Here is a 45,025-nt window from a genome sequence, read left to right on the forward strand (position 1 = left end):
CACGCCGGGAACATCACCGGACTATACATTGCTCGCAGGTGCCGGAGCTACAGGTGCGACAGGGGCAACCGGAGTTGGTGTAACGGGTAGTATCGGTGATACGGGTGCAACCGGAGCGACTGGAGTTACCGGAGATACAGGAGCTGTGGGTGTAACTGGAGCTACCGGTGTCAGTGTAACGGGGAGTACTGGAGCAACCGGAATAACGGGAGTCACAGGAGCGACGGGAATCACCGGAGCCACCGGGGTTACGGGAATAACAGGAGCAACAGGAATCGGCGTCACCGGAGAAACAGGAGCTGCCGGCATCACCGGAGTTACCGGAACGACGGGAATCACCGGAACCACTGGGGTTACGGGAATAACAGGAGCAACGGGTATCGGCGTCACCGGAGCAACAGGAGCAACCGGAATAACGGGTGCAACGGGGGTTGCAATAGGGATCACCGGAACAACAGGTGTGACGGGTATTACAGGTACTACTGGAGCAAGCGGGGCTACCGGAGCAACAGGAGCCAGTGTAACTGGAAGCACAGGAGCGACAGGCATAACGGGAGCTACTGGAGCAACTGGGGCCACCGGAGGTGCAGGTGCAACAGGAGCCACAGGAACTTCTGTAACTTCTAATTCGGCATATGGTGAGAACACAAGTGGTACCATTCTTGTAATTTTGGGTGGAACACTGATTCCAGTGCCGAATAACCAAAATATAGGCACTGGCATAACTATTAATGGAACCAATGACACCTTCACTCTTGCCAATGCAGGGCGTTACTATATCTCTTATAAAATAAATTTGACAGCGGCACTTGCTATTCAATCCCGGATTTTACTTAACGGGACAGCAATTCCGGCGAGTGTAGTTTCACCAGTACTCTCTCTAAGTCAGTTGCAGTCTGACTTTATTGTGACGGTTACTGCTGGATCTACAATACAGTTCCAACTGTTTGGTTTGGTTGCTACAGCTGTTCTTACTCCACCGGGAGCTACTATAAACATTATTCAATTAGCTTAATGCATAAATTAAGCTCTTAAAAGGATTTTTGAGTTTATAAAAAAGAGACGAACCCGATCAGGTTCGCCTCTTTTTGTCTTATAAGTGAATAATTCCAAAGTTAATTCAAAACGATTTCAACGGCTGTATTTATTTCCTGAAGGGCCGCAAGTTGCACAAGCACATCTTTTGGCACTTCCTTGTCAACAGTCAGAATCATGATAGCAGCTCCACCAATGATTTTACGTCCAACCTGCATGGAGGCGATGTTAACTTCGTTTTCTCCAAGCAAAGTCCCAACGCGTCCGATGATACCCGGTTTATCATTATGGGAAATTAAGATTTGGTGACTTTCCGGAGCGATATCCACTGGAAATTTGTCCAGACGCACGATCCGCTCACCGTAACCGGCAAGCAGTGTACCTGCAACACGACGCTCTTCGCCATTCTGGTTCGTCACAAGTGTGACGGTAATCAGATTTGTGAATCCTTTGGTAGCCGATGTTTGGCTAACGACTACATTGAGATCGCGAACTTTAGCCAAATGCATGGAGTTGACAATATTGGCTTCTGCGCCTAAATGTCTTGCCAGGATACCCTTTACAATGTAGCGAGTCAAAGGAGAAGTATCCACTTCAGACAAATCTCCAGCGTAATCGATCCGAATTTCTTGAACCGCATTTTGAGTGATCTGAGCAGCAAAGCTACCCAGTGTTTCACCCAGTTTAAAGTACGGCTGCAGTTTGTTCATTACAGTTGGGGCTACTGCGGGCATGTTAACCGCGTTTTTGAACGGTTCATTGCGCAGGATATGAAGGACTTGCTCGGACACGTCGATCGCAACATTTTCTTGTGCTTCTACTGTGGATGCACCAAGATGAGGCGTGACAATAATGCTAGGGTGATTCAGGAATGGATGATCAGCAGCTGGTGGCTCGCTCTCGAAAACGTCAAATGCTGCACCAGCAACGATACCCTCATCAATTGCTTCTACAAGTGCCATTTCGTCAACGACTCCACCGCGGGCACAGTTGATAATACGCATGCCTTTTTTCATTACTTCGAATTGTGGGCGGGAAATCATATGGCGTGTCTCAGGTGTAAGTGGTGTGTGAACGGTCATGAAGTCAGCATTGCGAATGATATCATCCACACTAGCCAGCTTAACTTGAAGTTTCTCCGCACGATCTTGAGTGAGGAACGGGTCATAAGCTAGAATATCCATTCCGAATGCTTTGGCACGTTTAGCTACTTCGCTACCGATCCGTCCCATACCGAGTACACCCAGTGTTTTATTTCTTAACTCCACACCCAGGAAGGTTTTACGATCCCAAGTACCTTGAATGGTTTTGGCATATGCCTGAGGAATATGTCGTGCTAGTGCCATCATCATGGCAAATGTATGTTCACATGTCGTAATCGTATTACCGTCAGGGGCGTTAATAACAATGATACCTCGTTGGGTAGCGGCTTCCAAATCAATGTTATCTACACCTACACCAGCACGTCCGATGACTTTGAGGTTTGTACCTGCCGTCATAATACGATCTGTTACACGAGTCTGACTTCGAACCAGAAGGGCATCATAATCGCCGATAATTGCAACAAGCTCATCTTCGCTAAGACCTGTTTTCTTCTCAACTACAACATCATTTGCATCCACCAGTTGCTGAATTCCCAGATCACTAATGGGGTCCGACACTAACACTTTGTACATGGTTTCTTCCTCCTTAGGTATGTGTATCTATATCGTCAAGGGCTCACCTCACGAAAGAGGCATTCCTTAAAACCATTGGAATCCTTCCTCCCAACAACGCGGTGTCGCAGCAGAGGGGGAAGGTGTAGAAAATAGGGCAATTCCCACGTCTGTACTTTAAAATAAATCAAAAAACTCTCAATCCACATACTGCTTGCGCAATAAGGGACGAGAGTTGTCGTGGTACCACCCTAATTCACCGCCGTTTCGCAACGACAGTCTTAGCGGTCAATGAAGACCGAAGAGGATAACGGGTCTAAACCGATTGCACCTACTCCAATTTCAATGCAATAACTCAGGAGCGCTCAAGATCATCTGCCTGCCACCGATTTACACCATCCATCGGCTCTCTGTAAGACAAAGCAACATCTTTTTTCCATCATCGTGTTTAACGTGACTAATTTTTTCATAATGTATCATGGCTGACATGAGCATGTCAATAGGCTTAAATGTTTTAATTCGATTTACCATTGTCAGTTTCTTCAATGCCAAAGGAAGCATACAAATATTAAGAATTGACTTCCTTGATTGATATAAATAGCTCGATTACAAGCTGTTTTACGAATAGAATTTTAATGCATTAATGAAGTAATGCATTTGCTATAGCTTCGCTAAAAAACCGGGACTTGGGGCAGGCCTTGAACCTATTTGGTTTTTTGGATATCATTTAGTATACTATCCGATTGGACAACGAAATTGTTATCCATCAAATATAAGTCAAGAGGACAGACACAGGCGATGAAAAAATTAAAGTTTCCCAAGTTCAAGATTCAGAAGGCTGAACCACAGCAACTTACCGAGCGTTTGCTTCTGATCAATCTATACTTTACACAAGGGTTAACTTTGATCATTGGCGTTGTATGGATTTTATTGCAGAAGAGAAATTTGTTTGATGTGCTTGCGTGGCCTGACAGTTACCATTTTATTTGGTGGGGGCTTGGTCTTGCTGGCATTATGCTGGTTATGGACTTGGTTCTTTCTTATGTTATTCCTCAAGAAAGTATGGACGATGGGGGAATTAACGAGATGCTGTTTCGTCAGCGTCCGATCTGGCACATTGTATGCATAGCAGCCATCGTTGCTGTTTGTGAAGAATTGTTATTTCGCGGAGCCATACAGTATGCGTTAGGTCCTTACTGGACAAGTATTTTATTTGCGGTCATCCATATTCGATATCTGCGGCATTGGATCCCAACTGGTTGGGTATTTGTTTCGAGCTATGGATTGGGTTGGATTTATATGCAATCCGGCACATTATGGGCGCCTATACTATGTCATTTTATTATTGATTTGGTGTCTGGATTAGCGATACGTTTTCGGAGGGGATCATGAATCAGCAATTAAGTAGAATGAAGACTTACGGCAGTCAGCGCCATCGTCATTCAGATAAGACAGAGACATCTGAACGTCCTGAAGCTTCTCAAACAAATCTGGTTGTTGAAACAGCTGCTGCCGCAGAGGTGGGAGGACTCACACCAATTACCTCTGTCTCTATACCAAGATCACAACGTAAGTCTTATACATCATCGTTGGAAAGTCCGGTGCTCCCCCGGCGGGCGCCAGCACGTGCCAATAAAGAACAAAAGCCATCAGAAGAGTCCGTTTCCGAAGCGGGCACACTTCCTACGCGGACGGAACTTCATCCTTCTCGCCGTTTACGACTCAGTAAACGATTTGTTAATTCACTCATTTTTATATTTGTTTTGCTCACGATCAGTCTGGTTTGGTGGGGTATAAAAGGAGCGCCTCCTCTGGATACTTTTCTTCCATGGCCATGGTAATGCTGGCCTGGTTCATTGCTGTTATTTTGGCCGGAATTGCTTTGCTGGTTCATATGTGGCGAGAGGCGCATCTTCACCACATTGTTTCAGAAGAGGTTGAAGTGCCGAATTTGCCGTCTTCTTTTGATGGTAGCAAAATACTGTATATATCTGATATCCATAAGCGCAAGCTGAAAAACAATGATCTGGAACACCTTCGAAATCAGGTGGACTGGGTTATTATTGGGGGAGATGTGGCTGAAAAGGGAATTTCATGGCCCATCGTCAGACATAATATGAGCTTGTTATCATATATTGCACCTGCTTTTACAGTGTATGGGAACCATGATAAAAGAGCAGGAACTGCGCATCTCGAACGTATATTCAGAGATACGGGCGTTCAACTTTTACAGGATTCTACAGTCTACCTTCCTAAAGGCAAAAGCAAGCTGTGCCTAGTCGGAGTTGATTATCGTTCACGGCGAGGGGATTCGCTGCTTGCTGAATTGGACACCAAAGATTGCAAGATTGCCATTGTACACGATCCCCTACAGGCTCTTCACTTGAATGAGCCTGTTGATCTGATATTGAGTGGTCACACCCACGGTGGACAATTGGTATTTCCGGGCTTTGGTCCTGTCTTTCTTAACAAAGCGTACCGTTCTGTGTCTAGTGGGTGGTTCTCTTTGAAACGTGAGGGTAATGATACCGATCGAGAAGGCAAAATGTTGGTTAGCAAAGGATACGGAACAAATCATTTGCCGTTTAGACTTTGTTGTCCCGCTGAAATGCATATCATTACTTTGCGAATGCTCTCAAACAAACAGCCTTGATCCACATGGGATCAAGGCTGTTTGTTGTAACTTTGGATGTTCCTTCATATCCATTCCAATTCATCATTCAGATAAGCCGATTGTAGGCCAAAAAAATCGAAGCTCAACGTGCTTCCAGTTCAATGGAGCGAGGGTCGACAAATGTGTAGCCTTTCTGTTCGAGTTTGGTTAACAACTCATCCAATGCTTCAACCGTCCATGGCAACTCATGCATCAAAATATTACTACCGGGATTTAATTGATCCAGCACATTCTGGATGACTTTATCCGGTTTGTTTTTGGTGCTCTTATCCCAATCCAGTGAGCCATTGGACCATGTCATATATAACATGCCGTTTTTCTTGACTGTAGCCTTCAGTGCATCATTTCCGGATCCGAACGGCGGGCGGAAGAACTGAGGCTCCACGCCAATCGTTTCTTTTACAATTTTTTGCACATCGGTTACCTGTTTGGCGGCTGCCGTAGTGGACATTTTTTTCAGATCTTCATGATCCCAGGCATGATTTCCTACAACCTGACCACGTTTATGAATGATCTCCAGCAACTCGGGATGACTTTTCACTCGGTATCCGTTAACAAAAAATATTGCTTTCGCGCCATGTTTATCCAATGTGTCGATTAATCCGTTAATCATTTTTTCTTCTTTAGGTCCATCATCAAATGTCAACAAAACAACCTTGCTTTCGCTTGTTTTGGCGTTGGGTTTGATGTAATAATTGGCGTTCATGTGATACGTTTTTTCAATATTATCTTCGGTTGTTTGTCCGGAAGTATTGTCGTTTCCTTCCTTTTCTGTAGTGGACATTTCGTCACGCCTTGGTGATTCTTGATCAGATGGTGAGTCCGTTGAGGACTGGGAATCCGTGGTTTGTGTTTCTCCTGTGCCAGTGGCTGTTGGCTCATTATGTTGCTCCTGCGTCGAAGTAACCGATCCATTGCTGGACCTGGTGGATTCAGGTGTTGTATCGTCCTTGGAACCACACGCTGACAACAGCATGCATACGATCATAATTAAGGCGGTGGTCTGTCTAATCATGATTTCAACTCGCTTTCCTGTATTTATGCGGAATGAGATGAGGGCCTCCCGCAAACACTAGTTGTGATTTTAACATTAAAAGGAGGTTGGTGTAATGAAGGCGTCATCCTTTTTCTGGGGTGTTGTAATTGGCGTAGCAGCCAGTTCTTGGCTGTCCAAAGGTAAAATGTCAATGCTGTCTTCCGGTTCATCCCGCAACATGATGAATCAGGCCAAACACAAAATGATGGAGATGACGTTCCCCGGTATGGACGGGTTCAGCTCCAAGCCAAACGAACAAAGCGGAGATTCCCACAAAAGCACGCATAAAAAAAGTGCAAAACCGATCACTCCGCAGGAAAAAGAAGAGAACATGAACATGCTCAAAGATTTTATTCGCACCAATCCGGATGTTAAACATGAAGTTGAGCAAATTTTAACTCAAACAAACACAACAGTACCGGGTTTATAAACACAAACTCCCCATTAGAATCATCCACAGTCTAGTTTGATGTGGAATGATTCTTTTTTTGTCGATTTTACTTCGTGCATTTGCAGGTATAAAATGATAACATAACTACATAGATTTATTTTCAGCACATATTGTTTTGTGCTTCATAATCTGTTATAAGACTTGCTTATAAAGGGGAGATCCTGTATGAAAATAGAACGATTAAGTCACGATAAGATACGGATTTTCCTGACCTTTGACGATCTGAGCGAGCGCGGAATACAAAAAGAAGATATGTGGCAGGAAATACCTAGAGTTCATGAACTGTTCACTGAAATGATGGACCAGGCCTATTCCGAACTTGGATTTGATGCTACAGGTCCACTTGCTGTCGAAGTATTCGCACTTCCCGCTCAAGGGATGGTTGTCATTGTTACCCGGGGGAAATATGATCCGCAACAATATGGTTCAGGTAACGAGGATGATCTGCCTGAAGAAGTATATGAGATGGAAGTTACACTTGAGCAAAGCGATTCCATCGTCTATGCATTCAAAGATTTTGAAGTGCTAATTGAGGCTGCACATATGTTGCGTCAGCACGTAACGGATGCTGGACGACTCTATTCCTATAAAGACAAGTGGTTTTTGCATTTGGAACCGGATGACGTGGATTCCACCAAACATGCAGCATTGATTGCCCTGCTTGCTGAATTCGGTGAAGGATCTTCAGTCACTCCAGCAGTCATGGAAGAGTATGGGAAGGTTGTTATGCCTGAGCAAGCGATTGAGGTTATTTGCACCCACTTCAAGCGTCAGGATTAAGCTCTAGTTGTAATCGCGTCTTAGTCAGAGGAGGGAATTTCGGTGCTTTTGTTTTCGGTTTTAGCGGCAGCAGTAGCTCCGGGTCTCGCCTTGTTAACATACTTTTATCTGAAGGACCGTTATGACTCTGAACCTCTTCACATGGTATTTCGAGTCTTTCTTATGGGGATTCTGATGGTATTACCTGTGATGATTATTCAGCGTGGCATGATGATCTGGCTTGGAGATAATCCTTATGTTGAAGCCATCCTCATTTCAGGTTGGGTTGAAGAGTTCGTCAAATGGTTTGTGATATACCATATTATCTATAACCATACCGAATTTGACGAGCCTTATGATGGGATTCTATACTCCGTTGCTGTTTCACTCGGGTTTGCTACGGTTGAGAATGTGTTGTACGCCTTTGCGGGGAATGCTTCCGTCTCAGTCATGTTTATTCGTGCTTTGCTTCCTGTATCGGGTCACGCCATGTTTGCAGTAATTATGGGTTATTACATGGGGCGGGCCAAGTTCACGGATGGCAAGAAAAAACGTTGGTTTCTTATGCTCTCACTCTTTTTGCCGTTCTTCTGGCATGCACTTTACGATGTCATTATGAATACCATGGTGAATCATTGGTTGTGGTTCATTGCGCCGTTGATGGCGGGGTTATGGTACGGAGCGATGGGCAAGATTACAAGGGCCAACAATCGTTCTCCTTTTCGTTTTGTGAAGCGTGAGGAAGAGATTAAATTATAAAAATACGGACACACTGGTGGACATGGAGCGCAACCTGCGCCTGATGCCCTGGTGTGTTTTTTTCTGCAACAATAAAAATTCCCGGGGAAAGACAAATAGAAACGGGGATAAGCGTGATGAGAATCAAAATTAAAATCAGATGCAAACAATGCGGAGAACGCTTTACGCTACGAGGCAAGAAGGAACGTGGAAGAATCGAGACCGGTTTTAAACAGTGTTTGTGTGATAATCGGGATCAGTTCGAAATTGAGGAAGATGGCGGCACAACCTGGGTTCAATTGAATTAAACTAACGGCTCGGAACCATTCGTAATAAGCCCGTCATTGGACAGACTGGAAATCGCATGCATAAGAGGTCTTTCTTCGATCCACAATAGAGGTAGTGGCTTAGAAGAAAGGAGACTCTACCGATGTATAAACGTTTAAGTTCAGTTATGTTTCCGATATTTGCAGTTCTGTTGATCGGTGCTCTCGTATGGGGATACCAAGAGAACCAGGAAAAAAATGCAATTCTGATCAAGGCGGAGAATCAATATCAGCGTGCTTTTCACGATTTATCATTCCATATGGACAAATTGCACTCGGAGATTGGGAATACACTGGCGGTTCATGCCACGTCCCAAGGGATGCATCGCAAAGGTCTGATGAATGTATGGCGACTTACCAGTGAAGCACAGAATGAAATTAACCAATTGCCGCTCACAATGCTGCCATTCAGTGAAACGGAGGAGTTTCTCTCCCGCATCTCCAACTTTGCTTATCAGGCGTCCATGCGTGATCTGACGAATGAACCTTTAAGTGAAAAGGAAATGGGCAACCTGAAAAAGCTGTATGCGAATTCATCCGAGATTACCAAAAATCTGCAGAATGTTCAGCAGAGAGTCATTTCGGACCGTTTGCGCTGGATGGATGCCGAGTCGGCTATGGCAACGGAAGAGCAAACGATGGATAATACCATCGTCGATGGATTCCGGACGGTCAATAAAAAGGTACAGGAATATCCTGAACTTGACTGGGGTCCTTCAGTCTCCAGTATTTATGCCAAACGTTCGGTGAAAAAGCTGGATGGCTTACCAATGACCAAAGAGCAGATCCAAAGTAAAGCTGCCAAATTCTCTGATGCCGAACACGGTAAGATTCAAATACAGGAAAATGGGAAAGGTACAGATTGGGAATCGTACACAGCCACGATTGATCAGTCCAAAGACAGTAAATTGATGATGGACTTCACCCGTAATGGCGGTCTGCTCATCTCTTACAGCGACACTCGTCCGATTGGGACAAAGAAAGTAACTCGTAAGGATGCCATGTCAAAAGCAGATCAATTCCTTTCCAACAAGGGTTACAAAGATATGAAGGCGGTCAATTACGATGAGTTTGGCAATCTCGGTAACCTGACCTATGTGCGCAAACAAGGAGATACATTGATTTATCCAGAAAAAATGTCTGTTCGAGTTGGCCTTGATAACGGGGATGTTACCGGCTTCCAGGCAAGTGACTTTGTATATGAGCATCAGAAGAAACGGGAGATTCCAAAAGCTGCGCTCACTGTTGAACAGGCCCGCAAAAAGCTGAATCCGGAATTCGAGGAGAGCTATGCTCGTAAGTCACTCATTAAGAATGATTACAGCAAAGAAGTTCTTTGTTACGAATTCGGCGGACGCATTAACGGTACGAAATATAAAATTTACATCAATGCCGATACAGGTATGGAAGAAGCAGTTGAGGAAATCAAACCGGTGAATGAGACCACATAATATCCGGATTCCGGCAGCTTGTTAAAATGCAAATAGATTACGGAACAGACCACATGGTGGTCTGTTTTTTGTTGTCCACTATGAGAAAGGTCATGGTATAATAGTCCTTGTACATACGATGCGAAGATAAAAAGCTAAGGTGGCGGTGAACAGCTTGTTTCCCAAAATAAATGAAGTTCTATACATCCAAATTGCCTCTGCAGATGAAAAAGAGGAAAGCAAAGAATACAAATCACGTATAGCGGATGTGGATGACCATAGTTTCCTGATCGAAGTTCCGATGCAGCAGGGAAGCAGTAGGTTGAAAAGGTTGTTTTTTGGTGAGGAATTGTCCATTTCTTATATTACGGAAGACGGGGTTCGTCATTATTTCAACACTTACGTTACCGGATTTGAAGAAGATGTAGTTCGTCTTGTGCGAATTCGCAAGCCTTTGCCGGATGACATTACCAAAATTCAGCGTCGCAGTTTTCTACGTGTTCATGCAAACCTTGAAATGGCCATTCAGGGTGAAGATCTGACCCGAGCTGTGGGCTTGACTGAAGATATTGGCGGCGGGGGATTGTCCATTTATAGTGAACCCAGTTTTGCTATTGCGGAAGGGCAAAAGTTGAAATGCTGGTTGCTTATCCCCTATCGTAATGCATCGATTGAACATGCGAATTTTGAAGCTGAAGTGGTACGAATCAAAACACTGGAAACAGGCCGGCTGCTATGCATGTTAAAGTTCGTGCAGATTACGGATTCGGAACGGCAGAAGATCATCAAGTTTTGTTTTGAACGGCAGTTGGATTATCGAACGAAATAAAAATGATGATTGTCTGGGATGAAAAGGGACAGCGGTGGGTACTGTAATGGAAAAACGGAGGTTCAGGTTGTGAACAATCGCCATTCATCCCGCAGATACGAGCGCCTATATTATGTTTTATCCAAGCGGATGGAAAGAAGGGCTCTGATACTGATCACATCCCTTCTCATTCTGCTTGTGATATATCAATTATTACTTCTTGTGCCTGATATGAAAAGGAATATGACCTCCATTGATCGTCTGGAAGGAACCCCAATTCAGATGCAAACGCTACACGAATAATAGCATCACTGATTTGTCTGTTTTTGCATCCATGTGTATAGTGTGGTATAATTTTGACGATGCAGGCAATGCCTGTTTTTTTATTGAGGCTTATCGTTTGAGGAGGAATGCCCCGTTGGCAAGCCAGAACACATCAGAGAACGGGAAGATGAACGTTGCAATTGACGGACCTGCCGGTGCCGGGAAAAGCACGGTGGCCCGATTGGTTGCAGAGTCGCTTGCGTATATATACGTCGATACTGGCGCAATGTACCGTGCGGTAACCTTGCATATGCTTCGGAAAGGAATTTCACCGGAAGATGTGCCAGAGGTGCTTCAGGAAACCCAAAAGCTGGTCATTGATTTACAACCGGATCCCGACGGACAGAAAGTGTTCTGTAATGGGGAAGATGTAACCTCGGAAATCCGCTCCCGTGAAGTGACGGGAATCGTGTCCCGATATGCGCAAATCGAGGGGCTGCGTACGCAATTGGTGGATACACAGCGGCAAATGGCTTTGCGCAAGGGCGTCGTCATGGATGGACGCGATATCGGAACGACAGTATTGCCCGACGCGGAAGTGAAAATCTTCATGACTGCCAGTGTGGAAGAGCGTGCACTTCGCCGCTTCAAAGAACTGGACCCCTCAGAAGGACTGACGTTGCAGCAACTTGAGCGAGACATTGCCACCCGTGACAAATTGGATGAAAGTCGGGAAATATCCCCGCTTCGTTGTGCTGAGGACGCTACTGTACTCGATACAACCAAGATGAGTATCCATGAAGTGGTTGACAAAATCGTGTCTTATTGCACAATGGTCAGAGGAGAGATCGGTCTATGATTTACACATTTTGCAGCACATTACTGCGGATCATTTACACCATTCTTTTCCGCCTGGAGGCAGTTGGACGGGAGAACATCCCGAAAGAAGGCGGCGTACTTTTATGTTCCAATCATATCAGTAACTTTGATCCTCCAACGGTAGGTATTAAGATTCGTCGTCAGGTGCGTTTCATGGCCAAGAGCGAATTGTTTGATATTCCGGTCTTTGGCCGAATTATCAAAGCCGTAGGCGCTTTCCCGGTTAAACGTGGAGGCGTCAGCAAGGAATCCATCAAGACCTCACTCAACATTTTGCGTGATGGTGAAGTGCTTGGCATTTTCCCTTCGGGAAGCCGTCACAATGATGGAGGCATCGGCAAAAAAGGGGCAGCGAGCTTCGCTCTCCGAAGTGGTGCTACAGTTATTCCTACTGCTATTATTGGTAACTACAAGGTTTTTCGTAAGATGAAGGTGATCTATGGAGCACCGGTGAATTTGGACGAGTTCAAGGAAGATCCATCCGGCGATGCGCTGGAGAGAGCGACGGAGAAGATTATGTCCAAGATTAATGAAATGGTGCAAACAGGCGTGCCAAGCAAATAACGGCTTCGTCTACAGCTGAGTGCATGTTTCCATATTTTTGAGGGAAGCTAAAGATGTTCATTCAGCGATGAAAGTGTTTTGAACTCTGCTACAGGCAGGTTTGAATATAATGGGGTTTTTGAATTGAGGAGGGTATTTGACATGTCGGAAGAAATGAAAAATCAAGAAGCAACCCAAGATGAGTTGGATCAATTCGTTTCCTTGAAAAAAGGAGATACCGTAAAAGGAACCATCGTCAAATTGGAAGATAACCAAGCCTATGTGAGCATTGGATATAAATATGACGGTGTAATTCCAATTCGTGAACTGTCTTCTCTACACGTAGACAGCGCGTCTGATGCAGTTGAAGTTGGACAAGAAGTTGAAGCTAAAGTACTTAGCATCGACGACGAGAAAGAAAAACTAGTTTTGTCCAAACGTGCAATCGACAGCGAAAACGCTTGGGATCAATTGCAAAAGCATTTTGAAGACCAAGACGTATTCGAAGTTGTTGTAGCTGACGTTGTTAAAGGCGGTCTGGTAGCAGACGTGGGTGTACGCGGATTTATCCCGGCTTCCATGGTAGAGCGCCATTTCGTTGAAGATTTCAGCGATTACAAAGGACGCACATTGCGTGTTAAAGTGAAAGAGATCGATCGTGAGAACAACAAAGTGATCCTTTCCCAAAAAGACGTACTTGAGCAAGAATTCGAAGCAAACAAAGTTAGCGTTATGGCTGGTTTGCAAGAAGGCCAAGTGATCGAAGGTACGGTACAACGTTTGACTCAATTCGGTGCTTTCGTTGATGTAGGCGGAGTAGACGGATTGGTTCACGTATCCGAGCTGGCTTGGACACACGTTGACAAACCATCGGACGTTCTGTCTGAAGGCGATAAAGTAAACGTAAAAGTGCTGAAAGTTGATCCTGAAAAAGGCAAAATCAGCCTGAGCATGAAAGCTGTTCAACCAGGTCCTTGGGAAACAGCTGGCGACAAATTCAACTCTAGCGATATCGTAACAGGTGTTGTAAAACGTCTGGTTGACTTCGGTGCTTTTGTTGAAATCGCTCCTGGTGTTGAGGGACTTGTGCATATCTCGCAAATCTCCCACAAACATATCGGCACTCCACACGAAGTGTTGAAAGAAGGACAAGAAGTTCAAGTTAAAATCTTGGACATGAACCCTTCTGAGCAACGTGTAAGCCTGAGCATCAAGGAAACTGAAGAAGCTCCTGCTCAAGCACCAAAATCAGAAAGACCAGCAAGAAACAATGCTCCACGTGAAGAAATCAACAACCCGAACGTTTCCTTGAGCAATCAAGGTCTGAGCATCACGCTCGGCGAGCGCTTCGGTGACAAACTCAGCAAATTCAAATAAGTTATACATGCATGGTTCTTAGTTATATACTGCATATTTTGCTGAACAATAAAAGCAAGATCGGCGAGCCCCAGCGGGTTCGCCGATTGTTGTTATTGCGAGTATAACGGCATGAAACGTTAGCCAAGACAGGTGTTTTTTGCTATGATGAGTATCGTAAGTATGGACAGGAGGAGTGGAATGTATGGCAAGACCCGTTGTGGCAATTGTCGGGCGACCAAATGTGGGCAAATCCACCATTTTTAATCGGATCATCGGCGACAGATTGGCCATTGTGGAAGACAAACCGGGCATTACCCGTGACCGTATCTACGGAATCGGCGAATGGAACGGTAAACCATTTAGCATAATCGATACAGGTGGTATCGAAATCGACGGCGAGGACGTCATTTTAAAATCTATCCGGATGCAGGCAGAGCTCGCCATTGAAGAAGCGGATGTTATTGTATTCATGTGTGATGCAAAAGCAGGGATTACGCAATCTGATGAAGAAGTCGCAGAGATGTTGTACCGCTCAGGCAAGCCTATCGTTGTAGCCGTTAACAAAGTGGATAATATCGGGCGCAGTGAGCTCATTTATGAGTTTTATGGATTTGGATTTGGTGATCCAATCGGAGTTTCGGGAAGTCATGGTACAGGTGTAGGAGATCTGCTTGATGCCATCGTAGAGAAATTGCCTGAACTTGAGGAAGAGACTTACGATGACGATGTCATTCGTGTAGCTCTGATCGGACGTCCCAACGTAGGTAAATCTTCATTGGTGAACGCTATTTTGGGCGAAGAACGTGTTATTGTCAGTGATGTTGCTGGAACGACACGGGACGCTATTGATACACCATTTGAAAAAGACGGCCAGCGCTATGTGTTGATTGATACAGCAGGTATGCGTAAACGTGGAAAAGTCTATGAAACCACGGAAAAATACAGCGTAATGCGTGCGATGCGTGCCATTGAGCGTGCAGATGTTGTTCTGATTGTTATTAATGGCGAAGAAGGCATTATTGAGCAGGACAAGCATATTGCGGGTTATGCATTCGAAGCAGGCAAAGCCTCCCTATTTGTTGTGAACAAATGGGATGTTGTGGAGAAGTCTGATAAAACAATGAATGAGTTTGAGAGAAAAATTCGGGACCATTTCCTGTTTATGACTTACGCTCCGGTTGTATTTTTGTCAGCCAAGACAAAACAACGCTTACAAAAATTGTTGCCTGTTGTTCAGCGTGTAGCACAGCAGCATTCTTTGCGTGTTCAGACGCATCTGCTTAACGATGTCGTGTCTGATGCAGTGGCGATTAATCCGCCACCAACAGATAAAGGGCGCAGAATGCGAATCAACTATGTGACGCAGGTTGCAGTTAAACCTCCGACCATGGTTATTTTTGTGAACGATCCGGAATTGATGCACTTTTCTTATGAACGTTACCTGGAGAATAAGATTCGGGCAGCGTTTGATTTTGAAGGGACACCAATTCGCATATTTACTCGGAGGAAGTCCGACGAAGGTTAGGGGAGAAGTTTGTGATTTTACAAATCGCAGCGATTGTACTGAGTTATCTGCTCGGTTCAATCAGCTTTAGTGTCCTCCTTGCAAAAGCACTACGGGGGATCGATATCCGTCAACACGGAAGTGGAAATGCAGGAGCTACCAATACATTGCGGATATTGGGTAAGGGACCGGCAATTCTGGTACTGCTGCTGGATGTACTCAAAGGTATTGCGGCCGTTTGGGTTGGGATTTGGTTAAGCAACGGTTCCGATTGGATTCCTGCACTTAGTGGTATAGCGGCTATTGCAGGACATAACTGGCCTTTGTACTTCCGTTTCCGTGGAGGAAAAGGAATCGCGACAGCGATTGGTGTGCTCGTGACTCTTGCGCTTATTCCTGCGCTATGCGCCGGGGTATTCGCCATCCTGTCCATCGTATTGACACGATATGTTTCACTGGGTTCCCTTATTTTTGTAGCTTTGACACCGCTCTTCATCCTAGTGTTACCCGGATATTCAATGAGTATCTTCTGGGGAAGTCTGATTATTTGTCTGTTTGCGTTCTGGAGACATCGTACCAATATTGCGAAGCTCGCCAAAGGACAGGAAAATAAATTGGGATCGAAAAACCCTGGAGGGGGAAAACGCGTTGTCTAAAAAAGTTGCTGTTCTGGTTGCGGGCAGTTGGGGTACTGCACTCGCCAGTGTATTGGCTGCCAACCAGCTGGATGTGATCATGTGGACACGTGGTGAAGACCAGGCCACAGAGATCAATAATAAACATACCAACCAACGATTCCTTCCCGATGCTGAGCTGTCGCCTCGTATTCAGGCAACAACGGATATGGCAAAGGCAGTTGAAGGGGCTTCGGCTGTGTTAATTGTTGCTCCTTCATCGGCGATGCGTTCGGTTGCTCATCAGCTTAAGGCCCATTACAAACCGGAAATGTTAATCATTCATGCAACCAAGGGGTTTGAGACAGAAAGCCTGAACCGCATGTCCACGGTCATTTCGGAAGAACTTGAATGTGAAGAAGGACGTGTCGTTGTACTTTCTGGTCCAAGCCATGCGGAAGAAGTAGTTAAGCGTTGCCCAACAACGGTTGTTGTGGCATCCCTGGACAAAGCTTCTGCCGAGGCAGCCCAAGGTTTATTTATGAATGCTTATTTCCGTGTATACACAAATCGAGATATGATCGGTGTAGAACTGGCGGGAGCGTTCAAAAATATTATCGCGCTGGGAGCAGGTATGTCAGACGGGCTTAACTTTGGTGACAATGCCAAAGCAGCGTTGCTAACACGCGGGCTGGCCGAGATCACGCGCATCGGTGTGGAGATGGGAGCGAATCCGCTCACGTTCTCCGGACTTGCAGGGATTGGCGATTTGGTCGTGACCGCGACTAGTCAGCATAGCCGTAACTGGAGAGCCGGTTCCTTGCTGGGCAAAGGACAGAAGCTGGACGATGTTTTGAATTCCATGGGCATGGTTGTGGAAGGCATTCGGACCACACAGGCCGCCCACTTTATTTCTCAGAAATACGGTGTGCAGATGCCGATTGCAGATCAGCTTTATCACGTTCTTTTTCAAGAGAGACAGCCGCGCGATGCGGTTGAAGCTTTGATGGGACGAGATCCCAAGACCGAAATGGAAGTCATGACGCTTGAAACCTGGGAGCAGTGGCATTCCTGATGGTAGCGTAGGCAGCTTTCCCGAAATGAGAAGCTTATTCACCTTTTTTGCGGTGCACTCATACTATACACATGAGTATTGCCGGAGGAGGGGAGACGAATGGCTAACAACATTTCCAAGGAAGCGCTGAAAGCGATCAACAAAAAAACAGGGAAATCGATTACGGAAGGTGCCGTCAAAAAATTGGCGAGTACAGTAAAACCGTCCACCATGCAGAATGAAGCTCAATTGCGCCAACTGATCAAGCAAGTATCCGCCATGGCAAAAGTGCCGGTATCTGAGGATACAGTTCAGGATATCGTGAGTGCCGTCAAAAAAAGCGGATTAAACCCAAACAGTATGGAATCATTAATGAAAATGATGATGAAAAAATAATAGATCGCGCCTGCGTGCAGGCGATCGAGCAAGACAAAAAGACAAGTCGGCATATGCCGGCTTTCTTTTTGTCTTTTTTTTGGAAAGCTGAGCAATGTTTCGTGTTATAATAGTTGCAATTGTCACGTGTCAGTGATGAATAACGGACTGAAGGGGAGAACTCTGGATTATGAACGCGATGGACAAGATGTGGCTTTCATTGGTCGCAATCCTCATTATGGGACTATCTGTATTCCTGATTACGTTTGCTCGATCCAAAACGAAAGGCATTGTACGGGGGATTCTTTCATTAATTGCTTTTCTCATTATGCTGATTGGCTTTTTCGGCGGAATTGCTTCTCTGACCTGATCTTTCTCGCCTAAGAGATAACATCCGCATAAATACATCATAAGAACTGACACAACGAAAACGGATGAAGGGAAGGTGAGCCGATGAGGCCGCATGAAACGGAGGATCGGACAGAGCGCTATCCGGAATTACACGCGGCTTTGCTGGAAACGGCGAAAGCCTGGGATACAGAGCCTTATACGTGGCTGCTTGGGGGAAGCTGTGGATTGTTGCTCCAACAGGTGGAGTTACAGCAGGCTCCCAGAGATATTGATATTTATGCTGATATCACCGCGGCGAAGCTGCTGCATAAATCTGCGCCTGGAATGGTGCTGGACGAACCTGTAGTAGATAAGACGGGACCTTATGCCTCGCTGCTCAGTCATTATCAGGTAGGGACTTGTGCTTTGGAATTAGTTGGTGGTTTCGAAGTGTGGTCACGTAAAAGTTGGTACCGCATTGAAATTGAGCATGTATTGGCCGAGTACGCTCCTGAGGTGAAATTGGGTTCTTACACATTTCGACTAATGCCACTTGCGCATGAGCTGTTGTTCAATCTAATGAGAGGCCGTGCCGATCGTTATGAACCCATTGCAAGACAGATTCGGCAGATGCCCGAATTACATCAACCTCTAATGACTTTATTGGGGAAGCAAAATATATGGACAAGCCGATTCAGAGCAGAAGTGGAAGAGCTTGTTGGCTTCGAATGGCCTCAGTAGGTTGGGAGGAAGAATGATGGATTGCAATATTACATTTTTACCGCAAAATAAAACGATTCGGCTAAAGCCAGGGGTAACGCTGCTAAATGCTGCACGCCGTGCAGGGGTGAAAATAGCAACGCGATGTGATGGAAAGGCTGCCTGCCTGATGTGTAAGGTGAAAATAGATTCGGAATATCTTGCAGCGCTGCATCCACCAACAGATGCGGAGAAGCGTAAGCTAGGTTCCTTGCTGGATGCAGGCACTCGGCTGTCATGTCAGGCGAAGGTGCGGGGATCGGTGACGGTTCATGTTCCGGAGGACCCGCTGAAGGCAGCGATTCGTAAACAATTGGAGCGTCAGCAGCAGGAAGAGGACGATTGGTTCTAAGAATACCTGAGTGGAACGATTCAAGGAGGATACGGATGAACGAGAATATGACGAAGAACGTGAAACCAAGAGGGCAGAGGCGTCACTTGCAGAAGATGTCCTGTCTACTCTTATTCCTGTTGCTTGCTATTACAGCAACGGGGTGTATGTATCAATCCCAGAGTAATCCCGATCCCAAAATAGCTTATAGGGAAAGCGTAAGCCGTATTCAAACTGCGGTAGAAGCATTCCAACAGGATCAGGGGATTTTGCCCATGGTCAATGCAGATATGGAAACACCGAAATATGAAAAATTCAGAGTCGATCTGTCCAAGCTGAAACAGCAGGGGTATCTGGATGAAATACCCGGCACTGCGTTTGAAAGTGGTGGTAGCGCTTACTTTCTCATTCAGGATGAAGAAGTGAAGCCAACTGTCAAAGTCATGGATCTTCAAACCGTGCAGCAAGTAAATGATGTTCAACGAATGGTCAATCAGTACAAATCCGTACATAACAATCAATTGCCACGTGGGGAAGAACTGTATCCAGGCCTATACGCTGTGGATATGGAACAGGCAGCACAGGCTGGTGCCCCTGCGGTTACACTGAATAGTGTGTATTCAGGTCAGGAGCTGCCTTTCATGATGGATGACGAGGGCAATGTCTATGTGGATTATGCCTTTGACATTATGCAGGCTGTAGAGAAGTCAGAGAATCCTCCAACGAAAGTGGAAGATATGCGTGATTTCTTGCTGGAGCATTCTTACTTTGTCCCTGTAAAATCGGTCGCCTACACCTGGCAGAATAACACCCCAGTGGCAAGAAAGTAATCATGAGCGTTAATTCGTTCGAGTGTTACACAATACAATGATTGTCCTTAAGATTAGAAAAGAGATATTCCGCATCATGGGATATCTCTTTCTTATATGTTGGTTTATAGTTCACATCATATGGTCCATAAGCTTTATTCAGATTACTTTGTTCAGACCTCGACTTTATAACTCAAGTCAAGTTCATCGCCGGGCAATCCCCGGATACCCCAATGACTGCGCGGTGTTTCAAATAGGGTAATCTCCACATCATTAGGTGACAATTTCAACTGTTCATTCATTCGTGTGAATAATTGCTGAATGAGCTCTTTCTTGACTTGATCTGTGCGGCCTTCGAACATGCTGATTTCAATAATGGTATACCCTGCTGAACGATCAGAGGGAAAAAGAAAATCATCCATGTCCATGGGAAAGTAACGTTGAAACTTCTTGTTCTCCGGTAATCCTACAACATCCATCATAACGGAGTGTATGACTTGTGAAAGCTGCTCTTTCAATGGGTTCAGGTGCACACCTAGTCCATATACTTTGATCTGTGCCATGCTCATCTCACCTTTCTCAGCTCGTTATCTCTGCTCTGCTAAAAAATGCCTTACTTTCACAGTATACCTTCTGCACAGCTTGAACGGTACCAAGAAAAACCAAGTCAACGAACCGGCATAAAAGCTTCGGCGCGCTCATAAAGTAGATTGTAATAAAGACGCGCAGTCCGAGAGCGGGGCGATTCTCTTAAGGTCACTACCTTGAGAAAAAAACAAAAAATACGCGTCATAATGCTGCATACGGATACATAAGATGATACTAGTCCAATTGCATGTACGAGTTAACGCCGCTCTCGCCGGTTTCATCAGAATGCAACGTTCGGCGGCGGACGACTTCCGGGCACTCACAAAGGCGGCTCTACCGTTGCAGGGATTTCAGTCTTCTGATTGAAAAAACGAAGCGGATGCTCTTTAGCATTTTTCCTTCGGAGTAATTTAGGGAGGGGATTTCATTGGAGAAAGTAGACATTTTTAAGGACATTGCCGAGCGGACCGGAGGGGATATTTATCTCGGGGTTGTCGGCGCAGTCCGGACGGGGAAATCAACATTTATCAAACGTTTCATGGAAACAATCGTCTTGCCGAACATTACAAATGAGGCAGACCGCGCACGGGCAGTGGATGAACTCCCACAAAGTGCAGCAGGCAAAACGATTATGACTACGGAACCGAAATTCGTACCGAATAACGCGGTTCAAATCAAGGTCGCAGAGGGACTTGATGTCAATGTGCGCCTTGTGGATTGTGTAGGTTACGCGGTGGAAGGAGCGAAGGGATACGAGGATGAGAATGGTCCACGTATGATCTCCACTCCATGGTTTGAAGAACCGATTCCGTTCCAGGAAGCTGCCGAAATTGGCACGCGCAAGGTCATTCAGGAGCATTCCACACTCGGTGTGGTGGTCACAACAGATGGCACGATCGCGGAGATTGCCCGGAGCTCCTATGTGGAATCAGAGGAACGCGTCATTGCAGAGCTGAAGGAAGTGGGTAAACCATTTGTGTTGGTGATCAACTCGACTCGCCCTCGCAGTGAAGAAGCGCTCCAGTTGCGTAGTGAGCTTGCTGCCAAGTATGACATTCCGGTCATGACCCTCAGTGCAGCAACAATGACAGAAGATGATGTGACAGGTGTGCTTCGCGAAGTGCTGTATGAGTTCCCTGTACATGAAGTGAATGTGAATCTGCCGAGCTGGGTAATGGTGCTGAATGAAAACCACTGGCTGCGCAGCAACTACGAAAATTCCGTGCGTGACACCGTTAAGGATATTCGCAGGCTGCGTGATGTGGATCGGGTTGTTGCTCAGTTCATGGAATACGAATTCATCGATCGAGCGGGACTGAGCGGCATGAACATGGGGCAAGGTGTGGCAGAAATCGATCTGTATGCTCCGGATGAATTATACGATCAGATCCTCGTGGAAGTCGTTGGTATTGAAATTCGAGGCAAGGATCATCTGCTGCAATTGATGCAGGAATTCTCCCATGCGAAGAGGGAGTACGATCGCTTCGCTGAGGCGCTGGAGATGGTCAAAACGACGGGCTACGGTATCGCAGCGCCATCCCTCGCCGAGATGGCACTGGATGAACCAGAACTCATCCGGCAAGGTACCAAGTTCGGCGTCCGCCTGAAAGCAACCGCACCATCCATTCACATGATCCGGGTCGATGTGGAATCGGAGTTTGCACCGATTATCGGAACGGAAAAACAGAGTGAGGAACTGGTGAGGTACTTGATGCAGGACTTCGAGAACGATCCAATCAAGGTATGGGATTCAGATATGTTCGGTCGTTCACTGCATTCCATCGTGAGAGAAGGCATTCAGGGTAAAATTGCGATGATGCCAGATAACGCACGATACAAGTTGCAAGAGACGCTGGGACGTATCATTAACGAAGGTTCAGGTGGATTGATCGCCATTATTCTGTAAAGCCAAAAGACCGTAAAGGCCCCCCTTTACGGTCTTTTTCTTGTTTCATTTTTCTTGATTCTGGATGAAATGGATGGGAAGTTGTATGATTCATAAAAACTTAGCGAGTTTTAGCTTTAAATTGCTAAAACCCATTTACATACTTGGGATTAGCCGTTATATTAATATTCAATGATTGTGATCGAGATCACAGAGAGTGTGAACAGGGGGAGACAGAGATGAAAAAGAAAGATACAAAATGGGTATGGTTGAGTGTATTGCTCGTATTTACATTAGCGTTGTCCGCTTGCGGGATCAAAAAAGAACCTGCTTCAACTACAGCTTCCGGCGCAGCAGAGGACAAGCCCAAAACTGAAGTAGTAACAGGCCCACTCAGTGGAAAACGAATTGCACTAATTATGGAATTTAATACAGGCACTTTCTCACAGCAATATGTGCAAGGGGTAAAAGAAGAAATTGAAAAATTCGGTGGAGAACTGACTACGTTTGTCGCCGATAATGATAAAGCCAAAATGGTATCGTTGCTCGATAGCGCAATTAACCAGAAATTCGATGCCATTCTGACGGATCACGGGGATTCCTTGCTGGCGCCGGGCGTGAAAAAAGCAGTAAAACAAAACATTCCGGTTGTTGTGTTCGATGCAGACATTAGCGTTCCGGGAGCAACAGTGTTGTCCCAGGATGATCAGAAGATGGCTGAGCTTACGTTGGAGCAAATGAAAAAAGATATTAACGGACAAGGCAACATCGTAAAAGTATGGGTAGCCGGATTTGCTCCGATGGAACGCCGTCAGGTTGCTTATGGTGAGTTCTTGAAAGAAAACCCCGATATCAAGGAGATTGCAACATTTGGTTCAGCACAGAACCCGGCATTGGATACACAAGCCAAAATGGAAGCGATTCTGAAACAATATCCCAAAGGTGAAATCACAGCGGTATGGACTGCATGGGATGAGTTCGCCAAAGGTGCAGCGCGTGCGATTCAGCAAGCAGGACGTGACGAGATCAAGGTATACGGTATTGATATGAGTGATGAAGATTTGCAGATGATACAGGATCCGAAAAACCCTTGGGTAGCTTCCGCAGCAGTTGATCCAACAGACATTGGGCGTGTTCAGGTTCGTTATGCGTACCAGAAGCTGAATGGGGATGAGACCGAGGATCAAGTGGTCCTCAATCCGGTGTATGTACAGCGTGATGCGCTGCCTGACAAACAAATCTCCACTTCAGAGCTGTCCGAGTATGTTGAGGGCTGGGGAGGAAGTACACAGGGAATCAAGGATTGGATGTCAGAATACGGAGTTACTGCTAAATAAAGCAGCGTAACGAGGCGCGCCGCAAGGCGCGTTTTTTCTGACCATGATGAAATAAAACGACATGAGAATAGTGATACTCCCAGAGGGGAGCGATTGGAGGTTTGTGTCATGAGTACTGCACCGATTCTGCTTCAAATGGAACATGTCCACAAGCAGTTTGCAGGCATTCCCGCACTGAAAAATGTGGAGTTCTCCGTCAAAGGTGGGGAAATTCATGCGCTGCTTGGTGCGAATGGTGCCGGCAAGAGCACATTGATGAAAATTCTGTCTGGTGCCTATCAACTGGATCAGGGCACCATCCGGTTAAGTGGGCAAACTCTTCATTTGAATTCACCAGGCGATGCCAAAGCGAGTGGTATTCACTGTGTATACCAGGAGGTGGATGCTGCACTGGTACCCCAATTGACAGCTGCCGAGAATATTATGCTGGATCAATTGGCATCGCCTGACGGAGGTTGGTGGAAAAGTCCGCGGAAACTGCAACAGCGTGCGGCTGAAGCTTTGCAGCAGTTAGGAGCGAGCATATCCGTACACAAAAAAGTAGCCGACCTGACACTTGCGGAGAAGCAGATGATTCTGCTCGCACGTATCCTCATTCAGGATGCAAAGGTCATTATTTTTGACGAACCGACTGCGCCGCTGAGTCAGGAAGAAACGGACGCTTTTTTCCGAATCGTACATTTGTTGAAAGAGCGTGGTGTGACATGTATTTTCATTACTCACCGTCTTTCAGAAGTTACAAGTCACTGTGACCGCGTTACCGTTATGAGAGATGGACAACATGTGTTTACGGGTGAGGCACAGGAACTTACGATCAATGATCTGGTGACACAGATGCTCGGAAAACCGTTTGAGGAAGAGTTCCCCAAGACAGAGGCACCGGTAGGAGAAGTGTTGCTGGAAGCGCGAGGACTTCGGCGTGGAGTCCGGGTTAAGGGTGTGGACCTATCAGTTCGTCGAGGCGAAGTGCTTGCTGTGGTAGGGCTTGTAGGTGCAGGGAAAACGGAATGTTCCCGCTTGTTGATTGGTGCTGATCGGCTGGAGAGTGGGGAGATTCGGCTTAACAATCGTGAACTTCACCTTTCCCAACCTGCTGACGCTGCGGCTCTGGGCATTGTCTCAGTGCCTGAGGAACGCCGCAAACAGGGGATTCTGATTGAGGAAAACGTGGAACGGAATTTGAGCCTTCCCTTGCTTGGACGTCTCAGCAAATTAGGTTTTGTAAGCCGAAAGCGCGAGCGTGAGAATGCGGAATCTTTGGTACAGCAGCTTGGTATCAAAACATCGTCAGTGCGGCAGGAAGTGAAGTATTTAAGCGGTGGCAACCAGCAAAAGGTGGCCATCGGTAAATGGCTGAATGCGGACGCAGACGTCTTTATATTTGACGAGCCGACAAAAGGTGTGGATATCGGCGCCAAAAGTGACATTTTTCGTATCATTAACGAACTGGCTTTGGCTGGTAAAGCTGTTATCTACTTCACGTGTGAACTGGATGAAGGATTGGGTATTGGTGATCGGATTACAGTCATGTGTGAAGGGACGATCGTAAAGGAATTCAAACGGGGCGAGACTAACCAAGAACAGCTGCTATACTATGCAAGCGGTGGACAAGAGGTGGAAGCATGAAGGATAAATCATTGGATTTTGCGTTCCGTTATGGCGCGATTATCGTTATTATTGGTGTCATTGCATTTTTCGGTATTAAATTGCCTTATTTCTTCACGTACAGTAACTTGACCGATATTTTGGGTTCAATCTCTATCGTGACATTTGTGGCGATTGGTGTTACCTTATCTCTCATTGTAGATGGATTTGACCTCTCGGTGGGTGCAACTGTCTCGCTAACGACTGTCGTTACCGCTTCATTAATGATTTGGTACCAGCAGCCGCTGGCGGTTGTCATTATTGTCCCTCTGATCATTGGGGCTGTAATTGGTTGGCTTAATGCCTTACTGATCGTGAAACTCCGTATCCCAGATCTGCTGGCTACACTTGCCACGATGTACATCATTGGTGGAATTCACAAAACGTATGCTCAAGGCTACACGATCTACAACCATATGCAATTTCCTGACGGAAGCAAGGCTGCCGGAGAGATGGACCCTACATTCCTGCAACTAGGGCAGGGAAAATGGCTTGGAATGCCGATTTCGGTTATTCTGCTGCTCATTGCCGTTATCGGTGTGCATATCTTTTTGACGTATACGAAGTATGGGCGCCAGATGTACGTTACTGGGGGGAATGAGGAAGCGGCACGTCTATCCGGGATCAAGGTGAAAAAGGTGCGTACACTCGCCTATGTAGCAGCTGGAGTGTTTGCTGCAATCGGCGGTATTATCTATGCATCCAAAGTAGGTTCAGGACAAATCGATGCCGGTTCTCCGTTGTTAATGGAATCCGTAGCTGCTGTTTTTGTCGGCTTCTCCGTATTTGGTGCAGGCAAGCCGAACGTAATTGGAACATTCATTGGCTCCGTTCTGATAGGTGTACTGGTGAACGGTTTGACCATGATGAATGTTCAATATTTCACGCATGATATTGTAAAAGGTGGAGTGCTAGTGCTTGCCTTGGCTGTGACATTTTACGTGTTAAACCGCAACCGGACTTGAAATTGTGTGCTGTCTGTATTAGTATAAAATTTGTTCGGCGTCTGAAACAACCTTTGTTTCAGGCGACATTCTGCCGGAGATGACTGTTGACCGCAGGCCGAGATTTGTGTTCATCACGCTCAAGATGTACGTAGATTTTTTGTGTATGAACGTATATTTCGCTATAAAACGGAAACACAGTATAACATTCAGGACATTGATTCAGGAGGTGAAAAACAAATGAACAAATCAGACTTGATTACACACGTGTCTGAAGCGACTGAATTGTCCAAAAAGGATGTAACGAAAGCGGTTGATGCCGTATTCGAAGCAATCTCTGAGGCTCTTCAAAGCGGAGACAAAGTACAATTGGTTGGTTTTGGGAACTTCGAAGTTCGCGAGCGCTCTGCACGTAAAGGACGCAACCCGCAAACAGGTGAAGAAATCGAAATTCCTGCGAGCAAAATTCCTGCATTCAAACCAGGTAAAGCGCTCAAAGACGGAATTAAATAAGATTTCTACATATTCCATATGTCGACAAAAAGACCGTGACTTGTTCACGGCCTTTTCTTTTGTCCTTTAATCATTTCTCTTCATCGGTCTAGCGACTCCGGCTCATCGGGTTCCTGCGCATAGGCAATCAGAATGAGTTCTTCTCCAGCGGCTGCAGACAGATGCTGTTCGGTTTCTTTTAACTGGTGAATATGCTCGTCTGTCAGTTCTGCGGGAATATACTTCATAGAGACTCTCCTTTCTGTGGCTGGATAACTTGTAGTATGACCTGGGTGTAACAGATTATTGCGCTCCATTTCACATAGGGGCTGGTTGACAAATGAAACAATCTTTATCATCATTAACGCTATTGAACAAGGAGAGGGGATGTGCGTGATGGATCATCCAACCGGCAGTGATTATATCGTCATTAAGGCGGAGGAAAACGGTGTTCAGGTGATCGGCTTAACCCGTGGTCAGGATACCCGCTTCCACCATACGGAGAAGCTGGATAAGGGAGAAGTCATGTTTGCCCAATTTACCAATCATACTTCCGCCATTAAAATCCGTGGAAAAGCCACGCTGATCACAAAGCATGGACAGATTCAGTCGGAATAATGAAATTTGCAGGCATAGCCTGCTTTTTTTCATTGTACAATGAGGTATGAGCCTTTACCGGACAGACTACACTAACAGGTAAGGGCAGGGAGGCATTTATGAAACCGCGGATGATCGTGACTGCTTCACTGCTGGCAACGGTTGCGGCGGTCCTTCTGCTTGTTGCCATACAAACCTTACATATACGTACCTGGGGCGGTGAAAACGTACAACCCGTTTCTGCGTCGCAGCATCCCGTCCAGCTAACAGAAGACAATCTGGTGGACGTGCTGAGCACCATGAAATTATCGACACCCATTGCCAGGGTGGAGTGGAAACAATCCATTTTGACGCTTGATCTAAAGGTTACCGGAACCAGCACAAGTTACACTGAAATCTATGGTAATATGGCTGCTGTGGCAGATCTAGGCTTTCGAAGTCTGGAAAACGTGGAACAGGTGATGCTGCGTGTTATGGCAGAAGATGAATGGCTTCACAAAAGACATTTGTTGCTCGCTGCCGATTTTCGGCGTGGGGAATGGCCGATGTATGCGATCGAAACGCTTCGAGACTGGAACAGTCCGGTCCTCTCGGACGAATTGAAGGACTGGTTTCACATGATGGAGACCGAACTTTGGAAGAAGCAATTCGAAATGTCAAGTCAGGGGTAATAGAATACCAGGATTCAGTGCGTGCCCGATAAACATATGCTATAATATATAAGATTGTAGTGCAGAAATGGTTTAACAATGCAAAGGCTCGGAGGCTGAGAATGAATTCATATCGCGTACCCCAACTAGCAAAGAAATATACGGATTACGACATGATTCGACAACATACTGAAATCCCTTCATTTCCGGATAGCCGGGCTCGTCTGCTGCAGGTATTTGTGGGCCGCACAGACGAAAAGGTGCATGATGAGCTATACGCTCTCGCCACCTCGCTCGTTCAGTTGGCCATGGATACGCATGATCGAATCGATACGATATCCGGAGAGCGTAGAGAATTGGAGATGCGTTCACGCCAGCTGAACGTGCTTGCCGGAGATTATTTCAGTAGCCGTTTCTATCAGTTGCTTGCCCATGCTGGCAAAATTGAAATGATCGGTAAACTTAGTAGTGCTGTATCCAAAGTGAATGCACGTAAGATGACGCTGTATGAACGGATGAAAAAGCTTCTCGTTTCGGCTGAAGAATACTTGCGTGAAACAGTACAGCTGAAGATGCAGCTGTTTCTTTCTTTTACAGGCATGATCCGCGATAACGAAGCATCGCTATGGAACGACCTGTTGGTCGAATTTAGCTATTGCGAGGCAATTATGGAAGAGCTGCAGCGGATGAATGACGAGCAGTACTTTTATCACAGTTATGCTTTCTGGCATATTTACGAGTATGGCAATGACGACGAGCGGAATATACTGCGTCAGCCGGAGCCGGATACAAGAGCATGGAGTGGTATGGTGCTGAAGTATCGGATCGGCGATTTTTTGCTGGACAAGCTTCGTGAGTGTACACACCGTATACAACTGTTGCTGCAAGACGAGGAAGATCAACTGGGCCTGCATGAGATCAATGCAATCCTGGAGCCTTACCTGACATATTTGCAGCCTTCACATGCGGCAGTAAGGGAAGATTGAGGGGGAGACAGACGAATGGGGAGCGGAGAGACCAAACCTAAAGAAGAATTTGTCCATTCTGTTTTTCAGAGTATAGCCGGTAAATATGACGTCATGAATGATATTCTGAGTTTCCGCAGGCACAAGGCTTGGCGTAAATTTACCATGAAGAAGATGAATATGTCCAAAGGCGATACCGGTCTCGATTTGTGCTGCGGCACATGTGACTGGACGCTCGCGATGGCTGAAGCAAGTGAAACAGGTCACATGCATGGACTTGATTTCAGCAGCAACATGTTGGAGGTTGGACAAACCAAAGTTGACGCTGTAAATCGGCAAAAACAAATTACGTTGGTACAGGGCAATGCGATGTCGCTTCCCTTTGAAGACAATTCATTCGATTATGTGACGATCGGATTTGGACTGCGCAATGTACCGGATCTCAGACAGGTTCTGTCGGAGATGAAGCGTGTAGTGAAACCTGGTGGCATGGTGGTGTGTCTGGAATTATCCAAGCCAACATGGCAGCCGTTTAAAGGTATTTATTATTTTTATTTTGAACAAGTATTACCCAATCTTGCCAAATTGTTTGCCAAACGTTATGAGCAGTATAAATGGCTGCCGGACTCACTTGCACTTTTTCCAGGAAGGAAGGAACTGGCCGACATTTTCGCTGAAACTGGATTGCAGCAAGTGCAGGCCTACCCTCTAACCGGAGGCGTCGCGGCACTGCATATTGGAACCAAGGAGAATCAGCATGTTTAGGAAAATTCGCATCTTTTTAGAAATGATTAAAATTGAACACACGCTTTTCGCTTTACCTTTTGCATTTATGGGAGCCATCCTCGGTTCCATGCTAGTGAAAGATACATTCCCTACCTGGATGCAGATTATGTGGGTATTACTCGCCATGATTGGTGCACGGAGTGCGGCATTCGGCTTGAACCGCATAATTGACCAAGCGATTGACAAGAAAAACCCACGTACTGCAATGAGAGCTATCCCTGCCGGTTTGTTAAAAAACGGTGAGGTAGTTATTTTTATCGTGGTATCATTTGCATTGTTATTCTGGGCCTCATCTAACCTTAATGTGTTATCCATGCAGCTGTTACCGATAGCTGTATTTATGCTGGTATTGTATTCTTACACCAAACGATTCACATGGCTGTGCCACGTAGTTCTTGGCATGACCCTTGGTCTGGCTCCACTTGGGGGCTGGGTAGCAGTTACAGGTACGATGGATTGGACAGCGATTGTGCTGTACGTTACGATTGTATTCTGGACTGCAGGGTTTGATATCATCTATGCATGTCAGGATCTGGAGTTCGATCAGGAAGAAGGGCTTCATTCCATACCTTCCCGTTTCGGTCTTACTAAATCCTTGGGTATCGCCAAGTTTTTCCATTTGATTACGGCCATTGGTTTTCTTGCATTGCTATTGATGACTGATTTGAGCTGGTGGTACGGTGCCGGAATGCTGATTACTTATGGTATTCTATTCTATGAGCACTATATCGTATCGCCAAATGACATGAGCCGTGTTCAAACAGCATTCTTTACGATGAACAGTGTGTTGAGTGTGGTTGTATTTACATTTACCCTAATTGATCTGGCGGTGAAATAAAGATGCAGCAGCCGGACAATAAACGACTTGTTGTCGGAATTACCGGAGCCAGTGGAAGTATATATGGCATCAGATTAATTGAAACGCTGCTTGATCTTGAATACACCGTGCATCTGGTGATATCCAATGCGGGTTGGCGTGTATTGAAAGAAGAAATGGACTGGGATGTTACGAATCGGGACGGTGTGCTGGAAGAAAAATTTGGCGGCCGTGCGGGTTCCCTGATCTATCATCCCGTTAGTGATATTGGTGCCTCCATCGCAAGTGGTTCTTTCCTGGCAGAAGGCATGATTATCATGCCTTGCTCCATGGGTACTCTTTCATCCATTTCACAAGGGTCGTCGGACAATCTGATGTCCCGAGCTGCCGATGTCATGATGAAAGAGGGAAGAACACTGATTCTGGTGCCGCGTGAGACGCCACTGCATGCAATCCATCTGGAAAACATGCTGAAGCTCTCCAGGCTCGGTGTCCGAATGATACCGGCCATGCCTGCTTTTTATTACAAACCCCAGACGATGGACGAGTTGATTCTATTCCTGGTGGGTAAAGTGCTCGATAGCTTGCGCATTCCTCATCAACTGTTTACAAGATGGGGAGAACCGGATGAACGGGGATAGGTGGAGTTCCTTACACATTAATCTACTGATAAAGTGTAGGGATTTCTTGGCCACCCCCGAATCCCGGGGTATTGGTGAGCGCTGATGGTGATGATTGGATGTGACCACAGCCTTGACCCATGCTCCGGCAGCTTCTGTAATTATGTTTCAGAACAAGTCGCAGAGTTTAATTCCCGGATGTCGGCCTTGACATTCGAAGAAGAGTAGTACGTCTTAGAAGAACACAAGCAGGAAAGGCAAGCCCTGGTTTTTCGTTATGCCTGCAGGCCCGACTTGCTGGAGGGGAAGGTAAGCATGGATTTATGGACTGACAATACGCTGACACGGGTGAACGAATGAAACTATTGGATATTTTCGGGTTGTTAAAAAAAGATATGGACTACATTGAAAAAGAGCTCTATCGCAGTGTTCAGGGAGAACAGAAGCTGCTGAGCGAAACGTCACTTCACCTGCTCAAGGCAGGAGGTAAGCGGTTGCGGCCGGTATTTGTGTTACTTGGTGGGAAATTTGGTACATACGATATTGAACGTTTGAAGCTGGTAGCGGTTCCGTTGGAGCTGATCCATTCCGCTTCTCTGGTTCACGATGATGTTATTGACAATGCCGCGACACGGAGAGGTAAACCAACGGTGAAGTCCAAATGGGATAATCGGATTGCGATGTACACCGGAGATTACATTTACGGCAAGGCGCTTGAGATGACTGCGGGTCTATCTGATCCGGCGATACACCGTATTCTGGCCAAAGCGATGGTGCAGATGTCCATTGGTGAAATGGAGCAAATTCGGGACTTTTTCAATACGGGACAAAGTGTACGTAACTATCTCTTGCGAATTCGTCGCAAGACGGCGCTTCTTATTGCTGTCAGCTGTCAGCTGGGAGCGCTTGCTACTCGTGCGCCGGAACATGTATCCTCGTTGCTGTACACCTACGGTTACAACGTGGGTATGGCGTTCCAGATCCAGGACGATGTACTTGATCTGGTTGGAACCGAGAAACAACTGGGCAAGCCTCCAGGCAGTGATATGAAGCAGGGGAATATTACGCTGCCTGTACTGTATGCATTGCAGGAGCCCAATTTGCGTGAACCTTTGCTGGAGGAGATAACCCGCGTCCAGCACGAGGAGGGACGGGCCAGTGCATCAGATGCCATTGGAATGATTCGCCAAAGTCAAGGAATTGCTAAAGCAGAAGCCCTGGCTGACCGATATATGAAGAAAGCGCTCGATGCTCTGGATCAACTGCCTAACATCAAGACCACCAAAAACTTGCGTGATATCGCTCATTTTGTGGTCAAACGTACGCATTAATATGTTTGGGCATTACTCTGCTATGGACGCGCATCTTTCATGAATGCAGTTTCTCGTGTATCTGTTCTCACTCAAAAAATAACGTTCATGTGATTTTCCTCATTGGGAGGATTTGGACATGTATGTTACAATCAAAGGGATTGCGTTTACATAATGAAATAACTTTGAACCGTGAGTGAGGAGTGAGCCGATGGATCGTACATTTTTGATGGTGAAGCCGGATGGTGTGCAGCGTGGTTTGATAGGGCGTATCGTTAGCCGTCTGGAAGACAAAGGATTTAAGTTGGTGGCAGGCAAGCTGGTGCAGATGTCTGAAGATCAGGCCAAACGCCATTATGCTGAACATGAGGGGAAACCGTTCTTCGATGATCTGGTTCGTTTTATCACATCTGGACCTGTATTTGCTATGGTTTGGGAAGGTGACGACGTCGTGGCGCTTGCGCGCATCGTAATCGGGAAAACCAATGTGAAGGAAGCGGCTCCGGGTACCATTCGAGGAGATTTCGCCAGCCACACACCGCATAATCTGATTCATGGGGCGGATTCACCGGAAAGCGCCACTCGTGAAGCAGCGAACTTCTTTGCTCCGGATGAGCTGGTAACGTACGACAAGAGCATCGCAGCCTGGTTGTAATTTTTTAGCCAGAAGGGTGATACGATGCTGGAGCAGGAACAACTACTAGACCCGGATTACGCCGGATTTATTCGGAAAATCAAAGAGAGCACAGGCATTGATCTTGCTCAATACAAGGAAGGCCAGATGAAAAGAAGGCTGACCACACTTCGTAACAAAAACGGATTTCATACGTTTTCTAACTTTTTTGATGCCATGCAAAAGGAAAAGTCTTTGTTTTATGAGTTTCTGGATCGCATGACCATTAACGTCTCGGAATTTTGGCGTAACCCTAATCGCTGGGAAGTACTGCGGGATGAAATCCTGCCTGAGTTGCTGGGTTCAAAACGTGGCGTTAAAGTGTGGAGTGCCGCTTGTTCCACAGGTGAAGAACCTTACACTTTGGCGATGATTCTGGACACGATGGGCATTCTTAAGGGAAGCTCCATTACCGCAAGTGACTTGGATGAAGGTGCTCTCGCCAAAGCCAAAGAAGGGCGTTATATGGAACGCTCGCTCAAAGATGTACCAAAGGAAACGGCTAATCGTTACTTCAAGCAGGATGGCTTGGTGTACCGTATTGATGAACAATTGAAAAGTTCGGTCAAGTTCATGAAGCAAAATCTGTTGTTGGATCGTTTTGACGAAGGGTATGATCTGATTGTGTGCCGAAATGTCATGATCTATTTTACCGAGGAAGCCAAAAACCTGTTGTATCACAAGTTTGCAACAAGTTTGCGTCCAGGCGGTATATTGTTCGTGGGCAGTACGGAACAGATTTTTTCCCCGGGACAATATAGTCTTGAGACAGCGGAAACATTCTTTTATCGCAAAAAATAATTTCAATTGATTTCATAACCGTCTGGTGAGCACATCTACATGTGTCCAGGCGGTTATTTTCATAATGGATGAAAGGATATTTCTCAGACACGCCGGAATCTCAATCAATTCCTAATCGAGCCCAATCCATTTTAGGACAAGAAACGACCGGCTTTCTTGTCAAAGCCGGTCAGCTATACTATAATAAGCAAAGAAATTATGGGATTTTAGCAATGTGAAGTTTAACAGTTTAAAGGGGGAACGTATTATGAGTTTACGCTATTTAACCGCAGGGGAGACGCACGGACCCCAATTAACCGCAATTATTGAAGGATTGCCAAGCAATCTGAATATTGACTTTGAAGAGCTGAATTTTCAGCTTCACCGCCGCCAGAAGGGATATGGCCGTGGACGTCGCATGCAAATTGAGAAGGATCAGGCCAATTTCGTTGGTGGTATCCGTCACGGATATACAACAGGTGCTCCCGTAGCGTTGGTTGTTCAAAATAATGACTGGAAACACTGGCAGAATATTATGAATATTGAGCCGATTGAAGGCAGTGATGAAGAGAAACGCCGCGTTCATCGTCCGCGTCCGGGACATGCCGATCTGAATGGCGGGCTCAAATATAACCTGAAAGATTTACGTAATGTACTGGAGCGTTCCAGTGCCCGTGAGACTACGGTGCGTGTAGCATGTGGTGCTATTGCACGTCAATTCCTCGCTGAATTCGGAATCAAAGTAGCTGGACGTGTGTTGCGTATCGGAGAAATTGAAGCTCCTTATCAAGATCTGCCGATCGATGAACTGATCGAAGTGACAGAAGCCTCCTCCGTACGTGTGACCGATACAGAAACCGAGAAGAAGATGGAAGCCTACATCGACCAGATCAAGCAGGAAGGCGACTCCATCGGTGGAATCGTGGAATGCATTGTTGAAGGTGTGCCTGTGGGTCTTGGTAGCCACGTACAGTATGACCGCAAACTGGATGCACGAATCGCACAGGGTGTCATGTCCATTAACGCATTCAAGGGTGTGGAAATTGGTATCGGCTTCGAAGCCGGAACGATTCGTGGCTCTCAGGTGCATGATGAGATCGTGCATAGTGAAGAGCGTGGTTACCACCGGGCGACCAATCGTCTTGGTGGATTCGAGGGTGGAATGACAAACGGCATGCCGGTAGTGGTACGTGGGGTTATGAAACCTATTCCTACGTTGTACAAACCGCTTCAAAGTGTGGATATCGATACCAAAGAAGCATTTACAGCTCAGGTCGAGCGTTCTGATGCATGTGCTGTTCCGGCAGCTAGTGTTGTTATGGAGCATGTGGTAGCTTGGGAAATTGCAAAAGCATTCCTTGAGAAATTTGGCGGAGACTCCATGGAGGAAATCCGCGCTAACTTTGCTAACTATAATAATCAACTGGAGAATTACTAAGATGCGCCAGCTGACAGTGCGGTTGGAGGAGCGCTCTTATCCAATTCTTATTGGCAGCGGCCTGTTGGCTCAAGCGCCTCAATACTTTGAGCAATATGGCTTAACCAAAAAAAGCCCACTACTCATTATTACCGATGAGCATGTGGCATCCAAATACTTGTCCGATCTGGAACAAACGCTGCGTGCGGCTGGTTTTACAGTCGTCTCCGCAGTTGTTCCATCTGGTGAAACATCGAAATCCCTTTCGGTATATCAGGATATGATGACTGCTGCCATCGAAGGCAAACTAGATCGCAGTTCGGCTATTGTTGCTCTAGGCGGCGGTGTAGTGGGGGATCTGGCTGGTTTTGTTGCTGCTACATATATGCGTGGAATCAAATTTGTACAAGTGCCTACCACGATCCTGGCGCATGACAGCAGTGTTGGCGGCAAGGTAGCTGTCAATCATCCTCTGGCTAAAAATATGATCGGTGCATTCCATCAGCCAGAGTTGGTGCTCTATGATGTCGATACGCTTCAAACCTTGCCGCCCCGCGATGTCTCAGCTGGTTTGTCAGAGATGCTGAAGCACGGTCTGATTCGGGACGAAGCTTTTGCATACTGGTGTGAGGAGCATGCGGATGAACTGCTTGCTCTTGATCCGGAGGCTCTGGGGTATGGCTTGGAACGAGGTTGTGGGATCAAGGCAGAGATTGTATCACGAGACGAACGCGAAAATGGAGAACGTGCATTGTTAAACCTGGGTCATACGATTGGTCATGCCATTGAAGCGATTGCCGGTTACGGCGAATTTCTGCATGGTGAAGCCATCTCAATTGGTATGGCGGGCTCGGCATTGCTAGGCGAGAAGTTGGGGGCCCCAGCAGGACTCTATGACGATACGGTTCGCATGCTGCGTTCACTGCGTCTCCCGGTAACGATGCCAAAACATCTGGATACGGATGCATTAATGGATGCCATGATGCACGACAAAAAGTTCCGTGAGGGCCATATGGTCTTCATTATTCCAGACCGGATCGGCGCTGCCAGAATTGTGAAGGATGTACCGATAACGGCAGTGCGCGAAGTCATTGAATTGCTCAAGAAGGGAGAATAAAAGCGATGGTTACTCGGGGAATTCGCGGGGCCACAACGGTCACGCATAACAACGAAGAGCATATTTTGAAAGAAACGGCTGTACTATTGCAGGAAATCGTGGATCGTAACGAAATCACACCCGAAGATATTTGCAGTGTGTGGATTACGATGACTGGAGATCTGGATGCAGCTTTCCCAGCAAAGGCAATTCGCCAGTTGGATGGCTGGGAGCTTGTACCCTTGATGTGTGCGCTGGAAGTTCCGGTTGCAGGTGCCTTGCCACAATGCATCCGTTTTATGGTACATGTTAACACTGCAAAAGGTCAGAATGAAATCAACCATGTGTACCTTAACGGTGCACAGTCTCTGCGTCCCGATTTGGCGGCACCTTCCAATTCGTAACATTAGAGTGGTTGTCAAATCATTCGGAATGATGTATAGTGAGAACCAGTTGAGTAGAGTAGAGATTGAGCTGAGAGCAGCTGAGCTGAGTGGAGTATATAGCAGAGTCCAGCGGGTGGTAACCGGAGCAACAGAAGCCGGTCAACTGATTCGCGGTACGTCGTGCTACGGAATTATTTGAAACAGGATGAAGGAAAGCAAACGTGTCTAGCGACATCGTTTTGTTTAGGTATAATACGAATGATGTCCTCTTGTATTTCATTAAAGAATGAATGCTATGGATGAGATCGTGTATGCCGATACATTTCCTCTGTATTTGATGGATGTATGAAACATCCATACAACAGCCTGTATGATAATTCGGTAAGGATGCATGTATAGGGACTTGTTATTTATGAAGCACCAACCTGTTGAAACAGCTTATAACCAAACCTCTACCTGATGGTAGAGGTTTTTTTGTTGTATATATTACTTTTTCTTCTACCTAATCTGAAAGGACGTGATCTAATGATAACGCCAAACGTTAATCAAGTACTGAAAATGTCGAATGAATATAATCTGATTCCGGTAGTCAAACGGATTCTGGCAGACATGGAGACCCCAATTCGGATTTTCCGCCGTTATGCTGACAACGACCGGGCATTTCTGCTGGAAAGTGTGGAGGGTGGAATTCAATGGGCGAGATATTCCTTCATCGGTACAAATCCGTTCCTGATGATCTCGGCCAAAAAAGGCCGGATTGTGGTAGAAGAAGCAGGGCAGACTCGAGAACTGCCAGGCAAACCGATTGAAGAACTCAAAGCGCTGCTCCGTAAGTATCGGAGCCCAAAAGATGATGAACTGCCGCCATTTACAGGCGGGGCTATTGGTTTCTTTGGATACGATCTGCTGCAATATTATGAGAAGCTTCCAGCCCACGCGCTGGATGATCTGAAAATGGATGATATTCGCTTCATGTTCTGTGACCAGATTATCGTGTTTGACCATGTAAAGCAGCAGATGCTGCTCGTGGGCAATGTGCACGTGAAAGACGGTGCAACGGATGATGATATCCGCCAAGCTTATGCTTTATCTTCTGAGAAGCTGGAACAGGCCGCTGAACGCTTGCAGCAGCAAGGACCTGGAGAGAACCTGAACCCGCGTTCCATTCCAGGAGATGTGGAACTGGGGGATATTCGATCCAACCTGACGAAGGAACAGTTTATCGGGAATGTAGAGCAGGCCAAAGAGTACATTCAGGCAGGAGATATTTTTCAAGTCGTATTATCCCAACGTTTCCATATTGATACCGAAGTTTCTCCACTGCATGTATATCGCGTGCTTCGGACGTTGAATCCATCACCCTATATGTATTATTTGAAGATGGACGATGAAATTATTGTGGGGACATCACCGGAAGCGTTGGTAAAAGTGGATGGAAACCGCGTAGAGACACGACCAATTGCGGGGACTCGCCCAAGAGGAGCTACGGAAGCAGAAGATCGTGCCTTGGCCGCAGATCTATTGCAGGATGAGAAGGAACGTGCAGAACATCTGATGCTTGTCGATCTGGGTCGTAATGATCTGGGCCGCGTATCTAACTTCGGAAGTGTGAAATGTGACATGTTCATGGAGATTGAACGATATTCCCACGTCATGCACATGGTGTCCAACGTTACAGGTGAGCTTAGAGAAGATAAGGATTTCTTTGATGCATTTCTTTCATGCTTGCCAGCGGGTACGGTATCCGGTGCGCCAAAGCTGCGTGCAATGGAGATTATCGCGGAACTGGAAAAAGAAGCACGGGGTGCTTATGCAGGTGCTATCGGTTATCTTGGTTTCTCAGGAAACATGGACTCCTGTATTACGATCCGAACGATCATTTTCAAAAAAGGAAAAGCATATGTGCAGGCCGGAGCCGGAATCGTATGGGATTCGGTGCCTGAGAATGAATATGAAGAAACCGTAAATAAGGCCAAAGCGTTGCTGAAGGCGATTCGTACAGCAGAAGCGATGTTTCCTGCCAAAGAGAAGGAACATACCTTGAAACTTGCCAACGCCGATTATTTTGTTACCCCAGCCACGGCTGTAAAAAACTGAGAGAGGAGAGACCGGAAATGAATATAAACCCTGTCATGAATGAAGAATCCGAGCGGTCCGTAACTAAAGTTAGTGATGCGGAGGGGATGAAGAACGGCCTTGCCAAAATTTTGGAGGGCAGCCATCTGGAGCAGGCGGAAGCACGCGACTTGATGTACTCCATCATGAGAGGTGAAGCCACTCCGGCTCAAATCGGAGGTTTGCTTATGGGCTTGCGGATGAAGGGGGAAACGGTGGATGAAATCACGGGGTTTGCCGAAGCCATGCGTGGACAGGGCGGAAGGATTCTGACCGACGGCAATGGACTGCTGGACACCTGTGGAACAGGGGGTTCAGGTATTCATAAGTTCAACATTTCAACGGCATCGGCCATCATTGCTTCTGCAGTGTCTGTCCGGGTGGCGAAGCATGGTAATCGCTCTGCCTCAGGTAAGGCGGGCAGTGCGGATGTACTTGAAGCATTGGGCGTGAATATTCATCTGGACGGAGAGCAGGCGAGACAATGTCTCGATGAGATCGGAATCTGTTTCTGTTTTGCACAGGTGTACCACCCTTCCATGAAACATGCAGCTGCACCAAGAAAAGAGCTGGGTGTGCGTACGATTTTTAACATGCTTGGACCTCTAACCAATCCTGCGGGAGCGGATCGACAATTGCTTGGTTTATATGACCGCAGCCGGACACCGATGATTGCTGAAGTGCTGAATCGTCTGGGGCTGAAAAGAGCCTTGGTGGTAGCCAGTCATGATGGACTGGATGAAATCAGCATCTCCGCACCAACCCAGGTATCCGAGCTGCGTAATAGTGAAGTGCATACGTATGACATTGATCCACGTGATATGGGATTATCGTTACATCCGCTGGAATCGGTTCTTGGAGGAGATGCGGCTCAGAATGCCGAAATTATTAAAAGGATCTTTCAGGGAGAACGGAGCGCATACCGCGATGTCGTTCTGTTGAATGCCGGGGCATGCATCTATGTATCCGGTCTAGCGAATACCATTGCAGAAGGTGTGTTGATGGCAACAGAAGCTGTAGACTCTGGCAAGGCTGCCGGGAAGTTGGAACAGTTAATTCATACAACGGAGGCGTACAGTCATGTATCTTGATCGAATCGTAGCAACCAAACATAAAGAAGTTGAAGTTCTCGCACAAACATTTCAGATGGACGATGCGCTGAAAAAGATAGAGGCATTACCCCATACGCGTGGATTCGAGCGTGCTTTATCAGAGAGAAGTAACCGTAAGCTGGGTCTGATTGCCGAAGTGAAGAAGGCATCTCCGTCCAAAGGACTGATTCGTCCTGATTTCCATCCGGTAGAGATTGCTTCCGCATACGAACGGGCTGGAGCGGATTGTATATCGGTATTGACTGACGTTTCTTATTTCCAGGGAAATAGCGAATACTTGCAGGCCATTCATCAAGCTGTAAACATACCGCTACTGCGTAAGGATTTTATTATAGATGAACGACAGATTGCTGAGGCAAGACTGCTTGGCGCGGATGCCGTTTTGCTGATAGCGAGCATTCTGACACCCGAACAGATGCGTCAATATCTGACGTTTGCCAAAAGTCTGGGCCTTGATGCATTAATTGAAGTCCATGACCGTGCTGAACTGGAGCAAGTACTCGATATTCCGCAGGCAACACTTGTGGGCATCAACAACCGCAATCTGAAAACGTTCGAAACCAGTCTGAACACTACGTTGGATTTGATGGACTTGATTCCGGATGGTGTGACATTAATCAGCGAAAGTGGAATTGACGGTCCTGAGCCATTGGAATCTCTTATTGAAGCAGGTGTGCACGGTATTCTTGTTGGGGAGCATCTGATGCGCAAGGACGATGTTGAGGCTGCGGTATATGAACTGATGGGTCCAAAAGCATGAATGCATTCAATCATGACGGCACAAGCAGCAGAGAGGTAGATCTGCCAAACCGGCCGGCAGCGGCTGTAAAAATATGTGGACTTCAGGACGTTGAAGTGCTAAAATCGATGATAAACTTGCCTGTGGATTACATTGGTATTGTCTTTGCCCCATCCCGTCGTCGTATTACGCCTGAACAGGGTGCCGAGCTAAGAACGGTTCTCTTAGACTGGACGAAGTTCGATCAGCCGAAGCTGGCGGGTGTTTTCGTGAATCCCACGCTCGAAGAGCTGGAAAGCATCATGAAGATTTCACGCCTGGATGTCATTCAGCTGCATGGGCAGGAATCGCCGGAATTTTGTGAACAGGTGAAGCAACGCTTCGATACCGAAGTGTTCAAGGCCTTCTCTTTTCCCAAGGATGAAGTAGGTTCATTAGCTGACGATACTGCCTTATTGGCACTTGATCCATATAAAAATGTGGTGGACGCCGTATTGCTCGATACGTTTGACCCGCTCTATGGAGGGGGCTCCGGTAAAACCTTTGCATGGGAACGAATTCCTTTCTATGCCGATTGGGCAAGAGAGCATGGAATCGCGTTGTTCGTGGCAGGAGGATTACAGCCGGATAATGTGCAACAACTGATACAGAAATATGCACCGAACGGCGTCGATGTATCCAGCGGCGTAGAGTCCGAAGGTGTGAAGGATATTGCGAAAATAACAGCATTTGTAGAAAGGGTGAAGCAGGCATGACACATCAATTGCCGGATCAACACGGGCGTTTCGGTCCCTTCGGAGGCCGCTTTGTACCTGAGACACTAATGAACGCTCTGATCGAACTGGAGGAAGCGTACAGCCACTTCTCCGAAGACGAGGAATTCAACAAGGAACTGAATTATCTGCTAAGCGAGTATTCTGGACGGGAAACGCCTCTATACCATGCAGAGCAACTGTCCCGCCGCTTGGGTGGACCCAAAATTTATCTCAAACGTGAAGACCTGAACCATACAGGAGCGCACAAGATCAATAACGCTATTGGTCAGGGATTGCTGGCTAAACGGATGGGGAAAAAGAAAGTCATTGCCGAAACGGGTGCAGGACAGCATGGCGTTGCTACAGCAACAGTCGCTGCTTTGCTGGGTCTTGAATGCAAAGTGTTTATGGGCGAAGAAGATACACAGCGCCAACAATTGAACGTATTTCGGATGAAGCTGCTAGGAGCAGAAGTCATTCCGGTGACATCTGGAACACGGACATTGAAAGATGCAGGTAACGAGGCACTTCGCTACTGGGTTAGTCATGTGGAGGATACCTTTTACGTGCTTGGATCGGTAGTAGGTCCTCATCCGTACCCAATGATGGTACGTAACTTCCAGCGAGTGATCGGTGATGAGACACGGCGCCAGATTCAGGAGATTGAAGGACGGCTGCCGGATGTGATTGTTGCAGCTGTAGGCGGCGGAAGTAATGCAATCGGCATGTTCTATCCGTTTATTGGCGATCAGGATGTGAAGCTTGTTGGTGTTGAAGCAGCAGGTAAAGGCGTGGACACCGAGTTCCATGCCGCTACGATGAGTAAAGGGACACATGGTGTATTCCAGGGTTCGATGAGTTATCTACTGCAAGATGAATATGGACAGGTTCAGCCAGCACATTCCATTTCGGCGGGACTTGATTATCCGGGTGTTGGTCCTGAGCATTCTTATCTCAAAGATATTGAACGGGCAAAATACGTCCCGATCACGGATCAGGAAGCATTGGATGCCCTGCAGTTGCTGAGCCGAACAGAAGGCATTATCCCCGCTTTGGAGTCAGCCCATGCTGTTGCGCAGGTTGTCAAGCTCGCTCCTGAACTTAGCGCTGATAATATCGTTGTGATCTGTCTTTCCGGTCGTGGTGACAAAGACGTTGAATCGATTATGAAATATACAGGAGGGGATTTGGCATGAACCTGATGGACCAGACCTTCCAGCAACTGAAAGAACAGAACCGGACAGCACTTATTCCATTCCTTACGGTTGGAGATCCGGATGTGGATACCACGGTGGAAATCATTAAGGAATTGGAACAGGCGGGGGCAGACATTTTGGAACTGGGTGTTCCCTATTCTGATCCGCTTGCGGATGGACCGGTAATCCAGCGTGCTTCCGAGCGTGCATTGAAAAGTCAGATCACCATTCGGACTTGTATGGAGACCGCAGCGAGAGCACGTGCTGCGGGTGTGAAACTGCCTTTTGTACTGTTCACCTACTATAATCCGGTGTTGCAGACAGGACTGGATGTATTTTTTGACGAGTTGGTCAAACATGAGATCAGCGGCATGATCATCCCGGATCTTCCGATCGAGGAGGCAGAGGATATGCGTCGCCGTGCGGATGCAGCAGGTGTGCACTTGGTTCCGCTTGTTGCTCCTACCTCCAACGCCCGGATCGAGCGTATTGTCACGGGAGCACGTGGTTTCATTTATTGTGTCTCTTCTCTAGGTGTTACGGGAGAGAGAGCTTCCTTTTTCGATGGGGTAGAGAGCTTCATTGAAACTGTAAAGAGTCTGACAGATCTTCCGGTCGCTGTTGGCTTCGGCATTTCCAGTCACGAGCAGGTAGCGCGATTCTCTCGGATCTGTGACGGTGTTGTTGTAGGCAGTGCTATCGTTCGTCAGGTGGAAGAAGCCATTCCTCTTCTTGGAAACCCGGATACTCGTCAGGCAGGTCTGTTGCAAATTCGCAACTTTGTGGCACAATTAAAAGGATAGGGATTATATGATGTTACATCCCCGGGACATGCTTAGTTCATACTGAGGCATGTCCATAACTATTTTAATAACAGGAGGCGGTCGGGTTGAAACCAAAGTCCCAGATTGTCAATCTGCCTGTATATAAGCCGGGCAAACCGATTGAAGAAGTGAAACGTGAACTGGGTTTGGAGCAAGTGATTAAGCTGGCCTCCAACGAAAATCCATATGGAAGTTCCCCTGCTGCACTTGAAGCGATCACCAGAGAATTGGTCAATGTAAGCATATATCCGGATGGCAGTTCCACCGAACTGACTGAAGTGCTGGCGAATCATCTCAGTGTGGAACCGAGTAATCTGATTTTTGGTTGTGGATCGGATGAGATCATTGCGTTGATCACTCGTGCATTCTTCCTCCCGGGAGACGAGAACATCATGGCCGACCAGACGTTCTCTGTATACAAAAGTAACGCTGACATCGAAGGTGCTGTCAGCATTGAAGTGCCACTTAAAGATGGAACTCATGACCTGACTTCCATGATGGCGCAAATTAATGATAAGACTAAGGCGGTCTGGGTGTGTAACCCCAATAACCCAACGGGTACAATCATCTCTGAGCAGGAATTGACGGCTTTTATGGATCGTGTACCTTCTCATGTCATGGTTGTGCTGGATGAAGCCTATTATGAATTTGTAACGGATGAAGCCTACCCACAAAGTGTCCCTATGATTGAGCGTTATCCTAACCTGGTCATTTTGCGGACATTCTCCAAAATCTATGGACTGGCTTCATTGCGTATTGGATACGGTATTGCCCGCCCGGAAGTGATTGATCTCATTAACCGTGTACGTGAGCCGTTTAACACTTCACGTTTCGGTCAGGCTGCGGCGAAGGCTGCACTTGAGGATCAGGCTTTTGTCCAAGAATGTGCGGAGCGTAATGCAGTAGAACGAGAGTATTTGCAAAATGAATTCACACGGTTAGCACTGCCGTTTTTCCCTTCGCAGGGTAACTTCATCATGGTTGATCTGGACATGCCTTCTGCAACGGCGTTCCAGTCACTATTGAAACAAGGCATTATTGTTCGTCCTGGATTCCATGTATATCCAACATACATTCGTGTGTCCGTCGGAACATCAGAACAGAACCGTGCGTTTGTCACGGCACTGGAGAACACGCTGGCTGAGAAGGCGGTAGCACGCCCTTAAATCTGGCGATGAAAAGAGTGAGGACCCATGAAACTAAAAATTGCAATGATCGGTGTAGGGCTCATCGGCGGTTCACTGGCGCTTTGCTTCAAGGGCAAGCCTGGTGTAACGGTGATGGGCTATGCCCACCTGCCTGAACTGAAGGACAAGTACATAGCGAGTGGTGTAGTGGATGATGCTACGCTCTCTCTGGAGGAAGCGGTACAGGATGCCGACTTTATTTTTTTGTGCGTACCTGTTGGGCTGCTCGAATCCTATTTTGGACAATTGGCCAAACTTCCCTTGAAAAAGGGATGTATTATTACGGATGTAGGAAGCACTAAGGCGTCCATCGCAGCCTGTGCTGAGCATGTCCGCATGAGTGATGCATACTTTATCGGCGGTCATCCGATGGCCGG

51 protein-coding genes and 1 other annotated feature are annotated in these 45,025 nt (G+C 46.6%); of the genes, 47 read left to right on the forward strand and 4 right to left on the reverse strand.

Features of this window, described 5'->3' with window-relative positions; translation table 11 throughout:
* On the forward strand, positions 1-1,015 hold a 1,015-nt coding region (locus AMS66_RS34340; protein ID WP_269084538.1), incomplete at its 5' end, for a BclA C-terminal domain-containing protein.
* Positions 1,016-1,115: 100 nt separating this feature from the next.
* Here AMS66_RS34340 and serA read toward each other — a convergent pair.
* Positions 1,116-2,711 carry a phosphoglycerate dehydrogenase gene (gene serA, locus AMS66_RS09990; protein WP_053780661.1) on the reverse strand — a complete coding sequence of 532 codons (1,596 nt, stop codon included), beginning with the start codon at positions 2,709-2,711 and terminating at the stop codon, positions 1,116-1,118.
* A gap of 200 nt (positions 2,712-2,911) precedes the next feature.
* Positions 2,912-3,142 (reverse strand) — a binding site (T-box leader).
* 346 nt (positions 3,143-3,488) lie between these two features.
* Between serA and AMS66_RS09995 the strand changes: the two genes are divergently transcribed.
* The 3 genes from AMS66_RS09995 to AMS66_RS10005 are packed head-to-tail and all read left to right on the forward strand — an operon-like array spanning position 3,489 to position 5,343.
* A complete protein-coding gene (locus AMS66_RS09995; protein WP_024630696.1) occupies positions 3,489-4,082 on the forward strand; it encodes a type II CAAX endopeptidase family protein in 594 nt (197 codons plus the stop codon).
* Positions 4,079-4,531, forward strand: a complete 453-nt coding sequence (locus tag AMS66_RS10000; RefSeq protein WP_053780662.1) for a hypothetical protein — start codon at positions 4,079-4,081, stop codon at positions 4,529-4,531. Before AMS66_RS09995 ends, AMS66_RS10000 begins: the two co-directional genes overlap by 4 nt.
* Positions 4,519-5,343: a metallophosphoesterase gene (locus tag AMS66_RS10005; RefSeq protein ID WP_053780663.1), complete on the forward strand. Its 825-nt coding sequence runs from the start codon at positions 4,519-4,521 to the stop codon at positions 5,341-5,343. The genes AMS66_RS10000 and AMS66_RS10005 overlap by 13 nt, the downstream gene beginning before the upstream one ends.
* 103 nt (positions 5,344-5,446) lie before the next feature.
* Here the strand turns inward: AMS66_RS10005 and AMS66_RS10010 are convergent, their stop codons facing one another.
* The gene (locus tag AMS66_RS10010) at positions 5,447-6,379 is read right to left on the reverse strand and encodes a polysaccharide deacetylase family protein (protein ID WP_053780664.1); all 933 of its coding nucleotides are present in this window, start codon (positions 6,377-6,379) and stop codon (positions 5,447-5,449) included.
* A gap of 94 nt (positions 6,380-6,473) precedes the next feature.
* Here AMS66_RS10010 and AMS66_RS10015 point away from each other — a divergent pair, with 94 nt between their 5' ends.
* The 17 genes from AMS66_RS10015 to AMS66_RS10095 all read left to right on the forward strand — a co-directional run bounded on the left by AMS66_RS10015 (position 6,474) and on the right by AMS66_RS10095 (position 19,754).
* The gene (locus tag AMS66_RS10015; RefSeq protein ID WP_053780665.1) at positions 6,474-6,830 is read left to right on the forward strand and encodes a hypothetical protein; all 357 of its coding nucleotides are present in this window, start codon (positions 6,474-6,476) and stop codon (positions 6,828-6,830) included.
* Positions 6,831-7,016: 186 nt separating this feature from the next.
* Positions 7,017-7,631, forward strand: coding sequence for a genetic competence negative regulator (locus tag AMS66_RS10020; protein WP_024630691.1), 615 nt, complete (start codon positions 7,017-7,019; stop codon positions 7,629-7,631).
* Positions 7,632-7,673: 42 nt separating this feature from the next.
* The gene (gene prsW / locus AMS66_RS10025; protein WP_053780666.1) at positions 7,674-8,369 is read left to right on the forward strand and encodes a glutamic-type intramembrane protease PrsW; all 696 of its coding nucleotides are present in this window, start codon (positions 7,674-7,676) and stop codon (positions 8,367-8,369) included.
* 116 nt (positions 8,370-8,485) lie between these two features.
* Positions 8,486-8,656, forward strand: coding sequence for a hypothetical protein (locus tag AMS66_RS32960; protein WP_167666101.1), 171 nt, complete (start codon positions 8,486-8,488; stop codon positions 8,654-8,656).
* Between the two features lie 122 nt (positions 8,657-8,778).
* Positions 8,779-10,125, forward strand: coding sequence for a germination protein YpeB (gene ypeB, locus AMS66_RS10030; RefSeq protein WP_053780667.1), 1,347 nt, complete (start codon positions 8,779-8,781; stop codon positions 10,123-10,125).
* Positions 10,126-10,279: 154 nt separating this feature from the next.
* Positions 10,280-10,933, forward strand: coding sequence for a flagellar brake protein (locus AMS66_RS10035; RefSeq protein WP_053780668.1), 654 nt, complete (start codon positions 10,280-10,282; stop codon positions 10,931-10,933).
* A gap of 397 nt (positions 10,934-11,330) precedes the next feature.
* Positions 11,331-12,035, forward strand: coding sequence for a (d)CMP kinase (cmk, locus tag AMS66_RS10045; RefSeq protein WP_053780670.1), 705 nt, complete (start codon positions 11,331-11,333; stop codon positions 12,033-12,035).
* A complete protein-coding gene (locus AMS66_RS10050) occupies positions 12,032-12,619 on the forward strand; it encodes a lysophospholipid acyltransferase family protein (RefSeq protein ID WP_053780671.1) in 588 nt (195 codons plus the stop codon). The genes cmk and AMS66_RS10050 overlap by 4 nt, the downstream gene beginning before the upstream one ends.
* A 141-nt stretch (positions 12,620-12,760) precedes the next feature.
* The gene (rpsA, locus tag AMS66_RS10055; protein WP_053780672.1) at positions 12,761-13,975 is read left to right on the forward strand and encodes a 30S ribosomal protein S1; all 1,215 of its coding nucleotides are present in this window, start codon (positions 12,761-12,763) and stop codon (positions 13,973-13,975) included.
* Between the two features lie 184 nt (positions 13,976-14,159).
* A complete protein-coding gene (gene der, locus AMS66_RS10060; RefSeq protein WP_053780673.1) occupies positions 14,160-15,482 on the forward strand; it encodes a ribosome biogenesis GTPase Der in 1,323 nt (440 codons plus the stop codon).
* 11 nt (positions 15,483-15,493) lie between these two features.
* Complete coding sequence (gene plsY / locus AMS66_RS10065; protein WP_053780674.1) at positions 15,494-16,117, forward strand: glycerol-3-phosphate 1-O-acyltransferase PlsY; 624 nt, start codon at positions 15,494-15,496, stop codon at positions 16,115-16,117.
* Complete coding sequence (locus AMS66_RS10070) at positions 16,110-17,150, forward strand: NAD(P)H-dependent glycerol-3-phosphate dehydrogenase (RefSeq protein WP_053780675.1); 1,041 nt, start codon at positions 16,110-16,112, stop codon at positions 17,148-17,150. Before plsY ends, AMS66_RS10070 begins: the two co-directional genes overlap by 8 nt.
* A 99-nt stretch (positions 17,151-17,249) precedes the next feature.
* Complete coding sequence (locus tag AMS66_RS10075) at positions 17,250-17,525, forward strand: stage VI sporulation protein F (RefSeq protein WP_024630680.1); 276 nt, start codon at positions 17,250-17,252, stop codon at positions 17,523-17,525.
* A gap of 169 nt (positions 17,526-17,694) precedes the next feature.
* Positions 17,695-17,874, forward strand: coding sequence for a DUF2768 family protein (locus tag AMS66_RS10080; protein ID WP_053780676.1), 180 nt, complete (start codon positions 17,695-17,697; stop codon positions 17,872-17,874).
* Between the two features lie 83 nt (positions 17,875-17,957).
* Positions 17,958-18,575, forward strand: a complete 618-nt coding sequence (locus AMS66_RS10085) for a hypothetical protein (protein ID WP_053780677.1) — start codon at positions 17,958-17,960, stop codon at positions 18,573-18,575.
* A gap of 16 nt (positions 18,576-18,591) precedes the next feature.
* Complete coding sequence (locus AMS66_RS10090; RefSeq protein ID WP_053780678.1) at positions 18,592-18,945, forward strand: 2Fe-2S iron-sulfur cluster-binding protein; 354 nt, start codon at positions 18,592-18,594, stop codon at positions 18,943-18,945.
* 35 nt (positions 18,946-18,980) lie between these two features.
* Positions 18,981-19,754, forward strand: coding sequence for a hypothetical protein (locus AMS66_RS10095; RefSeq protein WP_082350643.1), 774 nt, complete (start codon positions 18,981-18,983; stop codon positions 19,752-19,754).
* Positions 19,755-19,906: 152 nt separating this feature from the next.
* Here AMS66_RS10095 and AMS66_RS10100 read toward each other — a convergent pair whose 3' ends face one another.
* On the reverse strand, positions 19,907-20,296 hold the full coding sequence (locus AMS66_RS10100) for a tautomerase family protein (RefSeq protein WP_053780679.1): 390 nt from the start codon (positions 20,294-20,296) through the stop codon (positions 19,907-19,909).
* A gap of 452 nt (positions 20,297-20,748) precedes the next feature.
* Here AMS66_RS10100 and spoIVA point away from each other — a divergent pair, with 452 nt between their 5' ends.
* From spoIVA to AMS66_RS10125, 5 genes are all read left to right on the forward strand, one after another.
* Positions 20,749-22,227, forward strand: a complete 1,479-nt coding sequence (spoIVA, locus tag AMS66_RS10105) for a stage IV sporulation protein A (RefSeq protein ID WP_024630674.1) — start codon at positions 20,749-20,751, stop codon at positions 22,225-22,227.
* Positions 22,228-22,445: 218 nt separating this feature from the next.
* Complete coding sequence (locus AMS66_RS10110) at positions 22,446-23,543, forward strand: sugar ABC transporter substrate-binding protein (protein WP_053780680.1); 1,098 nt, start codon at positions 22,446-22,448, stop codon at positions 23,541-23,543.
* Positions 23,544-23,651: 108 nt separating this feature from the next.
* Positions 23,652-25,169, forward strand: a complete 1,518-nt coding sequence (locus AMS66_RS10115) for a sugar ABC transporter ATP-binding protein (RefSeq protein ID WP_053780681.1) — start codon at positions 23,652-23,654, stop codon at positions 25,167-25,169.
* Complete coding sequence (locus AMS66_RS10120; protein ID WP_024630671.1) at positions 25,166-26,152, forward strand: ABC transporter permease; 987 nt, start codon at positions 25,166-25,168, stop codon at positions 26,150-26,152. Before AMS66_RS10115 ends, AMS66_RS10120 begins: the two co-directional genes overlap by 4 nt.
* Before the next feature lie 219 nt (positions 26,153-26,371).
* Entirely contained in the window at positions 26,372-26,644 is a 273-nt protein-coding gene (locus AMS66_RS10125) for an HU family DNA-binding protein (RefSeq protein ID WP_024630670.1), read from the forward strand.
* A gap of 80 nt (positions 26,645-26,724) precedes the next feature.
* On the opposite strand, the gene AMS66_RS32700 is transcribed toward AMS66_RS10125, so the two are convergent.
* Positions 26,725-26,871, reverse strand: coding sequence for a hypothetical protein (locus AMS66_RS32700; RefSeq protein ID WP_160319681.1), 147 nt, complete (start codon positions 26,869-26,871; stop codon positions 26,725-26,727).
* A gap of 148 nt (positions 26,872-27,019) precedes the next feature.
* Between AMS66_RS32700 and mtrB the strand changes: the two genes are divergently transcribed.
* The 21 genes from mtrB to AMS66_RS33620 all read left to right on the forward strand — a co-directional run.
* Positions 27,020-27,241 (forward strand): trp RNA-binding attenuation protein MtrB, encoded by a 222-nt coding sequence (gene mtrB, locus AMS66_RS10130; protein WP_024630669.1) that lies wholly within the window; start codon positions 27,020-27,022, stop codon positions 27,239-27,241.
* Between the two features lie 98 nt (positions 27,242-27,339).
* A complete protein-coding gene (locus AMS66_RS10135; protein WP_053780682.1) occupies positions 27,340-27,891 on the forward strand; it encodes a hypothetical protein in 552 nt (183 codons plus the stop codon).
* A gap of 101 nt (positions 27,892-27,992) precedes the next feature.
* Entirely contained in the window at positions 27,993-28,856 is an 864-nt protein-coding gene (locus tag AMS66_RS10140; RefSeq protein ID WP_053780683.1) for a heptaprenyl diphosphate synthase component 1, read from the forward strand.
* Between the two features lie 15 nt (positions 28,857-28,871).
* Positions 28,872-29,600: a demethylmenaquinone methyltransferase gene (locus AMS66_RS10145; RefSeq protein ID WP_053780684.1), complete on the forward strand. Its 729-nt coding sequence runs from the start codon at positions 28,872-28,874 to the stop codon at positions 29,598-29,600.
* Complete coding sequence (locus AMS66_RS10150) at positions 29,593-30,459, forward strand: UbiA-like polyprenyltransferase (protein WP_053780685.1); 867 nt, start codon at positions 29,593-29,595, stop codon at positions 30,457-30,459. Before AMS66_RS10145 ends, AMS66_RS10150 begins: the two co-directional genes overlap by 8 nt.
* Positions 30,460-30,461: 2 nt before the next feature.
* The gene (locus tag AMS66_RS10155; RefSeq protein WP_053780686.1) at positions 30,462-31,079 is read left to right on the forward strand and encodes a UbiX family flavin prenyltransferase; all 618 of its coding nucleotides are present in this window, start codon (positions 30,462-30,464) and stop codon (positions 31,077-31,079) included.
* A gap of 335 nt (positions 31,080-31,414) precedes the next feature.
* A complete protein-coding gene (locus AMS66_RS10160) occupies positions 31,415-32,389 on the forward strand; it encodes a polyprenyl synthetase family protein (RefSeq protein ID WP_053780687.1) in 975 nt (324 codons plus the stop codon).
* Positions 32,390-32,579: 190 nt separating this feature from the next.
* Positions 32,580-33,023, forward strand: coding sequence for a nucleoside-diphosphate kinase (gene ndk, locus AMS66_RS10165; RefSeq protein ID WP_053780688.1), 444 nt, complete (start codon positions 32,580-32,582; stop codon positions 33,021-33,023).
* Positions 33,024-33,047: 24 nt separating this feature from the next.
* Positions 33,048-33,842 (forward strand): CheR family methyltransferase, encoded by a 795-nt coding sequence (locus AMS66_RS10170; RefSeq protein WP_053780689.1) that lies wholly within the window; start codon positions 33,048-33,050, stop codon positions 33,840-33,842.
* 247 nt (positions 33,843-34,089) lie between these two features.
* A complete protein-coding gene (aroC, locus tag AMS66_RS10175) occupies positions 34,090-35,259 on the forward strand; it encodes a chorismate synthase (protein WP_053780690.1) in 1,170 nt (389 codons plus the stop codon).
* Between the two features lies 1 nt (position 35,260).
* On the forward strand, positions 35,261-36,355 hold the full coding sequence (aroB, locus tag AMS66_RS10180) for a 3-dehydroquinate synthase (protein ID WP_053780691.1): 1,095 nt from the start codon (positions 35,261-35,263) through the stop codon (positions 36,353-36,355).
* A gap of 5 nt (positions 36,356-36,360) precedes the next feature.
* The gene (gene aroH, locus AMS66_RS10185; protein ID WP_053780692.1) at positions 36,361-36,738 is read left to right on the forward strand and encodes a chorismate mutase; all 378 of its coding nucleotides are present in this window, start codon (positions 36,361-36,363) and stop codon (positions 36,736-36,738) included.
* Positions 36,739-36,766: 28 nt separating this feature from the next.
* Positions 36,767-36,919 (forward strand): hypothetical protein, encoded by a 153-nt coding sequence (locus AMS66_RS33165; RefSeq protein ID WP_201782159.1) that lies wholly within the window; start codon positions 36,767-36,769, stop codon positions 36,917-36,919.
* Between the two features lie 326 nt (positions 36,920-37,245).
* Positions 37,246-38,817 carry an anthranilate synthase component I gene (gene trpE / locus AMS66_RS10190; protein WP_053780693.1) on the forward strand — a complete coding sequence of 524 codons (1,572 nt, stop codon included), beginning with the start codon at positions 37,246-37,248 and terminating at the stop codon, positions 38,815-38,817.
* 86 nt (positions 38,818-38,903) lie between these two features.
* A complete protein-coding gene (gene trpD, locus AMS66_RS10195) occupies positions 38,904-39,926 on the forward strand; it encodes an anthranilate phosphoribosyltransferase (RefSeq protein WP_407944537.1) in 1,023 nt (340 codons plus the stop codon).
* A complete protein-coding gene (trpC, locus tag AMS66_RS10200) occupies positions 39,916-40,707 on the forward strand; it encodes an indole-3-glycerol phosphate synthase TrpC (RefSeq protein ID WP_053780694.1) in 792 nt (263 codons plus the stop codon). The genes trpD and trpC overlap by 11 nt, the downstream gene beginning before the upstream one ends.
* The gene (locus tag AMS66_RS10205) at positions 40,704-41,441 is read left to right on the forward strand and encodes a phosphoribosylanthranilate isomerase (RefSeq protein WP_082350644.1); all 738 of its coding nucleotides are present in this window, start codon (positions 40,704-40,706) and stop codon (positions 41,439-41,441) included. Before trpC ends, AMS66_RS10205 begins: the two co-directional genes overlap by 4 nt.
* Positions 41,438-42,637: a tryptophan synthase subunit beta gene (gene trpB, locus AMS66_RS10210; protein WP_053780695.1), complete on the forward strand. Its 1,200-nt coding sequence runs from the start codon at positions 41,438-41,440 to the stop codon at positions 42,635-42,637. The genes AMS66_RS10205 and trpB overlap by 4 nt, the downstream gene beginning before the upstream one ends.
* On the forward strand, positions 42,634-43,440 hold the full coding sequence (trpA, locus tag AMS66_RS10215) for a tryptophan synthase subunit alpha (RefSeq protein ID WP_053780696.1): 807 nt from the start codon (positions 42,634-42,636) through the stop codon (positions 43,438-43,440). Before trpB ends, trpA begins: the two co-directional genes overlap by 4 nt.
* A gap of 86 nt (positions 43,441-43,526) precedes the next feature.
* Entirely contained in the window at positions 43,527-44,627 is a 1,101-nt protein-coding gene (hisC, locus tag AMS66_RS10220) for a histidinol-phosphate transaminase (RefSeq protein ID WP_053780697.1), read from the forward strand.
* Positions 44,628-44,654: 27 nt separating this feature from the next.
* Positions 44,655-45,025, forward strand: a 371-nt coding sequence (locus AMS66_RS33620) for a prephenate dehydrogenase/arogenate dehydrogenase family protein (protein ID WP_236703317.1), incomplete at its 3' end; no start/stop codon positions are given.

This window comes from Paenibacillus xylanivorans (assembly GCF_001280595.1).
Lineage (GTDB): Bacteria > Bacillota > Bacilli > Paenibacillales > Paenibacillaceae > Paenibacillus > Paenibacillus xylanivorans.

Bases quoted from the DNA above. Each gene is read 5' to 3' on its own strand.
- AMS66_RS10110 (WP_053780680.1), top strand. From the start codon at position 22,446: ATGAAAAAGAAAGATACAAAATGGGTATGGTTGAGTGTATTGCTCGTA.
- AMS66_RS10100 (WP_053780679.1), bottom strand. From the start codon at position 20,296: ATGGCACAGATCAAAGTATATGGACTAGGTGTGCACCTGAACCCATTG.
- trpB (WP_053780695.1), top strand. From the start codon at position 41,438: ATGACACATCAATTGCCGGATCAACACGGGCGTTTCGGTCCCTTCGGA.
- AMS66_RS10150 (WP_053780685.1), top strand. From the start codon at position 29,593: ATGTTTAGGAAAATTCGCATCTTTTTAGAAATGATTAAAATTGAACAC.
- AMS66_RS10075 (WP_024630680.1), top strand. From the start codon at position 17,250: ATGGCTAACAACATTTCCAAGGAAGCGCTGAAAGCGATCAACAAAAAA.
- AMS66_RS10205 (WP_082350644.1), top strand. From the start codon at position 40,704: ATGAATGCATTCAATCATGACGGCACAAGCAGCAGAGAGGTAGATCTG.
- AMS66_RS10145 (WP_053780684.1), top strand. From the start codon at position 28,872: ATGGGGAGCGGAGAGACCAAACCTAAAGAAGAATTTGTCCATTCTGTT.
- AMS66_RS10010 (WP_053780664.1), bottom strand. From the start codon at position 6,379: ATGATTAGACAGACCACCGCCTTAATTATGATCGTATGCATGCTGTTG.
- AMS66_RS32700 (WP_160319681.1), bottom strand. From the start codon at position 26,871: ATGAAGTATATTCCCGCAGAACTGACAGACGAGCATATTCACCAGTTA.
- serA (WP_053780661.1), bottom strand. From the start codon at position 2,711: ATGTACAAAGTGTTAGTGTCGGACCCCATTAGTGATCTGGGAATTCAG.
- trpA (WP_053780696.1), top strand. From the start codon at position 42,634: ATGAACCTGATGGACCAGACCTTCCAGCAACTGAAAGAACAGAACCGG.
- aroC (WP_053780690.1), top strand. From the start codon at position 34,090: ATGAGTTTACGCTATTTAACCGCAGGGGAGACGCACGGACCCCAATTA.
- aroH (WP_053780692.1), top strand. From the start codon at position 36,361: ATGGTTACTCGGGGAATTCGCGGGGCCACAACGGTCACGCATAACAAC.
- AMS66_RS10085 (WP_053780677.1), top strand. From the start codon at position 17,958: ATGAGGCCGCATGAAACGGAGGATCGGACAGAGCGCTATCCGGAATTA.
- AMS66_RS10120 (WP_024630671.1), top strand. From the start codon at position 25,166: ATGAAGGATAAATCATTGGATTTTGCGTTCCGTTATGGCGCGATTATC.
- mtrB (WP_024630669.1), top strand. From the start codon at position 27,020: ATGGATCATCCAACCGGCAGTGATTATATCGTCATTAAGGCGGAGGAA.
- ndk (WP_053780688.1), top strand. From the start codon at position 32,580: ATGGATCGTACATTTTTGATGGTGAAGCCGGATGGTGTGCAGCGTGGT.
- AMS66_RS10090 (WP_053780678.1), top strand. From the start codon at position 18,592: ATGGATTGCAATATTACATTTTTACCGCAAAATAAAACGATTCGGCTA.
- AMS66_RS10050 (WP_053780671.1), top strand. From the start codon at position 12,032: ATGATTTACACATTTTGCAGCACATTACTGCGGATCATTTACACCATT.
- trpD (WP_407944537.1), top strand. From the start codon at position 38,904: ATGAAGAACGGCCTTGCCAAAATTTTGGAGGGCAGCCATCTGGAGCAG.
- AMS66_RS10115 (WP_053780681.1), top strand. From the start codon at position 23,652: ATGAGTACTGCACCGATTCTGCTTCAAATGGAACATGTCCACAAGCAG.
- AMS66_RS09995 (WP_024630696.1), top strand. From the start codon at position 3,489: ATGAAAAAATTAAAGTTTCCCAAGTTCAAGATTCAGAAGGCTGAACCA.
- rpsA (WP_053780672.1), top strand. From the start codon at position 12,761: ATGTCGGAAGAAATGAAAAATCAAGAAGCAACCCAAGATGAGTTGGAT.
- AMS66_RS10000 (WP_053780662.1), top strand. From the start codon at position 4,079: ATGAATCAGCAATTAAGTAGAATGAAGACTTACGGCAGTCAGCGCCAT.
- AMS66_RS32960 (WP_167666101.1), top strand. From the start codon at position 8,486: ATGAGAATCAAAATTAAAATCAGATGCAAACAATGCGGAGAACGCTTT.
- AMS66_RS10160 (WP_053780687.1), top strand. From the start codon at position 31,415: ATGAAACTATTGGATATTTTCGGGTTGTTAAAAAAAGATATGGACTAC.
- AMS66_RS10020 (WP_024630691.1), top strand. From the start codon at position 7,017: ATGAAAATAGAACGATTAAGTCACGATAAGATACGGATTTTCCTGACC.
- trpC (WP_053780694.1), top strand. From the start codon at position 39,916: ATGTATCTTGATCGAATCGTAGCAACCAAACATAAAGAAGTTGAAGTT.
- der (WP_053780673.1), top strand. From the start codon at position 14,160: ATGGCAAGACCCGTTGTGGCAATTGTCGGGCGACCAAATGTGGGCAAA.
- AMS66_RS10135 (WP_053780682.1), top strand. From the start codon at position 27,340: ATGAAACCGCGGATGATCGTGACTGCTTCACTGCTGGCAACGGTTGCG.
- AMS66_RS33165 (WP_201782159.1), top strand. From the start codon at position 36,767: ATGATGTATAGTGAGAACCAGTTGAGTAGAGTAGAGATTGAGCTGAGA.
- ypeB (WP_053780667.1), top strand. From the start codon at position 8,779: ATGTATAAACGTTTAAGTTCAGTTATGTTTCCGATATTTGCAGTTCTG.
- AMS66_RS10170 (WP_053780689.1), top strand. From the start codon at position 33,048: ATGCTGGAGCAGGAACAACTACTAGACCCGGATTACGCCGGATTTATT.
- AMS66_RS10155 (WP_053780686.1), top strand. From the start codon at position 30,462: ATGCAGCAGCCGGACAATAAACGACTTGTTGTCGGAATTACCGGAGCC.
- AMS66_RS10015 (WP_053780665.1), top strand. From the start codon at position 6,474: ATGAAGGCGTCATCCTTTTTCTGGGGTGTTGTAATTGGCGTAGCAGCC.
- aroB (WP_053780691.1), top strand. From the start codon at position 35,261: ATGCGCCAGCTGACAGTGCGGTTGGAGGAGCGCTCTTATCCAATTCTT.
- AMS66_RS10140 (WP_053780683.1), top strand. From the start codon at position 27,993: ATGAATTCATATCGCGTACCCCAACTAGCAAAGAAATATACGGATTAC.
- AMS66_RS10080 (WP_053780676.1), top strand. From the start codon at position 17,695: ATGAACGCGATGGACAAGATGTGGCTTTCATTGGTCGCAATCCTCATT.
- AMS66_RS10005 (WP_053780663.1), top strand. From the start codon at position 4,519: ATGGCCATGGTAATGCTGGCCTGGTTCATTGCTGTTATTTTGGCCGGA.
- AMS66_RS10125 (WP_024630670.1), top strand. From the start codon at position 26,372: ATGAACAAATCAGACTTGATTACACACGTGTCTGAAGCGACTGAATTG.
- trpE (WP_053780693.1), top strand. From the start codon at position 37,246: ATGATAACGCCAAACGTTAATCAAGTACTGAAAATGTCGAATGAATAT.
- AMS66_RS10095 (WP_082350643.1), top strand. From the start codon at position 18,981: ATGAACGAGAATATGACGAAGAACGTGAAACCAAGAGGGCAGAGGCGT.